The following is a 57,671-nucleotide window of genomic DNA, read 5'->3' as shown; positions in this document are numbered from 1 at the left end:
AGGTAATAAAAGCCACATTTTGATTATGCACCTTGACTGTCATTTGATTTATTTTCTCCTACTTGGTATTTTCCAGTTTCATCGTCTTCACTGTCGTCTAAATTTTTACTTTCATCTGAAACTTCATAATTATCCATAATTTCGATCAATAAATGCTTTAGATTCTTATCCGGTGGTCGTTTCTCGAATTCTGCGTGCGTGTAAATCCACACCAACACAACTTCTTTTTTTCTAAAATCTAACAAATATATAAGTCGCCCCTGTTCAGCGGCTCCGCGAAGCTGAGGCATTTTAAACTCCAGCTTCCACAATTCTAATCCATCACGGCTAGAGCCTTGAGGCCAAGGCTCTAAATGTCCCAACGGTGGACGGGGACGGGGGTCAATACTCAAAAATTTGATAAATTTTTGGATTAATTCGACAAATTTTACTAATCCTGCCTGATTTTTACGATAGCGATCGCGGATCAGTTTTTGCTGACTTCTCTCAAAGTTATTCGAGAGCTTTATTTGAAATTGCTCTGATCCGTTCACACGCCTCCTCCGCCGTCATTGCCTCGCTAGTTTCCGACCCTGCAAAAGTTTCCTCCAGGGCTTCGGATAGTGCTTTTTCATAAGCAATATCTTCCCGTTCTACTCCACTCAAAATCGCATTAATAAGTCTATTAAATGCGTTAATATAAGCTACAAAACTATCTAGTTCACCTTTAAGTACAATCCAAGGTAAAGCGATAGCCAAAGAAAAAAGCCCCACAAATTTAAGCAACCTTTCTTTAATTCCTTGAGGGGGTTCAATGAAAGCATAGGCAAAAACTTTGAGTAATTCTTGCGTTTCAGCAGGAATTTTTTCCCAACGGTCTTCAATTTTTACAGCTAAATTGTTTGCTTTTTGAGCCAGTTCCCAAAACTTTGAAGCGCTGGACGTGCGGGGGTGAAATATCTGCCGAATTTCGCTGGGGCTAATTGTGATAGTGGCTGACATTTGCCTGACCTCTTGCAATTTAATTGCTTGACTGGTAATCACTGTTTTCAGTATACCAGTAGAGCAGTATTACTACACTGGTAGAGTAGTATTATCATACTGGTAGAGCAGTTTAGTCAGCCCCAAAAAAACATCGCTGTCACCATCAGGAAACAGCAATTTTGTCTCTTAAAAAGGCGGGCCCTCAAGCCCGCCCCATCAAACTATCGATTAATTAGTAATCGAAGTCGCCGCCGCCCATGCCGCCGCCAGCGCCAGCAGCAGCAGCGCCATCCTTCGGTTCAGGCTTGTCAACGACGATGCACTCGGTTGTCAGCACCATACCAGCAATAGATGCGGCATTTTGCAGAGCAGAACGAGTCACCTTCGCGGGGTCAACGATACCAGCTTCAAACATATCGACAAACTCATTTGTCGCTGCGTTGAAACCGACGTTGAACGGCTTTTCTTTGACGCGCTCAGCAATCACAGCGCCGTTCAAACCAGCATTTTCAGCAATCCGCTTCAGAGGAGCAGCCAGAGCCCGTGCCACAATCAAAGCACCGATCAACTCTTCGCCCTTCAGGCTGCTGTTAGCCCACTCTTCCAATTGAGGAGTCAGGTGAGCCAAAGTTGTACCGCCACCGGGGACGATTCCTTCTTCAACAGCAGCTTTGGTAGCGTTGATCGCATCTTCAAGACGCAGTTTGCGATCCTTCATTTCTGTTTCGGTAGCCGCGCCGACTTTGATCACTGCGACGCCGCCAGCCAATTTGGCCAAACGTTCTTGCAGCTTTTCTTTGTCGTAGGAAGACTCGGTTTCGTCCATTTGACGGCGAATTTGTTCGCAGCGGGACTTGACGGCGGCTTCGTTACCTTCGGCAACAATTGTGGTGCTGTCTTTGGTGATGGTGATGCGGCGGGCTTTGCCGATCATGTCGAGCTTGGTGTTTTCCAGTTTCAAGCCGGCGTCTTCGGTGATTAGTTGACCGCCGGTCAATACGGCGATATCTTCTAACATGGCTTTGCGCCGATCGCCAAAACCGGGTGCTTTAACAGCAGTCACGTTCAACACACCGCGCAGTTTGTTGACAACGAGAGTAGCTAAAGCTTCTTTCTCAATGTCTTCTGCAATGATCAACAGCGGGCGGCCGGAACGAGCTACTTGTTCGAGCACGGGTACTAAATCTTGTACCAGAGCGATTTTCTTGTCTGTCAGCAAGATGAAGGGTTCTTCTAGAATCGCTTCCATCCGCTCAGTGTCGGTGACGAAGTAGGGAGAAATGTAGCCTTTGTCGAAGCGCATCCCTTCGGTGATTTCCAATTCGGTGGTCATAGACTTCCCTTCTTCCAGGGAAATCACGCCTTCCTTGCCCACCTTGTCCATTGCGTTGGCAATCATTTGGCCGACTTCATCGTCGTTACCAGCAGAGATGGAGCCGACTTGAGCGATGGCTTTGGAATCTTCTACTTGTTTGGCGTGTTCGGCAATTTTTTCTACTAAAAACGTCGTTGCTTTGTCAACACCGCGCTTGAGGGCGATCGCATTTGCGCCGGCTGCTACGTTCCGCAGGCCTTCTTTGACCATTGCGTGAGCCAAAACGGTAGCAGTTGTGGTACCGTCGCCTGCTGCGTCGTTGGTTTTGGAAGCTGCTTGACGGATCAGGGCAACGCCTGTATTTTCTATGTGGTCTTCTAGTTCGATTTCTTTGGCGATGGTAACACCGTCATTGACGATTTGAGGAGCTCCGAATTTCTTTTCGAGAACCACGTTGCGGCCTTTGGGGCCGAGGGTTACGGCCACTGCTTCGGCCAGAATGTCCATACCGCGTTCGAGGGCGCGACGTGCATTTTCGTTGTAGATGATACGCTTAGCCATAGTTTTTGGGGATGTGAGGGTTTTAGATTTTGGATTTTGGATGATGGATTTTAGTCATTTGTCCCGTGTCATTAGTTGTTTGGCGGCGTTCGCTTTAAACTAATGACTGATGACTAAGGACTGATGACTAATGATTAATTAGTTAACGATCGCCAGAATGTCTTTTTCGGCTAGCAAGACGTATTCGTCGGTGCCGAGTTTGATGTCGGTGCCGGCGTATTTCGAGTAGAGAACTTTGTCGCCGACTTTTACTTCCATTTCAGTGCGGCTGCCGTCGTCGTTGCGCTTGCCAGGGCCCACGGCCGCGACTTCGCCTACTTGGGGCTTTTCCTTAGCTGTGTCGGGTAAAAGGATGCCGCCGGCGGTTTTTTCTTCGCTAGCGCTTACTTTCACGAACACGCGCTCGCCTAAGGGTTTAACGGTAGAAACACTCAGTGATACTGCTGCCATAAATAAATCTCCAGATTACAGATTGTCGTGAGTCAGTCGTCAGGGGTCACGATGAAAGCAACAGCGGACTACTTACAACTGACATATTAGCACTCTCGACTCATGAGTGCTAATTTAGCTTTAGTCAGGGGCGATCGCAACTTAGTTGTCAGTACGGGTTCCCGAACCGAGAATGAGTAGGAGCGAAGGAGAGAGGGAGAGAGGGAGAGAGGGAGAGGGGGAGAGAGGGAGAGGGAGAGAGGGAGAGAGAGGGAGAGGGGGAGAGCGGGAGAGGGAGAGAGGGAGAGGGAGAGAGGGAGGGAGGGGGAGAGAGGGAGAGGGAGAGAGGGAGAGAGAGGGAGAGGGGGAGAGCGGGAGAGGGGAGAGAGCCATTCGCGAAAAAGCCCGGATTTCGACTTGTTATGCCTTTAAAACTTGCCTCTTGCTTGCCCTCAATTTCTGAATTGTAAAAAACCTACCGTTGAGACGGGGGGGAGTGGGGGCTGTGGTGATGACTTTCGATCGCTAACCAATTACTGTTGACGAATGAATAAAATGCTGGAACATAACGATGAATCTTGCAGCCAAGGCTTGAGCGCTTGCGTCCAAAGCCTGGGAATAGCTCGAATCGAGCGGCATATTTTTATCTGTGCCGACCAAACCGTACCCAAGTGCTGCTCGCGGCAAACCAGTCTGGAGGCGTGGAATTACTTAAAAAAACGCTTGCAAGAATTGGGGTTGGACAAGCCAAGTGCCTTACGACCAACCTGCGTCTTTCGCACGAAAGCCAATTGCCTGCGAGTGTGCGCGTCTGGCCCGATTATGGTAGTCTATCCAGACGGAGTGTGGTATCGCGACGTTACTCCCCCTGTCATTGAGAGAATTATTCAGGAACATCTCCTAAACTCAAAGGTAGTTCAAGAATACGCTTTCTTGACTCATCCTTTGCCTGTGCCGACTGAGGCGAAGCCAAACATTTAAGTATAGCGCTGTTTAAGCTACAGGGTTATAGGTAAAGTGTTAAATTTAAGGTTAAGGGTGAGAATTTGAGACTGTTTGGCGTCCGGGCGATCGCACCTGCTAGAGTTCAAAAAAACTGTAGTTAGGTTGTCTTGGCAGTCTGGCTTAGCTTGTCGCTGGTGTTTCTCAAAAGGTACGCTCAAAAAAATCGATCGGAGGAACTGTGAAATTTTGTGCAAAAGTTTCTCAGTGGCAGACACTAAGCAGGTTGCCAAACTACACTAGAAACAGTTAAATACGTAAGTAGGGAGTCTGCTTAAATTTCTCTATATCAGAAGTATCATTTAAAACTGGGGCATCAACCTGCAATTAAACCGATCGAGATTAAATATTTAACTTGGGCTCTGTTAGGGAGTATCCAATCAATCAAGGCCGATCTTGACAGGGCGATCGTCCCTTACAGGTTTCGGCTGCGTTCCAGGTCGCAAGACCTTCACAAACCGCCGTCGAGCACAGGTTGGGAAGCGGTAATACCCGCCCCGCTTTCCCTCACCGCTATCCCTTCACCAGACCGCCGTCCTCCACCCGCAGCCGGGTGGCGGGAGACTGACGGAAAAAACATGAGTGAAAAAAAGGAAGTGAGCGGGATACTTTAGTGGGAATAAACATGACAAAGGACAATACTTCAGGAGACCAAAAACGGCTGATGCTGGTTGACGACGACCCCAATTTGATCTTGCTGGTCAAGGACTACTTGGAGTTTCGGGGTTACAACGTCATTACAGCAGAAAACGGCAGAGACGCTCTGGAAAAACTAGAACAAGAAGTTCCCGACTTGATGATCTGCGATGTGATGATGCCGGAAATGGACGGCTACACTTTAGTCAAACACATCAGAGAAGACCCTCGCACTAGCTGGATTCCGGTTCTTTTCTTGTCCGCCAAAGGTCAAAGTTCAGACCGAGTAAAAGGCTTGAGCACGGGGGCTGACGTTTATATAGTTAAGCCTTTTGAACCCGAAGAACTGGTAGCTCAAGTAGAATCTTCTTTGAAAGCGGCATCCCGCTTGATTCGCCACCGAAATGAAGGTATTGAGAGCGGCCCAAAAATTAAGGCACGCCGCAATGTCGAATTGACTCCAACTGAGTTAAAGGTGGTACAGTTGCTAGCGCAGGGTATGGCAAACCGCCAGATCGCAGACGTGATGAATGTCAGCCAGCGGACTATAGAAAGCCACGTCAGCAATATGCTGGGCAAAACAGGTCTGCACAACCGGACAGAGTTGGCTCGCTGGGCCCTTGAAAGCAAAAAGGCTTGATCGCGGCGCGGGGGTTCTCTGCTATGAAATCAGGGGAGCAAAAGGTACTGCAATGCGCTTCGGCATACCTGCTTGGCGGTAGGGCGGTAGGGCGGTAGATTCAAGCCGAATTAACCTTGAAACCTCAGCCGCTATAGAGTTACAGGGCGTCGGGTTCGATCGGAACTGTCGATCGAATGCAAGCAGCGTTAAAAGAGCCCTCTGGCGGTAGAGGCGAAAATATGAAATACTGGGGGGATGGAGTTTTCTGAAGTTTAATCTATTGCCTCAGTTAGCTCCATGTTGCTAAAATGTGATATTTAGATTAACTTCTTTCTACAATTATTAGGTCTAAGTTTCTATGACAAACTTAATGAACCGCCTTTCTATTTTTGTGGACGGGAACAATATGTTCTACGCTCAACAAAAGAACGGCTGGTTTTTTGATCCTCGCAGGGTGCTCGAATATTTCAAAACTTCGCAGCCGAATGTCATCTTGATCAATGCTTTCTGGTATACGGGTCTAAAAGACCCCCAAGATCAAAGGGGATTTCGAGATGCTTTGATAAGTCTGGGTTACACGGTTCGCACTAAAATTCTTAAGGAATATTACGACGATGCTTCGGGCAGATATTCTCAAAAGGCTAATTTAGACATAGAGATTGTGGTTGATATGTTTAATACGGTGGATCAATACGACCAAGTAGTGCTCTTTAGCGGGGATGGGGATTTTGAGCGGGCGATCGAGCTGTTGCGATCGAAAAATACTCATATTACTGTGGTATCAACCGAAGGAATGATTGCTAGAGAGTTACGAAATGCTACTGATAGGTATATAGACCTAAATGAAATTAGGGAACATATCGAGAAGATGGATTATTAGTCAGTAGTTAGTAGTTATTAGTCATTAGTCAATAGTCAGTAGTTAGTAGTTATTAGTCATTAGTCAGTAGTTATGGGTTATGGGTTATTAATTATTCGTTATTGGCGCGAAACACGGGACTGGTGCCCCCGCCCAAAAACGCATACTTGCTTTCCGATAGGAGCCGCCAGTAGCCCAAAATTTTAGACTAAGGTTCAAGTTCCCAGATTCATCTGTGGAATAAATCTAAAATCTAAAATCTAAAATCTAAAATCGACTGACTGGAGGCTAAAAATCCAGAAAAACGGACAAGTAAAAATCAGGAAAACACTTTTTTAGAGCTATGAAAACTCAACCAAGTCAAGACCGGATTATTATTTTCGATACGACTTTGCGCGACGGAGAGCAATCTCCGGGTGCATCTCTGAATGTGGATGAAAAACTGACGATCGCCCGCCAGTTAGCGAGATTGGGCGTAGATGTGATTGAAGCGGGCTTCCCTTTCACCAGCACGGGAGATTTCGAGGCAGTCCAAAAAATAGCCCGATCGGTTGGCACAGAAAATGGGCCGACAATTTGCGGTTTAGCACGGGCGAGAAAGCAGGATATTAAAACAGCAGCAGAGGCTCTCAAACCCGCCGTAAATTCGCGAATTCATACGTTTCTGGCTACGTCTGATATTCACTTGGAGTATAAGCTGAAAAAGACGCGGGCTGAGGTTCTGGAAATTGTGCCGGAAATGGTAGCCTATGCTAAGTCTTTTGTGGATGATGTGGAGTTTTCGCCGGAAGATGCTTGTCGATCGGAACCGGAGTTTTTGTATCAGGTTCTAGAACGGGCGATCGCAGCGGGTGCGACTACGGTTAATATTCCCGATACAGTCGGCTACACGACTCCCAGTGAATTTGGGGCTTTGATTCGGGGAATTAAGGAAAATGTGCCGAATATCGATCGCGCAATTATCTCGGTTCACGGTCACAATGATTTAGGATTGGCTGTTGCTAACTTTTTGGAAGCCGTAAAAAATGGCGCCAGACAGTTAGAATGCACGATTAACGGGATTGGCGAACGGGCGGGAAATGCAGCTCTGGAAGAGTTGGTAATGGCGCTTTACGTGCGGCGCCAATATTATAATCCTTTCTTGGGCCGGGCTGCGGATTCTGAGGAACCGCTGACAAATATTGACTCGCGCCAAATTTACAAAACATCGCGCTTGGTTTCCAATTTGACGGGGATGTTGGTGCAGCCAAATAAGGCGATTGTCGGGGCAAATGCTTTCGCCCACGAGTCGGGAATTCACCAAGACGGAGTGCTGAAAAATAAGCGGACATACGAGATTATGGACGCTGAGTCGATCGGCTTAACTGAAAATCAAATTGTTTTGGGTAAATTATCCGGCCGCCACGCATTTCACACTCGCTTGAAAGAGTTGGGTTTTGAAATGGCCGACGATGAGCTAAATAAGGCTTTTGTCAAGTTCAAAGATTTAGCGGACAAGAAAAAAGAGATTACTGATTGGGATTTAGAGGCAATCGCCAATAACGAAGTCCACCAAGCACCGGAACTGTTCCGGTTAGAATTGGTACAGGTTTCTTGCGGCGACAAATCTCGCCCGACAGCAACCGTCACTGTGCGGAATCCGGCGGGCGAAGAATTGACCGATGCTGCGATCGGCACTGGGCCTGTGGATGCGATTTACAGGGCAATTAACCGGGTGGTAAACGTACCCAACGAGTTGATCGAGTTTTCTGTACAATCGGTAACAGCGGGCATAGATGCGATCGGCGAAGTAACAATTCGCTTGCGCCACGAAGGCAAAGTATTTTCCGGTCACTCAGCAAATACCGACATTATCGTAGCGTCCGCAGAAGCATACATCAGCGCTTTAAATCGCCTGTATCAGGCATTGCAGCATACTACTGAAAAAGCCTCGGAACAGCCAACTGCGATCGCAAATCAAGTTGTTGCCAAAGCACAGCGCTGATAAATTTACTGTCAGCCATTTTTCTTGAAACAAACCGCAGACGAACGCACATAACAGCAGATATATCTCAATAAATCTGCGTTAATCCGCGTTCATCTGCGGTTAAAAATTAAAATCTTTTTTAGCAACAACAAACCCTAAAAAATGCAAGAAGAAACGTTAAAAAAAGAGCGACAATTCCACGATGCTTGGGCATCCACAATCGATATTGACGGCATTCGAGTTAATGATTACTTTGAAGCTTGTACCGCCCCAGAAAATAGATTTATTGTCCAGCAAATGGGCGATATTACAGGCAAACGCCTGTTAGATTTAGGCTGCGGCGCGGGAGAAAATAGCGTTTATTTTGCGAAGAAAGGTGCAAATTGTGTGGCGGCCGACTATTCTCAGGGCATGGTAGAAGTTGCCCTGAAATTGGCTGAGAAAAACGGCGTCCAAATAGACGGCTGCACGGTGAATGCAATGGCAATGGATTTCCCGGACAATAGTTTTGATATTGTTTATGCTTCTAATTTGTTGCACCACTTGCCAGAACCGGAAAAGGCAATTCGCGAAATGCACCGCGTGCTAAAACCGGGCGGAAAAGCTTGCTTTTGGGACCCGATGAAGCACAATCCGGTGATTAATGTTTACCGTAGAATGGCGACTGAGGTGCGGACAGAGGATGAAAGTCCTTTGGATATTAATATTGTGAATTTTGTCAATTGTTTGTTTTCTGAGACGGCTTATGATACGTTTTGGCTGACATCGCTTTGGATTTTTTTGCGCTTTTATTTAATAGAAAAGGTGCATCCGAATGAGGAGCGTTATTGGAAAAAGATTATCATTGAACAAGATAGATTGAAACCGGAATACTCTCGGTTAGAAGAGTTGGATGGGTTTTTGAAGAAGTTGCCTTTGATGAAGCGCTTGGCTTGGAATTTGGCTGTGGTGGCAACGAAGTAATTAAAAGAAGTACAATAAGTCAAAGCATTTAATTAAGAGGCTAATTATGCCAGAAACTATTACTGCTATCTACGAAAACGGGGTTTTTCGTCCCTTGAGTCCTTTGTCATTGAATGATGGGGAAACTGTGCAAATCACAATTGTAGCGGAAGTTTCGCAGGAAGAACTCAAGGGCGATCGCGAAAAAGCGATTAAGTTGATGGATGTACGAAAATTGATGGGTTTGCCAAAAAAACAGGGTAAGCTCGATCGAGACGAATTAATCAAGCGCGCGCAGCAGTGGCGCGAATTGATGCAAAAAATGGAAGAGCTACCAGGTAAGCCTCTCTCAGAAATGGTTATCGAGGATCGTGGCCCGTGGTAAATGCTTATTTTCTGGATACTAGCGCTTTAGTCAAACGATACGTGCCTGAAATAGGCAGTGACTGGATTTTATCGATTACCGATCCTGCTACAAATAGCGATTTAGTTATTAGCCAGATTACTTGGGTGGAGGTACACAGCGCTTTTGCACGCCGTCTGCGGGATGGAAGTTTGTCTGCGGAGCGTTTTGATTTAATTGGGCAAAAAGTTAGGGAGGATTTTGAAAATGAATACCGAGTCATAGATGTCGATCAAACTTTGATAGAAACAGCCACCGAATTGGTGATGCAACATCCGCTGCGCGCTTATGATTCTGTACAGTTAGCGTCGGCTTTGCGTTTTCAATCTACTACTCTCCTTTCGCAGCCAGAAACTCGACTGGTTTTTGTTTCGGCGGATAATCGATTGCTGGATATTGCTCAGTCGGAAGGATTGGCCTTCGACAATCCTAATAATTATCCGTAATCAAGCTGTGTGTAGTCAGGAATGCAAGTCCTCATAAAAATCAGAGGACTAAAGTCATCACTAGAAACTAATTTTAGTGCGATCGTTATTTAAATAATTTCTTTCAAAGTTTTAACTAAGATTTGATTTTGTTCCTCCGTACCTACACTAATCCGCAATTTGTCTTCTAATCGAGGCTGATTGAAGTATCGAATCAATATTCCCCGTACTTTCAGTGTTTGATAAATTCTTTCTGCATCGCCGTTTGGTGACCGCACTAACAAAAAGTTGGTTTGCGAGGGCCAAACGTCAAAGCCTAATTCCTTGAAGCTAACGGCTAGTTTTGCTCTGGAAGCCTTAATCTTTTCGGCGTTGGCTATTTTGTGGTCTTGATCTGCGATCGCCGCTGCCCCCACTGCATAGGCTAAAGCATCCACATTATAGCTGTCTTTGATTTTATTTAATTCTGCCAGCAGCGCCGGATTTGCTATGCCAAAACCCAACCTCAATCCTGCTAGGGAATAACCTTTTGAAAGGGTTCTCAAAACTATAACATTACTGTAGTTTTTTGTCAAGTGCAAAGCATTTTCTTCGGCGAAATCTACATAAGCTTCGTCGATCACAAGAAGGCCCGATAACTCTTTAGCCAGTTTCTCCAAATCTGCAACAGATAGGGCTGTTCCCGATGGACTGTTTGGCGAAGCTACAAATGTCACTGCACCCTGGGCTGCTATTAGCAAATCGACTGGTAACTTGTAGTCGTCGGGATAAGGAACTTGGACAAATTCCGCATCTTGCATTTCTGCCAATGTGCGGTATAAGACGTAGGTAGGCGCAGGACAAACAACTGGTTTACCTGCTTCGCCCACAGCGCGAACTATCAAGTTTAATAAATCGTCGCTGCCGTTACCTACCGCAATCCAATCGTCAGGTACTCCTAACACTTTACTAGCAGCAATGCGGAAAAGTTTGCCAGTTGGATCGGGATAGCGCCGCAGCATTTCTCCGTCTATTTCCTGAAGCACTTTTAAGGCTTTGGGAGAAGGCGGATAGGGATTTTCATTAGAATTTAGTTTAATAATAATTTTTGTGCCTAGCGGTGGCTGTTCCCCCGGCACATAGCCAGACATTTCGTGGATGCTTTTGCGAAAGTAATTCATCTATTAATTGAGTTTTGTGGAACGGGCATCTTGCCCGTTCTTGATAATGGCGCAAGATATCAAGTTAAAAAGATTATATCAAACAATTAGTGACTATCCGCGTTATACCCAAATCAATTAACATTTGCATATCCCCTCGGTCGTCAACCGTCCATGCCACAATGTCAACTCCCTGACTCCGGCTTTCTTGAATTAGTGCGGGGTTTTCCAGCAACACGCGATACAGAGTGCTAATCAAATTATCCCGATGCGCCACAGCATGAGCTAATTGATTTTTGTACGCTTCTAGATTAGCAACAATGTGTCCGATCGCCAAATCGCCAGATAGCCGTCGCACTTGTTCCAGAAATCCAGCGTTAAAGGAGGTAATAACGCATTTGTGTTGGATTTCTGCGCCCTTCAAAGTATTGACAAAATCCGCGACATCTGCATCCAACCACTCGCAGTGAGGTTTGACATCAAAGTAAAGAAATTTGTCAACATTTTTGAGTATGGTTAATGATTCTTTTAAAGTAGGGATTTTTTGTCCTGAAAATTCATCGCTCAACCATTTTCCCGCATTAAGTGTCTGCAATTGAGACAGGGTTGTTTCCCTAACTTTGCCAGAAACTCCCGTGATTCTATCTAATGTGGCGTCATGAAAAATCACTGGTACGCTGTCGGCGGATAGCTGGATGTCAAATTCGATCGAATGAGCTCCACGGGCGATCGCCAGTTCAAAAGCTGCTAAAGTATTCTCAGGGGCGATCGCCGAAAATCCCCGATGTGCGATAATTTCTAAATTCACTGTCTTGTGCCCTCTAAAAAATCTGCCACAGTTTGATTAAAAGTTTCCGGTTCAGTCAAAAAAGACCAGTGATTCCCCGGTACTTTTGCAACGGTAAGATTTTTCAAGTATCTCTTGTAGGGCTGCATTTGCCAATCCATGCGATTTACGCCTTTTTCCGGCTGTACGAACAAAGTCTGGATATCAATATTTTCAGTTAAACCGGCAACTTTGATCACTTCTGCAAATATCTGATTTCTGGCTGCAATTGCAAATTTACTGCCCCAAGTTCCGTCGGATTTTTGTTCGATTTGGTGTTGGAATACCATTTGCTGCACGTCACTCCAATCTGCGTATTCTCCCGATTGTTTTGCTGCTGCTTCTGCTTGGGCTAAAGTCGCAAACGGGCCCACACATTTGAGACAGTCTAATTTTCGGTAAACAATTGGCAGGGTGAGTTTAAGCGCGGCGGGCAGTTTGGTGATGAAGATGGGGTCTACTAAAATCATACTGCAAAAGCGATCGGGATTTTGCCTCGCCCAAATCGGTGCTAGTTTTCCCGTCCAAGAATGTCCTAAAATGTGTGCGTCAGGCCAGTTGAGATGTGCCATCAAAGCTTCTAAATCTGCGATCGCACTTTTAAAAGTATAGCCTGTTTTCGGTTTGCTACTCTCTCCGTGACCGCACATATCTGGCGCTACAATATGATAGCGGTTGGACAAGTTATTGCCCAAGCTAGTCCAGACAGACGCACTATCTGCTAAACCGTGCAGCAGCAGCAAACGCGGAACTTTTTCTTTCCCTGTTTCTGGCTGCCATTCTAGGTAGGAAAGTTCGATTTCTGGCAAGTGCAAAGTGTTACGAGTGGGCATGATTAGGGTGTTTTATAGTTGGATAAATGTGATTTAACTTTTTTAGGAACAGGCATCTTGCCTGTTCCACAAAGAGTGAATTTTCTTCTACTGTTTTCATAAACAGGCAATATTTCTTTTTCACAAACAATAAATCTTCTTGTGGGGTGGGCTTCTAGCCCGCCCTTCTGACTTAACTTTTGCCCTTCAAACTCAACAAGATAAACTGAGTTTTTTGCGCTTCATCAAAATTGTCATCACTGACCAAAACTAGACTTTTGCTGCCATCTGGCAACTGCGGCCCGAGAGTCATTCCCTCTAAATTGTACAGCGGAATTCCGAGTTGGCTCAAGTCCAGCAGCAACTTTTTCTTGACAGGTTCTATCATTGCAGTTTGCCCTTTGAAACTCGGGATTCTCGAAGTATCTGTAGCCGCCCCAACCGCTACTTGATAAATCCTAGCGCTGTATCCCGACAGCCCAAAAGAACGTTCTAAACTCAGAATCTGACCGCCACCGACAGTTACTAATTCTGTTAAACCGTTCAAAATAGTCATGGGAACTTGGTCGAGGATGTAAAGATTTTCCGATACTAATTGCGGCGTTTTATCGACAATGATATAATGTAAAATACGGAGTTTGCTTGCCTGTTCGGGGTCTAAATCTTGCATTAACGGCGCTTCCGTAGCTGCAAACAAACGAAACGGATCTAGACCGCCCGGACTAAAGGTTTCTGGGTCGATGGTTAAAGATTCAAAACCTAAATTGTCCACCACTCCTTGCTGCTGTTTTTCATCGCTGGCATCGGGAATATAGCGCTTTGGTATCGGCAATTGTCCCCGCATTTGCCCTGTTTTGAGGTCGAATTCTCCGAGAAAAGGAGGGATGCCAACATGAGTAACGCCTTCGCTGGCGACAAATACTGAGTTGCGGGGAGAAAGGGCGATGCCTTCGGGATTGATGGAACCCCAAGAGAAGGTTTCACCGTCTGCTTTTTTGAGGGATGTAACGCTTTCAACGGTAACTTTTTTCAGGCGAATATTTGCTGGATCGCTTGATGTGAGGTCGAGTCGGAGACTGTAAAATCTGGCTTCTCCGTTTTCGCTGGGGTCGTCGGAAAGAGCGTAAAAGCGATAAGCTTTGGAAGTGACTTCGCTAATACCTTTGGGGTCGTAGGTAATTGCTGACAAACCGCCGACGGGTACTCCTTCAAAATTGATTTTTGGCAATTGGTACTCGCCCAAAAATTCGAGGGACATTTCTGGAAAAGAGCGGTCTTTTGCAACTGCGGGAGGGGGGGCGCAAGCTGTGCAAACAGTTAAGACAATTAGGGCGAGACTAAATAAGCGTAAAATACGTTGGCGAAGCCCTCGAAGAGGATCGCCCAGCGTCTTTAAATCCCAAGAATTGCTCAGTGCGGTAAGTTTTATTTTGTTGCTCTTGTTGAACAGTTTGCTTTTGTGCCATCTTTGTAACATAATTTATACCGTTTTGTAGATATGCAAAATTTGATGTTTCGAGCAGGGCTGCCGAATCGCGGCAACCAAATTTTGAGAATGAGAAGTTCTGTGCCAATTGGGTGCTTGCTTTTCTTGTGGCTGTGTGCTGGTTCTATTGCTAGCGCCCAAACTAATCCACCAGGCCTCGATCAATTTTCTCCTAATCCTCTAGAAATTACCACACCCGATCCCCTAGCTCCCGCCAATGAATCTTTGAGCAGCACTCAGCGGGACGAACTGACAGCGGCTTTGGAAGAGTTAAACTTAGAAGCAGCGGCTAAACTGCAAGCTGGAGACGGCGCGGGTGCTTTTGATATTTGGTTCCGAGAATTGCGGCTGCGTAGGTATCTGGGGCCTGCGGCGGAAATTGCTGCTTTGAGTCGGGTGGGAAGTGTTGCTTGGAGTAACGGTAAAAACCTAGAACTACAGCTTATTACCAAACGGTTGCAAGCAATTCAAAAAGAAGTCAAATCCCAAGAACCACTTAATACTGAGTTGCTCCCCACCTTCGCTGCGGCTTTTCAGCAGGTGCGCGCTAAAGGGCCGACTGTAGAAGTTTACCAAGAAATACTCGAAAATGCGCGCCAAAACCAAGATATATTGGCTGAAGGTCAGATTTTGAAGGCGATCGGGCTAATTCACATCAATTGGTTGAGTTACGATAAAGCGGCTCCGGTGTATGAGGAATTGGCAACTTTAATTCAGGAAAACCGCGATTTATTTGCTGCTAATTCTGCTGTGCAAAACTCCGCTGTTGTTGCGGGAAACGGCGCGCCGCCGCAGCCTGTAACTCCTCCAACTGAGGTAGAGACTCTGAGACAGTTGGCCTACGTTTACCAGCAGTCGAAACAACCCCTAAAGGCGATCGCAGCCCGGGAAAAACTAGCATCTGTGTATCTTAACTTACAAAACCCCAGCGCTATACCACCGCTCAAAATTGCGATCGCCAGCGATTACCAAACCATAGGTCAAATCAATTTAGCAGCTCAATACTATCAGGAAGCCTACAATTTAGCCGTCCCCATTCAACAGTATGCCCAAGCTAGCGAAGCTTTAGATAAATTAGCATTACTTTATCGAGCGCAAAAGCAGTGGGAGCAGACTTTGCGGATTTATCAAATGCAGTTGCTGTTAGAAGAGCGGGCTTACAATTTCTACGGATTGATGAACACTTATGACAATATCGGTCAAGTTTATCAAGAGATGAAGGCTTACGATAAAGCTTTGGAATCCTATCAAAAAGGGTTGGACGTGGCTAAAAAATTGGGACACAGACAAGAGTATTTTGCTAAGAAAATTCAAAAAGTTAACAAGCAATTGCAAAGAACTTCGTAGTTGTCAGCAGGCAATAATGACAATTTGCAATGTGAGTAATTTAAATGCAGTAAGGTGTGCATTGCACACCCTACAAAACTACTTTTGCCTGGTAACTTTCTCGCGAGAATATACTACATCAGTTTCGTAATAATGAGCATTTTTTTCATATTTCATGCCAACTTTCTGCATCAGCCGCTGGGAGGTTATATTTTCTGGGAGGGCGATCGCAACTATTCTCTCCAAATTTAATATTTGAAATCCATAGTTAAGACTAGCCAAAGATGCTTCTGTCGCCAATCCTTGATTCCAATAAACTTTGTCGAGGGCATAGCCTAGCTGAACTTCCGGTGTCTTTTCCAGAAAATTCAGTCCGCAGCGACCAATCATTTTACCGTCTATTTTATGTACTAAAGCCCACAGTCCGAAGTTGTTTTCTGCCCAATGTTTGAGCATGGTATGAATGGCGATTTGTGTTTCTTCTCTAGTTTTAACTCCTCTCAAGTATTTCATTGTTTCTGCATCACTGTAGATGCGGTACAGCTCATCTAAGTCGTCTGGCGTAAATTGTCTCAGATACAATCGGGCTGTCTCTATTTCTCGCATGATTAATATAATTTTTACCACTAGATTATGATACCAGTTTTGATAAGTCTTGCTACAAACATTTAGGTTTAATTTCCTTCGTCAACTCAACTACTTTTGACTGGTAGATTTTTCGCGAGATTGAATAATATACTACATCTGTTTCGTAGTAATGAGCATTTTTTTCATATTTCATGCCAACTTTCTGTATCACCCGCTGAGAGGCGATATTTTCTGGTCTGGCGATCGCAACTATTCTCTCCAAGTTTAATATTTTAAATCCATAATTTAGACTAGCAAAAGATGCTTCTGTAACCAATCCTTGATTCCAATAAACTTTGTCTAGCGCATAGCCCAGCTCTACTTCCGGTGTCTGATCCAGAAAAGCCAATCCGCAGCGACCAATCATTTTACGGTCTATTTTATGTACTAAAGCCCACATTCCAAAGTTGTTTTCTGCCCAACGTTTGAGCATGGTATGAATGGCGATTTGTGTTTCTTCTCTAGTTTTAACTCCTCTCAAGTATTTCATTGTTTCTGCATCACTGTAGATGCGGTACAGCTCATCTAAGTCGTCTGGCGTAAATTGTCTCAGATACAATCGGGCTGTCTCTATTTCTTGCATGATGACAGTATAACCTTTAACATTAGATTATAGTACCACTTTGGCGGGCAACAAACATTTTAGTTGGGTTTCGTTCCTCAACCCAACCTACTGTTACAAGAAAACACTCTTTGTTAAACAGGCGTCTTGCCTGTTACTGATATTAGTGTCAAATATTGATTCTCTTTGTTACAATTATTACTTAGATATATTCTACAGTTTTTGCAATCAATGACCCTTTCCTCACCAGTAGCAGATACCAAAAACAAATCCGGCCAGGAAACAGACTGGCGGTTATTCATGAGGTTGGCATCTTACGCAACCCGCAGCAAACGCTTGTTGATTATTTCGATCGCACTATTAGTACCGCTAGCAGTCTCAGGAGCAGTTCAACCGATTCTCATCGGACAGGCAATTTCGGTAATTCGTTCTGAACCTACCTACGAATTCTTGCGGGGATTGCCTTTATCTGCTGCATTGAATATTTTGGCTATTTTGCTCATGCTAACTATAACAGTTAGATTGGCACTGCAATCACTTCAAGGCTATTTAGTCACGAAAGTAGGGCAAATAATTACTACAGATATTAGAAATGATTTGTTCGCCCACGTCACATCGCTAGCAGTGAGATTTTTCGACCGCACTCCTGTAGGCAAACTGATGACTCGCCTCACCAGCGATGTAGAAGCTTTAGGAGAGGTTTTCTCTTCAGGGGCGATCGGCATTGTCAGCGATTTGTTTTCTATTTTAGTAATTGCCATTTTCATGTTTACCATGCAGTGGCAACTAGCTTTAATGTTGGTGCTGATGATGATACCAATTAGCGCAGTCATAGTTTATTTTCAGTACCAATACCGCATAGCAAATTACAATACCCGAGAAGAACTTTCCGATCTCAACGCACAACTGCAAGAAAACCTGACTGGTATTGGCGTAGTGCAGCTATTCCGCCGCGAAAGATTCAACTCAGAATTGTTTCGCGTCACCAATAAACGGTACATTAAAGCCGTTGACACAACTATCTTTTATGACTCAGCCGTATCTGCAACTTTAGAATGGATTGCTTTAGTGGCCATCGCAGGGGTTTTGTGGATGGGCGGTCAAAGGGTTTTAGCCGGTAATCTTAACTTCGGTACTCTGTCTGCATTCATTTTATTTGCTCAGCGTCTTTTCGATCCGCTGCGGCAATTTGCTGAGAAATTCACTGCAATTCAAGCAGGATTTACCGCCGTCGAACGCATTAGCGATATTCTCAACGAACCGATCGAAATTAAAGATCCAACTAGCGGGAAGAAGGAAGAAGGAAGAGGGAAGAAGGAAGAAGGAAGAGGGAAGAAGGAAGAAGGAAGAGGGAAGAGGGAAGAAGGAAGAAGGGCAGGTTATTCACCGTTGTTGATAACTGGACACCCAGAGGCAACGGCTTACAACTTGTCTCCGTTCGATCGAGAATTGGCAGATAATCATCACAATCCAGCAAGTTCAGAATATCGTTTAGTGCCTAACAATCCCCAATCACCCCCCGCCAACCCCCCCAAGCTTCGGGGGGGAGAAAATGCCAAATCGCAGAATTCTGAATCGGGAGAAATCCAATTTGACAACGTGTGGTTTGCTTACAAACAAGACGAATATGTCCTGCAAAACCTCAATTTCACCATCAAATCTGGCGAAAAAGTAGCATTAGTTGGCCCCACCGGTGCGGGCAAAAGTTCGATTATCCGTCTCCTGTGCCGCCTTTACGAACCTAGCCGAGGACGGATTCTGGTTAATCATGTCGATATTCGGGATTTGCCTCAAGCAGAGTTACGCAGGCACATAGGCGTAATTATCCAAGATGGCTTTCTATTTGCTGGTGACGTGAAGAGCAATATCAGCCTGGGGGAAAGTTACTCGATTGAGGAAATTCAAGCAGCAGCAGAAAAGACAAATGTTGCCCGTTTAATCGAACAGTTGCCTCAAGGTTATGATACGCAATTGCGGGAACGGGGAACGAATCTTTCGGGGGGACAAAAGCAATTATTAGCATTTGCTCGCGCCGCCATTCGCAATCCCAGTATTTTAGTTCTAGACGAGGCAACTGCTAGTTTGGATGTGGGGACGGAAGCTTTAATTCAAGAAGCTCTAGAGCGTTTGATGGTGGACAGAACGGCGATAATTATTGCCCACAGGCTCTCGACTATCCGAAATGTCGATCGTATTTTAGTGCTCAAACGCGGGCAGTTAGTAGAGTCTGGAAGCCACGAAGAGTTGTTGCAGCAAGAAGGGTTGTATGCCAGTTTGTACAAGTTGCAAATGCTGGGAAGTTAATATCTGAAGTCAGGGACGACACGGATTTTCACACGGATACACGGATGAATTATATCAACTCCGGTAGCATCGGAATTAATATTACCCACAGTCAGGACACGGCAGTGCCGTGTCCCTACGATAATCGGGGTAGGGACACGGCAGTGCCGTGTCCTCGGTATCATTCCGATGCAACCGGAAACGATATTATCGATAAGATGGCAAATTATCCGAATACCCAGATACCCGACCTCTTCAAGAAGTCGGGTATCTAAAAGAATCTAAAATCTAAAATCTAAAATCTAAAATCGGATCACTTGCCCGAAATCATTTTACCCAGGGTTTCGGGCAGGTGAATTATGTGTTGAAACAACTGATTTGGGCCGATGCCAAACAATAACTGCATCGCCAGCACAATTGCTGCTAAAGCAATCGCTGTCCCGATGCTGGCTTTCAACACTTTAAAAGCCCAATTAAAGACTAGCCAAGATACAAGTAAGGAAGCAATTAAGATAATTAGTTCTATTGGCATATAACATTTTTAACTCTATTTTAACTCTGCATAAATTACGTATCAATACCAAAGCAACCGGGTTTTTTATCTGTGTTAAAGGCCGGGATGCAGTATTTCCCTAAAAACCAGGTTTCTGCGTCCAAGACTACTCTACTTATTACTTTAAGCAATACTGCCGCGCTTCCGTGTTTCCTTATAAGAAATTCCCACATTTTTCAAGCCTGCTTTAATCATTTGCTGCTCTAACAAAGCGAAAAAGCGACTTCGATCGCCCCCCGTGACTACCGCTTGATTGTGAGCTTCTGCTAGCGTCACCGGATACCCGCCGCCTTTGTGTACTTGAGCCAGCATCATTCCTAATGCTAAATCTAGCTGTGCTGTATCTTGTGCTACCCATTCCGGCACTTCTATTCTAGCAATTTCTGTGCCCACGTGAACGTAACAGAAATAGACGGAATTAATACCGTATAAATCTAAAATTCGAGCTTGGGATTTCCACAAAGGGCTTCTTTGTCCCGGTGACAGAATTGTTGCCCACAAGATGGCATCCCGCAAGGGTTCAAATTCTTGACAAGGTGCTTTTTCGGCGAAAGAAATTGTGGCGGAAAATCCGACGTTCGGGCAGTTTGTCATGCAGTCTGGTACTTCGTGGGTGCAAGCTTCAAACCGCAAAAAAGATAAGCTTTCGCTGCTGCGAGAAGCGCTTAAGTATCCTAACAGCGGAATTCCTGCTAAACGCAACTTGTCCCAAGCTTCTAAAATTGGCAGCAAAATTCGATCGCGCGCTTCGCTGGGTAACTGTTCCAAAAACCAATAAATCAGGGAACCGTCTACCATTGCTAAAGCTGGCGCGGGCAATTTATTGCCGTTAACTTTTGCCCAATTCTCGCCCATTTCTGCCAAGGCAATTGCTTCGGAAACGGCCCGCCGGTATCCCATCCATTCTTCGGTTCTAATTCCCCACTGCCGCGAACCGTACAAATCTTCGGGTTTGTAGAAAACCTCGGGCACGCTGTCTAAAACTGGGTGGCGGCTTTGTCCGTAGTGCAGCATGACTGTCCCGACGTTTAGCAGGTAGCAGTAGGCTATTTCGTGATGGTTGGGGGAAATTTGCGATCCGTCTGTGGCAAAGACTGTGTGAGCTGCGGGGGGTGCGGTGATGTAGGTGCGATCGTCTAAGGGCTCGATCGGCGTGGCAGCATTGAATAAAGTGCGATCGCGCCAATTCTCTTGCAATTCCACCAATTTTGCCTGTTCCCCTGCCGCCTTCAACAGCAAATTCTGAGCCACTTCCAAACGCTGGCGAGCCGCCTGAGCTTCCACATTCAAATGTTGGCTCATTCCCTGCATTGCCTTGGCTGCTTTAGTTAAATCGAGCATTAGTTTTAAGTCTCAATATTAGAAAGCTTTCAATTTTAGTTCGCGATCGCACTCGCGGGAGCATCTCATATTTGTAAAAACACTTCTTCTGGCTCTTTCCTTCTTCCTCTTTCCTCCTGCCCCGCAGCCTCGGGCCTCCTGCCTTAAAACTCCAATTTCTAGCTTAACTGCAAAAGTGAGATGCTCCCGCACTCGCGATATCAGAAACCCGGTTTCTTCGTATTTTTCTGGTAACTCAACCCAAAACTCGTAGAAACCGGGTTTCTCTGCCTCATACCAGGGCCCTGAAGCTGAGAAATTATCAAAACACTTTTCAAATTTTGGGTTCAGAAGCTTGCTTTTTTGTCATAAACTGGGTTTGATAAACTACAATACTTCGTTGCTGCCCGAACAAACTGTAAAAAAACTGGTTTCTCAGGTCAATAGTACCTCCAAGACTGTATAAAAAAATCAATTTTTTTTTTCGAGCTCCTTGCTTTTTTCTGCTATTCCTGTTATTATATATCTTATATAATGGGATGGTTGCACAAATCTTATTTTTGCAACCATCCCATTATATTAAAATACCATGCCAGCGCCTCAAAAGTCAACAAAAAAGATGTAAAATTTTGTGATTTTTTTTTGACTCTGAAAACTGAAAAAAATCCCACCGGCCCACAAATTTAACATCAAGAGTCGATCGGCAGCCAATCGGCAAAATCTCCGGCAAACTGCGACAGAGAAAGCAATTGAACGGGTGGAGTTTCAGCTACCGATTCCCGTTCTGGCAAAGTATTGTAACCCCAATCAGCCAAAAATAACCTCACCTGAGATAAATCCGGCTGCTGCTTCACCGACAGCAAAGTTTTTAACCGGTCTTCCACAAACCAAATAGTCGAATCTTTGCCAGACGCGGCCAAAAATTCCCGCAAAATTTGGTGTTTCGGCTTGTTGTATTCCTTACCAAAAATTAACTCGGACGGCATTTGTACGCCCGCTAGCTGCAAAAGTTCCCGCACAAAACGGCCTTCCTTCGTAGTGACGATCGCCACTTTCACCGAACTCTCCTGCAACGAGTGCAAGCGATCGGCTACCCCTGGATAAAAGCGGTGCAAAGACAGCCACCCAGCTAAATCATCAGCAATCCAATTATCGCGCAATCCATCTAACATAGCGCCGACAGACTGCGCTTTCAAATTATTTTCGGTCAATAAATGCGGTACTATATTCGGCCACTCCAGCAAAATTTCCTCTGGGGAAATCCCTGTCAGCAGTGCGCGGATCAGCAGTGGCATTTCCCAACCTGTTTCGATGGCTGGCCGCACTCGGTAAAAACTCAAAGCTAAATCTGGATCTGGCACTGTTTCGACTGGTTTCCAGATTTGACAGTAGGTACGCCAAGCAGTTTGGAAATATTCGATTAATCCGTCACAAATCACACCGTCAAAATCAAGAGCTAGAATTGTCGGAAAGTTATTAGCCATCAATCGATTTTAGATTTTAGATTTTGGATTGAAGAATTGAAGAATTGAAGAATTCGAGAATAGAAGAAAGCGAGATCACTGATGAATCCGGGGAATTGTTATCGGATACTATGTTTTTTAGTTCTGCACCTCTAAATAGGGGGGCTTGTACCCTGGCTGCTTTCGGTCACTGGATTGAAGAATTGAATAATTGAAGAATTGACTGTGCAAACACTCAGCATTAATTGGTCAAGAGTCGTTATTAAAAAGACTGAACTAGCGGTTGAGTAGCAATCGATTCTAGTCCTTGGGACTGCAACAATTTCGTCCACTCGGTCGTCAGGCGCGCATCATCGGGTGCGAGGCTGCGCATTTCGGCTAGAGTAGCAAGAGTCTCGTACCAAATCCCATTTTTAGCATAAGCAATCACCTTAGCCATAGGGTCGGGATTTGCCAAATCGTTCTTGAGATTTGCCTGGGGTTCAATTCGCTGCATCCATCCTTTAACAATATAATCTCCCGAACGCTCCAGAGGATCGCAGGCTAGTGCAAACGACCACACATATCGCTTACCAACCTCTATATTTTGTGTCTTGCCTTTCTCAGAAAGGCTAACTCCAACAATTCCGGCTTTGTCATTTTTTAAAGTAGTTTCGTAAACTACTTCGGATTCATCCTCGTTTAGCAAAATAAACTCTATTTGAGCCGCAGGTTGAGAAACATATACAAAAAATGTTGGCGACTCTGTTAGCGTTAAACCAATATTGCTTTCAGGTATTAAGGGAGTAATAGATAAACCTTTGCGCAACTGACAGCCTCGATGAGTCCCCCCTTGCCGGTTGTCTGGGGCTGTGACATCTGGGGGTTTGAAATTAACATTCTGACTCAGCAGAATGGGTGCAGGCACAGCCTGCATCGGTGCAAGCAAACTGGGGAGAGTAACTGCGATCGCCAATACAGTCATCGCCAGTGCAGTAAAATGTATAAAACGTTTCATTTTTCCACCAACTTGTAGAAATATTTATAGAGCGCATATCTAAATGTTAACCCGGAGTTTTACCCCGGGGCGCGATCTAGTAAATGGGTCAATTTTCACATCGCCATCGGCAGACCGACAAAATTTCCAGAAATAGCGAGCTTTAAAGAGGCTCAACCAGCAGCGGTTGAGCTGCAACTGATTCCAGTCCTTGGGACTCCAACAATTGCGTCCACTTTGCTGTCAGCCTCGCATCCCCGGGTGTCTGGCGCCGCATTTGGGCTAAAGTAGCGAGAGTTTCGTACCAAATCCCATTTGTAGCGTAAACGTTGAGCCTAGTCATCTGGTCGGTATTTGCCAAATCGCTCTTGAGAGTTGCCTGGGGTTCAATTCGCTGCACGAACCCTTTAACAACTAAATCTCCAGATCGGTCTTCGGGGTCGCAAACTAGCGAAAATGACCACACGTATCGCTTACCAACTTCAAGGGATTTGTTGTTGCCCATAGCAGGAATGGTTACTCCAACAATCCCATATTTGTCAAGTTTAAATGTTTTTTCGTAGACCAATTCCTCTTCCTTGTCGTTGAGGACAGTAAACTCTATTTTTGCCGAGGTTTGAGGAACATAGACAAAAATTGTGGGAGACTCTGTTAGGGTTAAACCGATATTAGTTGGAGGCACTAAAGGAGTAATAGACAAACCCGCCGGACAAAGCTTGCTGCCGCGATGTGTCCCTCCTTGTCGGCTGCCGGGGGCTGTGACATCGGGAGGCTTGAAATTAACATTTTGACTCAGCAAAATCGCCTGGGATTGTACCCGCATCGGTGCAAGCGAACTGGTGACGGTAGCTGCGATCGCAGATAAGGCGACCGCAAGTGTAGCCCGATGTAGAAAACGTTTCATTTTGTTGTACCTTTCACTATAATATTGCAAACACAGGCATTCGCTGATGCCGACAAATATTTTTGAGCAGCTAGTCGAGGGCACAGATACACAATTTGAACCTTGACATATCATCAATAACATTAATTAATTCTATCGGCAAGTGGATTCTCCGTCCGAAAAATCAGGGTACTTAGGTCGCGAGTATCATTGCATACATTTGAGGGCGGCAAACTGTAAAATTTTGTTACAAAGCGCTCGGAGTTTCCCGGTGTTCTAAGATGGATGAAGTCTCCGGCAGGCGGCAAAGGCGAAACAACTGCTGTTCCAGAAACAAATCAAACTTTTATGCTGGGATAATGAATAAAATATCTAACAAAATTCGATCGGCAACGGCTCAATTGAGTCAAATGTATAAACCATCACTAGCATTTGCTAGGTCTGTATTAATTGCCAGCGCGGCAGTAACATTGTCCTTGATGGGGGCCAGACAGCTAGGAATACTCGAACCAGTAGAATTAAGCGCTTACGATCAAATGCTGAGGTGGCGTTCCGACGAAAAGCCAGACTCGCGCTTGCTAGTAGTGGGGATTACCGAAGCAGACATTCAGAAACTGAAACAGTGGCCGATATCCGATCGCAAAATAGCTGAAATCTTACAAAAACTGGAAAAAATGCAGCCAGCAGTCATCGGTTTAGATGTACTGCGAGACGTACCTTTAGGAGACGGCCGCCAGGAATTAACTAAAGTTTTACAAAAAAGCGATCGAATTATTGGAGTATGTTTAGTCACCGACGGAAGCCCGGACAATCCCGGTTCTCCGCCTCCCCCAGGAATGCCAACAAACCGGGTAGGATTTGCTGATTTCGGAGTCGATCCGGGCGGCATACTCCGCAGGGCTTTATTATTTATGAAACCGCCGATAATTGAAGGCAATTCCTCGGTTCAAAAACATCTTTGCAATGACAGTTCTCAAGTTTTATTTTCATTCAACCTCCAGCTAGCACTCCGCTACCTGCAAGGACAAAAAATCTCTCCCAAACTGGCACCCGATCAATCTTTATGGCTGGGAAAAACCCAATTCAAACAACTAGAAAGCAATGACGGAGGATACAGAAATGCCGATGCCAGAGGATATCAAATACTAATTAACTATCGTTCGAGGCAGCAGGTGGCAAACCAAGTCAGAATTACGGATGTTTTAGAAGGGAAAGTTGACCCGAATTTAGTTAAAGATAAAATAGTGCTGATCGGCTATACCACAGAAACCGTTAAAGATTTCTTTTATACTCCTTACAGTGCGCGAAAGCAAAGCAACCAATTCATGCCGGGGATCGTGGCACACGCACAAGTAGTCAGCCAAATTTTGAGTGCAGTTTTAGACAACAGACCGATGTTTTGGTTTTGGCCGGAATGGGCAGAAATCTTGTGGATTTCGGCATGGTCAATTGTGGGAGGAACCTTGGCATCGCGGATGACTCACCCAGTGCGGTTGGCGCTGACATTCGGAGCAATACTGTCCGGGTGTTGCGCGATCGGCTTTGGGATTTTTCTGTTGGGAGGGTGGGTGCCTGTGGCAGCGCCAGCCTTAGCATTAATCTTAACTGGCGGTAGCATAGTATCAGCAGACAGATTTAATAAAGCCGGATACGGGAAAGCAATTAGCGATCGAGTAAAACAAGTTTTCAAAATCGAAATAGACCAAGCCAAAAAAGAACAGCAAGTCGCAGAAATCACAGAATCGGATTTCTTTAAAGAATTGCAGCAAAAGAAAGATAAACTGAGGATTAGCAAAAAAGAAAGCTCTGAAAAAGCACCTTCCGATCCCCAAGAAATAATTGCCAGTAGCCCAGAGCTTCCCAATGCCGAAAGTCAGACAGACGAATATTTAAATCAGTTGCAGGAAAAAGCCACACAGCAAAAGCAGCGCGCCGCCGTGACTGAATCGGAAAGCGCCTCTCCAACGGGTGTCCCGAACGATACCCGTTGTGGTGCTAGTTCAGCCGAAACTAAACATGATGACGAGTTCAGCGATTTGCAAACCAAAGCCAAACAGATGCGGCAGCGCAGGGGCGCCCAAAAGATGATAAAAGATGAAAAAATTGATAGTTTAACAGATAAGGAGGATTTGGGGGGCAAGGAAGAATGACAGAGAACTCGAATGCATCGAGAATTGCATCATAATGGGTTCTCCCCGTTTCTTACCCTCATACGCAGATCATGTCCAAAATCATCTCTGTCCACTCTTATCGGGGCGGAACTGGCAAATCGAACACGACAGCAAACCTGGCATCTATTATCGCTCGCGGCGGAAATCGGGTCGCCATTGTGGACACAGACATTCAATCACCGGGGATTCACGTGCTGTTCGGTTTCAGCGAGAGCAACATGGATCGCTGCCTGAACGATTACCTGTGGGGCCGGTGTCCGATCGCCGATACGGCCTACAATGTGAGTTCGCTGCTGCCAAAATTAGCCAGTAACGGCAGTCTCTACCTGATTCCTTCGAGCATTAAAGCAGGGGAGATAGCGCGAGTTTTGCGGGAAGGCTACGACGTGGGACTGCTTACCGACGGCTTTCAAGAACTGATCGAGGTTCTGAACTTAGACTACCTATTTATCGACACGCACCCGGGGCTCAACGAAGAAACCCTCCTCAGCATCACCATTTCCGACATCCTGCTGCTGATTTTGCGTCCGGATCAGCAAGATTTTCAGGGAACGGCTGTCACGGTAGATGTGGCCCGCAAATTAGAAGTTCCCAAGATTTTGATGACGATCAATAAAGCCCCAGAATCCCTGGATTTCGACGATTTGAAGCAGCAAGTAGAGAGTATTTACAACATCCCAGTGGCAGGGGTACTGCCCCACAGCGACCAGATGATGCTGCTCGCCAGCAAGGGAGTGTTTGCGCTGCACTTCCCCAACGACCCTCTAACTAAGGTTGTGGAAGGGATTGCAAAACAGATTGTGGGATAATTGGTGCAGCGAATGCCGAGCTCCCGCCCAGGAGTTTTGCTTTCGCTCTCATCTTGCGGAGCGATGTCCTCCTGCGTATCCGGCTGCTAGTGGCCCAGGAACTTTTAAACGGAACTTACCCCTGCAGGGGGTAGTTTCGGTGGCTGTATTCTTTGAGCCGTATTCGTTTTAGCTATTTGGCAGTTCCAATTTTGTAGCCATGTATTTAAGATTTTCTTAATATTTAGAACCAAAGTATTGCTGTATCATAAAATTAACTCAAACCCGCTCCACATAAGGGTTGTAAAAAGTTGTAGTCATGTACTTGATTTTCCCGCTCCAGGAAAGTCTTGCCCTGTAATGGTTTCAGAAGAAATGAATCTTATGTGCGGGGTAAGTTCCGTTTAAAGCCGACAATATTTGGTTAAAGACTCAGGAGAATGGTGACAAAATGAGATACAAATAGATTATGAGAATTTGTTAAAAAACTTTAGGAGGAGAACTCATGGATTTTGACTTCCGCATACTAATAGTATTGATGCCCGTATTGTTGGCGGGCGGCTGGGCTGCTTACAACGTCGGCGCTATAGCTCTCAAACAAGTGCAGAAATTGTTGAACAAGCAAGCTTAAACTCAGCCTCTTTTCAGGTAATTCCGCAGCCGACTGTTTTTTGAGATACAAAAACAGCCGGCTGATTTGTGCATTGGCTCTGCTGAAGCGATGGCTGATTTGTGGCGGGCAATTTACTACTGCAGAGAGATAGGGCGAAAGCGAAAAAAACGTTATCTTCAAAACTTAGGCAGAAACCAGGTGCGCTCGACCAAAATACTTTGTTGCAGCAGAGGAGCTTGAGTAAAAAAACCTAGTTGCGAAACCGGGGCGATCGCATAACTTCTGATTTTGATGTTTTCCTCTTGACTCACCAGTGGTGAGTAGAGTGCCGTCAAAATATTTAGCAAGCACGTTCCCGCAGAAAATATGAGACAATCACAAAAGTATTTGCCCTGACAATCGCCCTAAAAACTGCAAAGTTTAAGTGATAGGGAATATCGGTCAAATTGTCAATGTTTAAATCCTATATCTTTAGATAGATTATGCTTTTTCCCCGATCGAGCGGCATTCTACTCCACCCCACATCCTTTCCCAGTCGATTTGGCATTGGAGACATGGGAATAGAAGCATATCGCTTTATTGACTTTTTAGTAGAGAGCGACCAGCAATACTGGCAGATACTGCCGCTGGGCCCGACAGGATACGGCAATTCTCCTTATTCGTGCTATTCAGCAATGGCGGGAAATCCGCTGCTGATCAACCCAGAACTGCTGCGGGACGAGCAATTGCTCGCAGATGAAGACTTCGCTAATTTGCCAGAATTTCCGCTGGATTATGTAGACTTCGAGCGGGCGATCGCCCTGAAAGTGCCTCTGCTCAAAAAAGCTTGCGAAAACTTCCAAGCCAAAGCATCTCCTATCCAGCAAAAAGAATTCTCAGCTTTTTGCGAAAGCAAAGAGAATTGGCTGGAAGATTACGCCTTATTTATGGCACTAAAAGATAACTTTGGCGGTGTTAGCTGGAACAATTGGGAACCAGAAATTGCCCGTCGAAAACCCGAGTCGGTAGAGAAGTGGCGCCAGCAGCTAAATGCTGAGATTTATTACTACAAATACGTTCAGTTTGAATTTTTTCGCCAGTGGACGGAGTTGAAACGCTATGCTAACCTGCGGGACATTAAAATTATTGGCGACATTCCGATTTATGTAGCTCACGACAGCGCGGATGTGTGGTCTCATCCAGAAACGTTCTGCTTGGATGAAGCCACCGGAGAAGCAGCTTTAATGGCAGGAGTTCCCCCAGATTACTTCAGCAATACAGGTCAATTGTGGGGCAACCCCGTATACAATTGGGAGAAGTTGCAAGCAAATAATTTCGAGTGGTGGGTTGAGCGTTTTGAAGCGATTTTCGCTTATGTAGACGTAACTCGTATCGACCACTTTCGAGGATTTGAGGCTTACTGGGCGGTGAAGCGCGGACAAGAAACTGCGATCGAGGGAGAGTGGATTAAAGCACCGGGAACAGCTTTGTTAGATCTAATTAACGAGAAGTTTGGCGACTTGCCGATTATCGCTGAAGATTTAGGGGTAATTACTCCAGAAGTGGAAGCTTTGCGCGATCGATACGAGTTTCCAGGAATGAAGATTTTGCAGTTTGCTTTCGGCGCAGGCCCTGGCGATCCTTTTTTGCCTTTCAACTACGATCGCAACTGCGTAGTTTACACCGGCACCCACGACAACGACACGACTGTCGGCTGGTTTAATCAACTGCAAAACTACGAAAGAGATGAGGTTTTACGTTATTTGGGCTGCATCGATCCCCAAGGAATTCACTGGTCTTTAATCCGCATGGGCTGGATTTCTGTTGCTAATATGGCAATTGTGCCGTTTCAAGATTTGTTGGGTTTGGGTACGGACGCGCGGATGAATTTTCCGGGGAAACCAGAGGGAAATTGGGGATGGCGGTATCGGCCCGAAGCTTTGAATGGGGAAGTGGGCGATCGGCTCAAAAGCATGACTTACATCTCCGGTCGCGCTCCCAATAAAAATTGATCGTCGGTAAGGGGTAGTTGGTAGTGGGTAATTGGTAATAGTTAATGGGTAATATCAAATCTGTTAGCATCGGGATTATTCCTATCTCTATTCTTTTCATCTGCGTCAATGTGCGTCAATCTCTTGTCATCTGCGGTTCAGCAATTCTCTTTTTTTGACCGCAGATGAGGGCCGATAAACACAGATTTACGCAGATGAATTCTCTTGATTCCGGTTGCACCATCGGGAATTGTTGACGGTTGACTGGATTTGACTATTCCGATGCAACCGGGTTTGATATAATGGGTAATTGGTAATTGGTAATGAGTCCATCAAGACGGATATTCTAATTAAAAGCTGTGGACTGCCAGCCATTACCTATTCCCGATTACCCATTAACAATAACAAATTAACACTTACCCTTCATTTTTGGGCGGTGTTGCAGGCTTGAGGTCGTCTGCTTTAAAAACTACTTCTTTGACGACTCCAGGAACTCCGAGTTGTTCGGCTTGTCCGTTATTGACGGCAACCATTACCCCGCCGGCGTTACCAGCTACAACTACCAATTGCTTTTGAGCTTGCCAGGTGCGTACAGTCCCTGAAGGCAAAATTCCTTCAAATTCTGTTTTGCCATCGACTTCAACCTGCATCCACGATTCTGCTTTAAAAGTGACGCTAACCATCACTGGTTTATTGCCAGATTTATCTAAGCGTTGACCGGTTCTTGCTGCTTCCACCGCCGCGTAACTATCCGGTTGCTGATTTTTTAAGGGGTTGGATGCCTCAGCAGCTAAACGAGCTTGTTCTTGTTGCCCAAGTGCGAGTTCTTCGGCTCCCGCACCGTTTTTTGCGGTAACAGAACCGCTCATCAACTGAGATAAGACATTGACCGAACAGATAATTAGAAATGTGTAAAAGAGGTAGAGGTGCATCGGGCGCAATTGAGGCCCATCTTGCCAGGATAGCTTGGTTTTCGATCGGGGCGGCGGTTCGATCGGGAAAAAGTCGGCAAACTGATTTCCGTCCAAACCCATTGCTTCAGCGTAGCGCTTGATCAAACCCTGAGTGTAGACTGGTTCGGGAAGTTGGTCGAGTTGACCGTCCTCAATTGCTTGCAGCAGATTCCGCCGAATCATTGTTACCACAGCTACTTTGTCCAAACAAATCGACTGCTGTTCGCGGTACTGGCGGAGTTGAGCTCCTATTTCCGCTAGCTTCTTCTGAGCTGGTTCTGGCTCTTGGGAGTGCAGTTTCTGCTTAGTTGTTTTGAAGAATAAAAACAATAAATTCTTTGTCATATGCTGTGCTCCGGGGAATTTACTGGCACGCTTATTGATGTTAGGTTGACTAGATTCCATAAATAAATAATTTCCGCATCTTCTAGGGGTCGGCAGCAGCCTGGTGGCAATATTGGCGAACCGGGCCGCTGCAATTGAATCGGGCCGATGGCTGTGCGGTGCAGGCGCACCACGGGATATCCCAACTGTTCGGCAGTTCGCCGAATCTGTCGGTTTCTGCCTTCTGATAGAATGATTTCTAACAGAGTTTGGTCTCGCGCGCGATCGAGAACTTTAACTTTCGCCGGCAAAGTCTTTCTGCCTGACAAGATGATGCCCTGACGCCACGCTTCCAGTATGGGTTCCGGGGGATCGCCGCTCACCCAAACCTGATAAGTTTTGGCGATCGAGTGACGTGGATGAGTCAAAGAAAATGTCAGCTTACCATCATTGGTGAGCAAGAGGGCGCCGGTGGAATCTGCATCTAAGCGTCCTACGGGGTGGATGCCTTGACCAAAGCGCAGTTTGGGCGGCAGCAGGTCGAGAACTTTCGATCTTGCCCTGGGATCGCTGCAAGTAGAAACGACGCCTGCCGGCTTGTTGAGCAACATATAGACCTCTGCCGGTCGATCCGTTGGTTTCAGCGGGACTCCATCGACTTGGATGAGATCGCGATCGGGATTCGCTTTTTGTCCTAAATGAACAATATTGCCATTAACTCGGACTCGTCCAGCTACAATCATCTGTTCTGCAAGACGGCGAGAGGCAATGCCCCACTGGGCGAGGATTTTTTGCAGCCTTTCATCAGACATGACGGGAGTGTGGAAACCCCCAACGAGCGAGCGGTGGGGTAGGAAACACGACACGGTTAATTGCTCAACCTTACTACTGATGCTCAATTCCTGGTGGGGAATAAATTATAATGCTGACCAATCATTACAGCACGCCCGGCTTGATGCAGATTGTCCTGATGGCATGACCCTGAATGTTGTGCAAAAACTACGAGGAAAAGACTCCCGGTAGGCACAGGTTTGCACCGTTGCTGTGCGGCTGGTTTGAGAGGTGTGGGTTTGACCAAACCCTAAACCAACACTACCATAAATCCCGTACTGATGGTTAAATTTATACGCTCGATCGCGAATTTTTCCTCGGGATCGCACAACTCAGGAACTCAGGAAAGATCCCAAGGGGGGAAAAGGTGAGAATTTTTCTGCTTCTGGCGTTGCTGAGGCGAGATTTCAGCTTGGTTTTGGAGTTAATAGGAGTTGCGCTCATGAACCCGGTTTCTTTAAAAATATGAGGTTTACGGCAATATATCTGTGAATCAAAGGGGTTTTTGAGGCCGGATGCGCAAGTTCTAGTTAAATTTCTGTGCTTGAATATTAAGGTTTATATTTTGAAATTCTTTATGACTGTCGATCGAAACTCTCTTCAATTCAACAATAAAGATGGCGCTGCTGGCTCTGGTGGGACTGTTAATCTCGGCGAGGAGCCCGGGAGACCTTCGCCGAGTCAAGGCAGCCGGATCGCGAGCGCGGTGCTGTCTCCGGCGGTGCAGTTGTGGCTGCGATCGCAAGTTCAGCAGGTGGACGACTTGAAGGTGAAAATTGAGGGGAGCGATCGACAAATCTTCAGCGGTGCGATCCCCAAAGTCACGGCTGCAGCTCGCGGTGCTGTGTATAAAGGACTACACCTAACTGAAGTTGCCATAGAGGGCTGCGGCATTCGCATCAACCTCGGTCAAGCTCTCAAAGGCCAACCCCTGCGCCTCCTGGAATCCGTTCCCGTGACAGGCGTTTTGAGGCTCAGCCAAACGGATTTGAATGCGTCGCTGAAAGCGCCTTTGCTGGCTGATGCTTTGAGCGAATTTTTGCTGCCAATGCTGCCGCTGACAGATAGGGAACAGTCGCTGAAGTTGCAAAATTCGCAGATTGCTATTGAGGCAGGTTTGTTAACGCTTTCGGCGACTATTTTTCGCGCTGGCGGTAGGCAAATTCCTTTGGTATTGCGGACTGGTTTGCGGATAGCCAGCGGTCGCGAATTGATGTTTGAATCACCAGAAATCGAAATGAATGGAGAATTAAAGAGCAGTGATTTCAATGGTTTTAAAATTGATTTTGGGCAGGAAGTTGAGATTGAAGAATTGATTTTGAGTCCGGGGGAGATTGTTTGTCGGGGAGGAATTAGAGTTTTGCCTTAGTTAAGTAAGTCTGTGGGAAAAAACACAACTGTGTTAAGAAAAATAAATGAGGCTGAAACCCTCTTCCCTCCTGCCTTCAGCATAGCTGCCTCCTGCCTCATTCCAACTACAAATATTTACGCCGTTCTACTTACTTGACTGTTGACTGTTGACTGTTGACTGTTGACTTTAACCTGGTTCTTCGGTAGAGCCTGGGAATACATACCCCATCCCCAATGCCCAATTCCCCATGCCCAATTCCCCATGCCCAATTCCCCATACCCCATGCCCAATGCCCAATTACCAATTCCCAATTCCCCATGCCCAATTCCCAATTACCAATTCCCAATTACCGATTAATTAAAAAAGAGTCGATCGCGGGCAAAAATAAAGTCACAAAATAGTAGACTAACGGTGCGGTAAAAACATAACTGTCGGTGCGATCGAGAATGCCGCCGTGACCGGGGATCAACTGTCCCGAATCCTTAACGCCGGCGTCTCGCTTCATCATCGACTCAGTTAAATCTCCCAACAGGCTAGCAACCCCAATCAACAGACCAAAAGCAGCCCCAGTATACGGCCACCCCGGCCAGTGTAAATACCAAGACCCAGCGACTGCCACGGCGATGCTGCCGCAAACTCCAAATACTGCACCTTCAACGGTTTTTTTGGGGCTGATATGGGACAGGCTAGTGCGGCCGAAGAATTTGCCGACAAAATAAGCCCCAATGTCAGCGGCCCAGATGCAGAAGAAAGCCAGCAGCAGCGAAGTCAATCCTAAAGATATGTGGCTGGAATTTGTCCAAGACGGGGACGGGTAAATGTTAACCGGCAAATTGCTTGCTACTGCTTGCGAAAGTTGGGTTGTAGCAAGATTGGCTGGGTCGAGGCCCACTCGCAGGCGTACCCAATAGCTGGGCAAATAACCGCCGTAGAACAATCCTAAAACTGAGGAGGCAATATCGGCGATCGTCGATAATTTAGGTTGGAATAACAGGTAGAAACAAATTAAGGTTCCCGCTAAGGGGAACATGGCGTCTACGAGTTCCGGTGCTAGGGCGGCAGTAATCAATAGCCCTTGACTGACGGCTAAGGTAGTTTTGGCAGCGGGCGCAATGCCTTTAGCCCTGGCTAATTGAAAATATTCCAATTGGCCTAGGTAGACGATGACTCCAAAGCCGACGGTGAAGTACCATCCGCCCATAATAATCATTCCCAAAGCAAGGGCGATCGCAACTATTCCACTCAGGATACGAGACCAAGGCATAAAATGAATTTCTCTTGCAGACGGCGGCGGATCATTCGATTTTGGATTTTGGATTTTGGATTTTGGATTGGAGATTTTGGATTTTTCTAGAGCACGAGTTGATCCCTTGCACAACTAACCCCCATCCCCCATCCGTTATCCAATATCTCAAGTCAGGCGGTCAATCCAGCTATGGTGGCCCCTATTCTTAAGTATGAAGGTTAAGTGAACTTAAAAAAGATTAAGAATTACAGAATTAATTCGTGTATCCGTGTCAAAATTCGTGTCGTGCCTTCTTCTTGCTTCTAATCCAGCTTTTCGCCGCTGAGAATAAATATGGGATTGACGGCGGCAAAGGTTTGACTGAGGCCGCGAGTCTCCAAGCGGTTGACGGCGGACTGGACTACCTCGATGTTGCGGACTTGCAACTCGGCGAAGCCTTCGGAAAGGGCGTAAAGATTTTCTAAATTCGAGGCTGTGGCGACCACTCTACCGTGGGGTTGCAAGTACCGCCAGACTTCTTGGAGAATCGCTTTAATGGGGCGACCTCCTTCGATGCAGACTCGGTGGGGGGGTTGGGGCAGGTTTTCCAGGCATTCCGGGGCACTGCCTTCTATGACTTCTACGTTGTCGAGCTCGAATCGATCGCAATTTCTGCGAATCAAGCTTGCTACTTCTTCGTCCCTTTCGACGGCGATAATCCGACCTTTGGGACACAGCAAACCTGTTTCTACGGCGATCGTACCAGTACCTGCACCGATGTCCCACACCACTGAATCTGCTTGCAGCCGCAGGTGGGAGATTAACAGCAGTCGGACTTCTCGCTTACTCATGGGAATTCCCGGTAAACGTTCAAATAAGTCATCCGGGATGCCTGGAGTGACGTAGGGCCAAAGCATAGTTATATTTTTGATTTTTGATTTTTGATTGAAGCAAGACGGCAGTTGGAACTCGTGGAAGAATTAGTAGAAATTCTGCCAATTTCCCCCAAGCCTTAATATTTACTGTCGCACAACCTTGAGAGTTTGGAGGCCGGGATCGCTGCAACCTGTGATTTTTCCGCCGGCGGCAAGGATTTGTTGCAGGTAGTCAACGGCTGCTGGGGTAATGATTTCACCGGGCATCAGGACTGGTATTCCTGGGGGATAGGGACAGATGAGTTCGGCGCACAGGCGATCGACTGCTTTGCCTGCGGGTACTGTTTCCGCTGGGAAAAAGAAGGCCTCGCGAGGGGAGAGGAGAGGGGGAGAGGGGGAGAGTGGGAGAGTGGGAGAGTGGGCCAATCTTCCATCGGACATCGGACTTCTTCTCTCGGACTTCTTCTTTCGGACTTCTTCCTTCTTCCTGACATCCGTTACATCTTGTACAGTGCTCGTTGCCGAACTTCCTTCTTCCTTCTTCGTTCTTCCTTCTAAAAGAGTACAAGCTTTAACTAGATTGTCAATATCTGATTCTGTATTTCCCAAGCTGATAATAAATGTTAAATGTTGCGGCATTGGTAATTCTGCCGTCACACCGAGTTGAGAGTGCAGAATTTCATCAGCGGCAAATCCTGTGATTCCTAAATTGGATACTTTTACTGTTAGCCTGGTTCTGTCTAATGCTGCAAAACCCGGTGTATTTAACGGTTCTAAAACTGATAATCCGGGAATTTGACTGATGCGCGATCGCGCTTTTTCTGCTAGCTGTAAAGTTTGCGCCATTAACTGTTCGCCGTGGAGTGCGATTTGTTGGCGGGCTGCGTCTAGGGATGCTAATAGTATATAACTGGGACTGGTAGATTGTACTAGCTGCAATGCTTTATTTAATTTTTGGATATCTATGCGATCGCCCTTGACGTGCAGCATCGATGCTTGTGTCATTGCACCGAGGGTTTTGTGGATTGATTGTACTGTTAAATCGGCGCCGGCTGACAGTGCCGGTTCTGGCAAGTTTGGATGAAAGTTAAAGTGTGCGCCGTGGGCTTCGTCTACTAATAACGGTATGTTGTATTGATGGGTAATTTGGACGATCGCCCGCAAATCCCCGCAGACGCCGTGATAGGTTGGGTAAACTATCATTACTGCTTTGGCGTCGGGATGTTGTTCTAATGCTGCGGCTGTGGCTTCTGGGGTGACGCTGTTGGCAATATCCCAATCCGAGTTGTACTCTGGATTGACAAAAATTGGAATTGCACCCGATAAAATTAAACCTGAAATCGCCGAGGAGTGGATATTTCGAGGCAAGATAATTTTATCGCCGGGGCCGCAAGTTGCTAAAATGGCGGCGATAATTCCGCAAGTCGAACCGTTAGCCAAAAACCGAGTTGATTGGGCTCCAAATGCTGCGGCGGCTAAGTCTTGAGCTTGGGCAATTGCACTTTCTGGGTTAAAGAGATTGTCTAACTCCGGCAATTCGGGCAAATCCGAACGAAATACTGCTGCACCGAATAAGTCAATTAGGGGTTGAGAGATTCCTTGTCCGCCTTTGTGTCCGGGGGCGTAGAATGGGGCGTGCGGATGATTTGTGCGATCGCGCAAGGCATCTAATAGAGGTGTTTGTTGTTGAGAGTTTGCTGGTGACACGCTTAATCTTGATTTGATTATTTGGAATTATAGCAACCGCCGAGGTTTCACCGGACGTTATTAATTGCTGAAACCGTTGCTGGAAATTCCGCGATCGCATCGACTGCTTCCTTTTTCCTTGCAATCGCCCACAAGCAACACTGTCTCAATTTCAAACTTCTCTAAAATGACTTAATATGGACTGCTTAAGTATGAAACCCAAACAGTTGAAAATTCTGGCTACTGCTTTACTTATGGTTTGTCTAGGGGCTGTGGTTTCAGTTACAGCACAAAATCCTACCACAGTCTGCGACTATTTTTCAGCTTACTGTGGTGAGGAAGTTTTGGGCGATCGCATTCCCTGGCCACAGTCTATTTTTGCTCTTCTACTACTAGCTCAAAATCATAGCCAGTGTTAGAGCGGGAACGGGAAGGCTTTTTCTTGACTGTGACAAGTTGAATTGTTGGGTTGAGACGTTCGCCCGATTTGTCAAATTGTATCTTTCCGCTTGCTCCCTCAGCACTAAATTGTGCTTGATTAGGATCTAAACCTTCTGAACGCAGAGTTTCTGCTATTTTCTGGCGATCTGGATGTTGCTTAATTGCTCCTATTAAAGCTTTAGCAGCATCGTAAGACATGGCAGTTCGCCAGTTAACATCTGCATTCCAAAGGTTTTTAGAGGTTCCTGTAAAGCCTTTACCGGATGGGTCAATATGCCAAGAAATTCCTAGTATCATGCCTACTGCATTATCTTGACCTTCTTGCAAAGTTTTCAAGCTATAAACATCATCTCCCGCTAAGATAGGCAGCCGTCGCTTGTTTGCTTCGATAATTTTGAGCGCTTCATCTAGTTTTTCGGTGCTTGGCAGTAAGACTAGCACTTCAGCTTCTTTTGGAATCGCATTATCTGCATTAAAATTGGCAGGGGATAGGTCAACTGCTGGCAGTACTTGCCCTCTTTCCCTAGAAACAACAGACTCAAATGCTGATTTGAGAGATCGACTATACTCACTTTGGGAGTTATAAAACACAACAGCTTTTTTGTTTCCCATTTTCTCAAGCATATAGTTAGCCAATTTTTCACCAGCTAAACTATCTCTGGGTACAGTGCGAAAGACGTATTGACCAAGCACATTTGACAATTCATCCGAGGTACTGACTGGAGAAATTGCCACTAATCCTTTGCTGTTGTAAACTGTGGCTGCTTCCCTAGTTACATCGCTAGCAAAATGTCCGACAACTCCAAGAAGTTCTGAATTTTTAGCTAATTCTTCAGCGATTTCTTTAGCAGTTTTGGGATCGTTGCGATCGTCAGCAATTAACACCCGTATCGGTATGACACCCTGCTGATTCTTTGCCCACAGGTTAAATTCTTGTTGAGCTTGAGCAACTCCGCGCAGGATTTCTAATGCGCCGTTGGGATTGCTTGTAAGTGGAACAGGTACTGCGATCGTATAAGATTGGAGATTGCCAATTCGGGTATTGTTGAGATAAATTAGGGCTTCTGGATTATTACGCTTCTTCTGTAGGGAGCGTTCTAAGTAGTAACTGGCTGTCTCAAAAGCCCTAGCTTCGATCGCTTGCAGTGCGGACTGCAAATCGGGATTAGTAGGGCTTGGTACGAGAATGTTGTTACTAATGCTGATTTTATCAGTGGCGCTCGCTTCGCTCTGAGTAGACTGGTTGGAATTTGTAGGGGTTGCTACTTGACTATTATTGCTAGTCGTGATTGGCTGGTTGGTTGTAATGTGATCACTTGGTTGAGGACATAATTCTCGATCGCTAGGTTCAACATCCGGGCTATTCTCTATATAATCCTTAACCAAATCACAGACCCCTTTCATCAATTGATTTTCATTGCTAAGGTCTTTATTGCCACCGAGTTGCCACAGGTTAATCCAGCCGTTATCTTTAGCAGTTGCTAGTTCGGTGCTGTCAGAATTGAACGCTACGCTAGAAATTCTTGGTTGCTCTGCTTTAAATGGCCGGAGCTTATCCCCCAAGACATACCATACTTTAAGAGTATTTTCTTTTTCTCCAATAGTTGCTAGTTCTTTTTCTCCAATAGTTGCTAGCAGCTTACCGTCAGGACTGAAGATTACGCTTTTGACTTTGCCTTGCAGTGTATTGATTTGGTGGAAAAGCTTGCCAGAAGTATCACCCAACCTGACTGTGCCGTCTTTTGCACCCGTGGCTAGTAGATCGCGTTTACTACTGAACGCTATGCTACTCACCTCGTCTTGCTCCGTTGGGATTGAGTCTTTTGGTTGTTTAAGTTGGCTTCCTGAGATGTCCCACAGGTTAACTGTATTCCTATTGTTAATAGTTGCCAGTATTTTGCCGTCAGGACTGAACGCCACATTAGTAACATTGTTTAGTTCTTGTGGCTCATTTGATTGCTGATTTTCTAACTTAGAATATTGACCATTCGAGATATTCCACAGTTCTACTTTGCTGTCTTTGTCAATAGTTGCCAGTAGATTACCGTTAGGACTGAACGCCACATTAGTAATCCTGAGTTGACTTAGCGTTGGTTCTTTAGGCTCATTGGACGGCTGATTTTTCTCATGGGAATAAAGCAGTTTAGCTCGATCTCGATCCTTAGAGATATCCCACAGTTTTACTTTGCCGTTATTGTCAATAGTTGCCAGTCGATTACCGTCAGGACTAAACATTGCCTTCTCGATCCCATCTAGAGACTGCTTTAGCAACTGATTTTGCTCTTGACTTGCCTCCGTCAGCATTAGGTCAAGCTGTTTACGTTCATTATTGGCTGAGATTTGCCACAATTTGAAGGTGTTGCTTTGTTTTTCAATAGTTGCTACTCGCGTACTGTCGGGAGAGAATACTACGCTCCTGAGTTGACTTGACTGGAGTGAGAATTGCATAGGTTGGTTCACCCATAAATTCCATAACTTCACCAAGCCATCTTCTCCAGCAGTTGCCAGTAGATTGTCAGAAGTATAGGTTAAAGAACTGATATTACCTTGTTGCGTTTCTAAATATCCAACCCATGTTTTCTGGTTGATATCCCAAAAACGGACTACGCCACCAGGTTGACTAATTGCTAGTAAACCATTGCTTCTGAATGCTACGCTCTTATTTTTTGCACTTCCTGGAGGAAGTGGGATTATCTGGTTCTCATTCCAAGTACCCCCGTTATTCGAGGTAGACCACAGAATTAATTCATCCTCTCGTTTAGAATCTATATTCTGTGCTCGTAAAGTTGCTACCTGTTTCCCGTCAGGACTATACGCTATGCTATAAAAAATTCCTTCTCCTACTGGGATTAATGTTTTCTGAATATCTTCAGGTTTTTTTATACTCATATTTTCTTTAATCTTCAACGTCACAGTATCTTTCTTTGGACTAGCCCATTTTTTTGCGTCACGAGTAGACTCAACGCTGAGCAGCGTCACAGCATCTTTTTCTTTACCAATTGCCAAGTATTTGCCGTCACGAGTAAACGCCACGCTATGAACAGATATTCTTCCTTGTGTTACTTGTTTGTCATTTTGGGATTTGTAGAGGTTGCCACCCCGAACTGTGTCGAATATACTAACTCTGTCACCTTCTCCAACAGTTGCCACTAAGTTGTCATTAGGACTTAATGCCAAATCCCAGATATACTTATGCTCTGTGTTAATTCTCCTAATGGGTTTACCTGAAGCATCCCAAATCCTTACTGTACCATTCATGTCACCCGTTGCTAGCCTTTTACCGTCAAGACTAGATGCTATAGATTTGATTGGAGAGGTTTCTTCCTGCGGTTGAATTGTGTTAAGTTTTTTAGAGGAGGAGGTATCCCACACAATAACTCTATCATCCGCTCCGCGAGTTGCTAGTTTCCCATCATCACTAAATGCCATGCTATAGACAGCCCCTTGTCTTGTTTTGATTAATTCTTTTATTTTATTGTTAGGTTCGTCAATACTCCACAACGTGACTGTGCCGTTTTCTGCCCCAGTTGCCAATTTGTCGTCTGGAGTGAATGCCACGCTGTATACATTATTTTGATCGGGTATTGTGCGGAGTAGTTTTTCATTTTTCTTGGTGGTATCCCATATCTCGATGTCTTTTACTCTAAGAATTGCCAGCAAACCCTTAGAACTAAATGCAATGCGATAGACCCTCTCTAATTTCTCTGATTCCCCTGATTCTTTTTTTCCTAGAGATATCGATCGATCGTCAGGTTTAGGGATAGCTTTCCCGTCCTGTTGTTCAATATTCCACAACGTGACTGTGCCGTCCTCTCGACCAATTGCCAGCTTTTTACCTTCTGGATCGAATGCTAAAGCCTTGACAACCGAACTTCGTTTTTTATTGTTGATTGATGGTTCTTGAGTGGCTTCACTGTGTTCAGTATTAATTGGTAGTTCTGGGAAAACTTGAGTGGGATTTATTTTGCCGTCTATTTGTTCAATTTTCCACAATTTTACCGTTCCGTCTGCCGCCCCAGTCGCCAAAAATTTCGAGCCGTTTTTTAATCTTGAAAATGCCACACTATAGACATTATCTTGTTTTGTTGAAAAAGTATCAAGATGTTCTAGTTTATTATCTGTATCTGCTCGGCTATCTAATTGCTTAACAAGACGAAAGTTTTTTATAAATTTAGATATAAAACTCCAGATTTGATAATTCCAGGATTGATTATTAGGTGGAACTTTATATATAAATACCGTATCGTTTTTTCCAACGACTGCTAGCAGTTCCCCATCGGAACTTAACGCCATATCATATACAGGTCCTCGATTCTGAAGCCGATTGCGTTCTATTGCTGCATAAAAAACCTTATGAAGTGTTCTTTGCACTTCTGCCTTTTCTGTGTCTGGCTTGTTGAAGCTGATTTCCTCAAAAGCTTTTCGTGCCCGTAAAATATCGACTGCCGCCTCTAATTCATTTTTTGATTGCAAGTTGGCTTCTGCTGATTGTGTTAGAGCATGAACTTTCTTAATACTTGCGTCCCTTTGTCCCAACCAAGCAACTCCTGTCAAAATTGTAGCCCCTACTATTACTACTAATGCTCCCACTGATAACTTAATTTCACTTTGTCTTTTTCGGATGACACTTTGCCGTACAAACTCAGTTTCAGTCTGATTCAACCAGCTATCCTGAGAGTAGAGAAACGGCCTAACCTGCTCTAATCGGGTATTATTTTCCCATAGAGAGTTACCTGGATTTACAGTATTATTTGATTTTTTATCCTTGATTGATAAATTATAATTCTGTTCTAACTGTGGGTTAGTTCGTCGAAGTAATCTGAAAAAGATAAAAAACGCTAAAAGTTTAAAAACTTTAAAAGCCAATTTCCAATGGATAAAAAATAATCCCAACCAAATCAGAACAAGACCGATAAGACCGAAAATTAACAATCCAATTAAAAACTCGCTCCATGGAACAAAAACTAATGGTTTGTCAAATAATATTAATACCAAGGCCAGTAACAACAGAATTCCCAACAAAATAAAAAACATTCCTAACACAATCGTAACTAATTTTAATATCCCCCATTTTATTTTATTAAACAACTCATTTTTGGCTTCTTGTTCAATCAAGCTATTAATTATAAGAGGTATGATATTTATTGCAACCTTAATACCTGATAAGATCAGATACTTTAAATTTTCCTCTAATTCAGTATTATATTTTTTTAATTCGCGTTCCCGTTCATACCAATCTTGAGCCTCAGTAATGAGCCGTTCTCTTAGACCCCAATTTTCCTCTTGTTCTTCCAACCATCCCTGTTCTCGATCTTGATTTTCCTGTTCCTGTTCTTTTCCCTCATCTTTTTTACTGAGCTTATCCCAATATAGGATGAGAGCATCGTGAGCAGGTTCTACATAGGACATTTCTACCTTCTGACCATTCTTCACATACTCGTTTAAATTTGAAACAATCAAGCGCTCCTTGATAAGTCGATCGATGACTTGACACATACGATATGTAGCATCTTTGTGTCTACAACGCCAATCAGGATACTGTAACTCAGATTTAGGTACAGGTCGCTTGGTTAATTTTCCTCCCTGTATTGTGACCATGCGAAGCATAAGCTGTTTCATCATTGCTTGGCGTACCTGGCCTGCTGATTCATCCTCGGCAGGAATAGGTTTGCCTAGTTTTTTGCATTCTCTTTCGTATTCCTTAGTAAACTTTTCATCCTCCTTATCCTTTTCTTTGGTGGATATTTGATGATTCTCTGGCAACTTTTTACCAAGTTTGTCGTATACGTCCGTTGCCTTGTTAGTTAAAGCTTTTGCGACACCACCTAATGCTGTGTAATGCTGTTGGGTAATCGTTATTGGCTCACGAGAATTTTGAGCCGAGGGATTTTTAGCATCCTGATAGAGTTTTTCTAATGTAAATGAGAGTAGTGCCAACGCTCCCGGCATTCCTCGAACATCGTCAATAATGTCATTAACGAGTTGATCCGACTCAAAGTCCACACCAAAAAGTCTGGCTGGTTTTTCAATTGCCTGTTTCAATTCGTCAATATTCATCTCATCAACGACTAAACGGGCTTCTTTATTCCAGTATTGACTAATATTTAAATCAGTGGTAGTGTCTGGAGAATTGCTGGTAGTTGAGGAACCTCGAAAATAAATTTCAAAATCTGAACGCACCGTTAGGACAATTTTCAGATTTTCAGACTTGTTTAACATCTGTGCGAGTAACTTCAAAAAATATTCTTGCTCTAATGGTTGGCACAGAGTGACCAACTCTTCAAATTGATCGATAACTAACAAAAAAAATTCCTCATTAGATAATTGTTGGATGAATTCGTTAGTTAATTCGTTGAAAACATCTGCAATTTCTTTTTTAAGATTTTCATCGTGGCGAATTAATTTCCCAGGCATCGCAAAACCTTTGGGGTTTATGGACTTATGATTTAACTTTTCGTAAAAAAAATCTAATTTCTTAGAAAGCTCTGAAATGTTCGTGTTATCAGACGCTTGAGGTACTTCAACTGCATTGACTAATGCCTTAAAAGGAGACTCACCAGGACGAATTGGCCCAAAAATTTTCCATAATTTTGGATTATTAGATGTATTAGATTGTGGTGACTCATTTTCTTTTTCTATCTTGGCAAGAAGACCCGCTTTTACCAAACTTGACTTGCCAGAGCCAGATGCGCCAGTCACAACCGTTAACTTTTGCTTGTTCTCGTAGACGCGCTTAAATAATTCCTCCACAAGTCGTTTCCTGCCTCTAAATAGGAGAGCATCACCTTTTTCATACGACAAAAGACCTTTATATGGACTAAATTGATCTAGAATTTCTTCTAGTTTAGTTGGCTCAAAATCGGGCAGTATAAAAAAATACTGCCCTGATTGTTTTTTGCCCGTAAATGTCAGGGTAAATTTCTGGGGAGATTGATACTCATTAACAAATTTATCGTTTTTAAGATAAGTGTAAATTTCGTTGTCTGTGATAATATCGTCATCATTATAATCTGATTTTTTCGCAGTCTTATAATCCAGAACTTTGAATAAAGCTCGTGCAAAATAGGAATGGATTTGATGAGAATTTTTGGAATCAAGAGCTTCCTCATAACCCGATGAAGTAATCGCTGTCCAAGCAGGTTGGGAATACATGAGCTTGTATTGTCGCTCGTACTTTATCTCTGAGTCATCCTCAAAACTAGCTGTCCTAGATACACTTACATCTTCTAGACCTGTATTATTTATTGCTTGACCTGCAAAGCAGCAGTCCAGAATCAGGAGTAAGTGACGACAATTTAGGGGCTTCAGAGCATCAAACAAAGATTTCAGAGGTAATGATTTTCCATCCTGACACTGCAAAAATTGCTTATTAAGAATTTTTTCTTTTTCTGCCTCATTGCGGACTTTCTGACTATCTTCGAGACTAGAAGCAACACCATGACCTGAAAAATAAATCAAAAGACGATTATTATCTTTTAGTTCAACAGTTTCTCCATCAGAAAAATGAATTTTTCCTTCTTTCAAAGCTTGTAGTAACTTCGTCAGTTCACTGTGCGTAGCCTGTTCATCTGTAAGTAATAAAACTTTGTACCGCTCATCTAGTGTTCGTTCTTCTGAACTAAGAATCTGAGCCAGTTTTTCCGCATCGTTTTTTGCTGCCCTTAATGGTCTTTGAGCATAATTATTAATACCAATAATGATGGCAAAATTACGTTCAAAATCATGTCGTGTCATTGGTGTAACTCCTAAAAAAATATAAATGGGACTAAGTGCTAATTCAGTTTTTTAGTTGCAGTGATGTTTTATTTGGAGCCGCTCTAATGAGCGGCTGTCATAACTACTTAGAAGGCAACACACTGGTAATGGTGACTTTTTTTGTATACCAGTCGTCGTATGCTTCTTCTTCATCCCATCGAGCCGTCCGAAACTGAGCGCGATCCATCAAACGATTGAGCGTACTTTGTTTGAAGATGTTCTTATGTGCAGCACGAGGCAAGTCCAAGGCATCCTGACTGCTTAATCGCGCATCAAATTCGGTGGTACTTACAATCAGCTTGAAAATATCCTTAGTTTCAGTAATTCCTAAATTTTGTAACTCAGGATCGACGGTGAATTTAATGTACTTTCCATTTCCAGCTAATGCCTCTTGTCCAGGTTCAAGTCGTACATATCCCGCTTCAAAATATGGAGCCGCTACAGCAAAGCGATCCGTCAGATCCAATACTGTGCAAAACACAGTTGTTTGACTCTTGTTTATTAGTTTGAGTTGGCATCTGGGGGGTTGCCATTTTCTCTCTTTATACTGATACTCTCTGCGAATTTCCTTTTCGGATGCGGCATTTTTCTCACCTTCAAACAAAAGCACCATCTCAATATCATTAGGTTGAATTCTGCTTACAGGAGGAGTAGAGAGGTCACGAATAGTCAACCAACGTGCAATATGCTCAAAACGCTCGATCGCCAGTTTGGCATTATCTAATGTGAAACCTTGAATGGGAGCAACTAAAGGGCGATCCTCCCCTTTAAGCTGAATGGAATATTCTTGATTACGACACTGCAAGTACAACTGAGCATCATCGCGGTTCGGAACTTGGCGAATATAGGCAGAAGGACGGTTGCCCATCGTAGCAGACTGAATTGCCTGAGAAGCCAACTTAACTCCTGTCACATCACCCTCAATGTAAACGCCTTGTGCTGGCAAAGGCACAGTAATCACTACAGCCTTATAGATAACCTCTTTTGACAAATTATTACTATTGCTGGTGATTTCTAAGTGGCTCAATTGAGGCAATACCTTCGTCACTTTGGCTTCGCCAATCGATTTATTAGGATCTTTAAAGTCATTGACATTGCCGTTAAAATCAAACAGCGCCAATAAAGTTGTTTCCTCTCCCGCAGGTGGTTGAACGCCGTGAACCGCTCCTCCATCTATAACCCAGCCTAATTTGTGATCGTGGCGAACCGTGAAGTAAGATGGTCGTTCTGCGATCGCTCCATCAAGAAAAAGTAGATTTCCATTATCTGAAGGTGTAACTTCGAGTTGAGGAGATTGGGTGCTTGATATTTTTGCCAGCTCTCTCGAAACCGTGTTTTTAGTTTGTTGCCATAGTTCTCGATAAGTTAATTTCCCAGGTCGCTCCAAAGTTTTTAACAAGCTGTAGGAAAAAATCCCTCGTTTCTTACCATCAATAGTCAGTTCCTTTGCTGTGTCCCGATCTTCACAAGCTGCCATGAGAATATTTCGTCCTTGCGGAAATTCCCAATTTTTAGAACTGAGGCTAGAGCTAGAGGAGGAACATAAATGTGTCAACTCTTCAGCACTGAAGAGGTAGCTGTCTAGGGGACGAGGGCGATCGTCCGCAGGAGCAAGACGTTCTACTACGTCCTGAGACACGTCCTTCACACCACCGCCGGAATGGCAGCAATCGAGAATAATACAAATGTGAGGCTCTTTGACTGCGACCTCTGAGATTAATTTGGCAAGCTCTTTGTCTGCCAAATTCCATTTACCAGGGAGGCTGCTATCATAACAATACAAAGTTTCATTTTTTCGATCTGGCTCAAAACGCCAAAACGCTTCATGTATGTTCTTTTCTTGCGAACCATGACCGCTGTAGTAAAAAAGAACAACATCATTGCTTTTTGCTTGAGATAAATGCTCCCGAAAACCCTGAATAATTCCTTCACGAGTGGCTTCTCTATCGAAGAGTGTTTTGATACGAAGTTGGCAACTATCACTAGCAAGCCGTTGCTCCAAATATTGTTTTACAGTTTCGATATCATTCACGCAGCCCTGTAGACGATCGCGTTCCTTGGGATATTCATTGATACCGACAAGAAGTGCATAAAGATTACGATTCATCGCTTTAACTCCCACATATATTTTGTTGAAAATTATTTTTGATGTTCCAGAAGTTGTTTCTAGAAGTCGTAGGTTGGGTTTCCTTCTTCAACCCAACCTACTGAATATCAAAAAACTGTCCAATCTTCCCCTACAAATAAAGCTCTCTCGGCTTTCCGCCGCCGCGTTAGTCCTGGTAATTCTTGACCCCCTGCCTTATTCCATCGCGGGAATTGGTCAGCCGCACCCTGAAAATCTCCTTGATTTAACAGCTTTAACAACGTTGACTCAAACAGAGAACCAGCACCTAGATTAAAAGTAAAAGACACTAACGCCGAAAATTGATTTTCATTGAGATCAACTTGCACAGCCTCAGACACATACGCTTCAAATTCTGCTAAATCTTTTCTCAGCAATTCTTCCGCCTGTGCTTCCGTAATTGTCATACCCTCATATACGCCTTGGGTATGTCCGTATCCAATTGTCCAAACACCAACAGCATCAAGATAGGCTTCTAACTCGATTCCCTCAAAGGATTTAATCAAATTCACCCCGTCTTGATTGATTGTCATCCCTCCCCGAGCGGCTATTTCCATAACTTGAGGAGGAACTTTATCGGGAGGAGCAATGGTAAATGTTTTAGCTAATGTGAATCGCAAAGTTTTTGAGAGCAATTTCACTTGTCCTTCGGTGGCGATCGCTTTTACTGCCACCTCGCCTTCCATTTCATAAAGACTTCCATCAGGGAAGATTTCGAGCACCCGTTCCATCGTAATTTATCCTTAATTTTTGGATTTTATGTTTCAATTCAACCGTGAAGCATAAGCTCTATAATTAATTCACTGGCTGTTGTGCAACACTGTTTGCTGTTGGCGATTCTTTGCCGTTAAATGTATCTGTCTCTTCAGGCAGATTTTTTTCCCAAATTTCGCAGACCGTTTCCGATGTGGTTTCGGCAACTGTAGAAGTTGCCGAAACCAGGGTTTTGATAATCAATACCGCAACAATCATGGCGAGCGAAAAAGGTAAATTGAGTTGACTTGCTAAAGCGGGGGCTAAAAATGCCGCTGCTTTCTCAGAGTTTTCTTTGTAGCTGGCCTGAATTTTGGCTATCAGTTCTGGGTCTAACAGTTCGCCGCACATCAACTCATAGGATTTGATATTGAATTTCTTGAAGAATTGGTCGCCAAATTTCAAAGCAAGACTATCTGAACTAAAACCTCTGGGAGTTGCGTTTAGATCATCTTCAAGACTCTCAATAGAAGCAGAACGTGCGGTTGCATCTTGCCCTATTTCTTGAACCCGAATCCCAAGCTGTGCCTTGAGAGTATCTTCATCAAGGTCTAGCAATTTTTGCGCTACTTCATCAATTTGCGTCATAACTTTAGGGAAGTTGTTGTGACAGACTACAAGGTGAAAGAAAGGGCGGGTTGAGAAGAGCGATCGTTGTGATGCTATCAATCTAGGAGACCCGACCCTACAAATATCAATGCTTACTTAGGGAACGGGAAAATGACACCAACTCTCGCCACCCACATCCCAAACAGCTCGAAGGTCGGAATAAGTGTAGCGAACATCTCCACCGCTAGCGTTATTGTCATATCCACCCTGATAACCTAGCCATTTGCCATAGGGATCGTTGCAGATCCAAACTCCCTCTGCATCGTCATAACCTTTGATGACAATGATATGACCATTTGTAAAATAACCGTGAATGACAACAGGATTACCTTTAGCTAAATGCTGTTTTATTTCCTGTTCAGAGGTAACATTTTTGAAGTAAGTATTCTGAAGTTTTCCATTGCCATATTTTTGACCCCACTCCCGGAGAAGCCGCTGAAGATAAATGGGGATGTGTCGCGTACAAGTGCCGTCTGCGAGAGGATAACCCTCCTTTTCATCCCACTCTTCTGTTTTTCGGAACAGCACATCTTCAAGCTGTACGTCGTTTTTAATATCTTCTTGCGTTCGAGAATCCACCTCATAATACTTGAGAACCATTGCTATGCAAGTGACATTACACGCCCCTGAAGGACGTTTTAAATTATTGAGCTGAGAGTGGTAAGGAACTTTTAAATCAACTTTCGGCGGCAGTACCGGCGGGTACTGTTGAGCAACTGACTCACCTCGCGGAACAGCCGTTAAGGAGATTTCAACATCATCGCCAAAACAGTAATATTGTTTTGGGGCTGTTTCTGGTGAACGAATATCAAATTCATCGAGATAAACCCGAATATACTTACCTTGCAAATTAGGGGTGTACGCACTGATAAAAATTTCCTCTCCGGCTTTGTACTTGAGCATTTGATCTGGAGATAATAGTGATGTGTCGAGTGGGCGAGCTTTCAGCACCGAATTGTCTTTAAAACGCAATGTATATTCTAGGGTGTTCATTCTTTACCTCGTGGACTGGTAAGATGCTAGGTTCAATCGTAAGAGAATAATCCCCAAAAAGTTCCTAGCTTTTAGTTGAGTCTTAAATTAGCCAAAAGGCCAGCTCGCAACTGGCCGTAAGTACGGGACAGAACCTGTACTTTTGGCTAGGTGTCGTGCCAAACTACACGCTGGCATGGCTTTTCGGAGGGCGATGATTGCGCGATTTTAGATTTTAGATTTTAGATTAAAGAATGGCTCCCACGGGCTGTAGCGATCGCAGGTGATGAGTACGCTACGCTTTTTTCAAGGGTTCACGGCCTGTACCGCGGGGCTGTGACCAAATTGCTTTCCGTCAGCATAAAAAATCAAATACAGATCGACCCGGTTGCTTTCGTCTACTCCAAAAAGCGGATTAAAACTCGTGCAAAATATCAACTGTAATAAATTTTCACTATTTAGATAGATGCCGTATTTTTAGTTTTTTATCTACGCTAATTGTATCGAGTTATTAATAGAATTGTCGTGATTTTTCCCAACCCTACTCCATTTCCCGGCCCGCAGATTCCCAGTACCGAACCGGGGCTGCCGACTATACCCGCATCGCCACCAGTGCCGGGCCCCGTTCCCGAACCGATTCCCGGGATAGTACCGGAGCCGGTACCTGCGCCAATTCCCCAGCCAATTCCTGAACCAGTGCCGGAAACTGTACCCTCTCCAATTCCTCAGACAGTGCCGGAGCCTATTCCTCAGACAATCCCTGAACCAGTTTAAATTATGTTTTAGTCGATCGCGAAATTTAAGATTGTTTGTGAGGTCGATCGCAAAAACCGGCTTTCTCCAAAGTCCCCAATCTTTTTGATGAATATCAGACTTCAAAAAACCCGGTTTTTGCGTAAATTAAATCAAATCTCTTAGCATCGGAATTAATATTACCCACAGCTTTCGACACGGCAGTACCGTGTCCCTACAATTAATCGCGGTAGGGACACGGCACTGCCGTGTCCTCTATATCATGTCTGAATGCAATCGGAAACGATATTATCAATTAATTGAAGTTGAGCGCCGTCTCTTGACAAAGGTCAACAGCCTCCAAATCAGTGGATTTGCCGTCAGAGTATTCCGCCCTGACATCGAAAATACAGCCCGCATCCGAGCCGCCGTAGTCAGCTCGATTCCACTCAAAATCTGCCTTTTCCCGATCGGCAATGGGGGCCTCTAGCTCGTTTTCTCCCCAAGTATCCTTATCGGGAGGAGACATATAGACGGCTGTCATCGTCTGGCCGCTGTTGTTAACCACCGAAATTTTGACCATCTGAGCGAAAACGCTAGCTGCTGTCAGCGCTAACAGGGGCAGCGACAGCCCCACAGCGATCGTTACTTTGCTTAACCACTTGTTAACCATTGAGCCATCTACCTCAAGTTAGATATTTATTCAAGCTTAGCTGTAGAAGTTAGAAGGGACAAGTCAGATACAGCATATTCCAGATTCTGTAGGGACACGGCATTGCCGTGTCCCTACAGGGATTAATCTGTATATTGCTATTGCTTATGATATTTTGAAACAGTGATATGTTTCTAAATACCTATGCTTACTGCCGGAATTGTCGGACTGCCTAATGTTGGCAAATCTACTTTGTTTAATGCTCTGGTTGCTAATGCCAAGGCGACTGCTGCTAATTTTCCTTTCTGTACGATCGAGCCAAATACGGGTATCGTGGCAGTGCCAGACGAACGGTTGAAGGTGCTGAGCAATATTTCCAATTCCGTGCAAACTGTGCCGACGCGGATGGAATTTGTGGATATTGCGGGTTTGGTGAAGGGGGCGAGTCAGGGGGAAGGACTGGGAAATCAGTTTTTGTCTCACATTCGGGCTGTAGATGCGATCGTCCACGTTGTCCGCTGTTTTGAAAATGACGATATCATTCACGTTGCGGGTTCTGTCGATCCGATCCGAGATATTGACATTATCAATCTCGAATTAATTCTAGCAGATTTAGCTCAAATAGAACGCAGGCTCGATCGCACTCGCAAGCTCGCCCGTAACAACAAGGAAGCTCAGGCAGAAGTGGATGTGCTCGAAAAATTGGTCGCGGTTTTGAATGCCGGGAAACCGGCGAGGCAGTACAATTTCACAGATGAAGAAGCTGAATTAGTTAAAGGTTTGGAATTACTGACCAACAAACCAATTATCTATGCTGCTAACGTGTCTGAGGACGATTTAGCAACGGGAAATAGCTATGTCGAACAAGTGCGGGAAGTAGCAGAAGCAGAAAATGCTAAAGTTGTCATAGTTTCGGCGCAAGTTGAGTCAGAATTGGTGGAGTTATCCGAGGAAGAACGCACGGATTTCCTAGAATCTCTGGGGGTAAAAGAAGGGGGCTTGAAATCTCTGATTCGAGCTACTTACGAATTATTGGGTTTGCGGACTTATTTTACTAGCGGGCCGAAAGAAACTCGCGCTTGGACGATTATCGCGGGAATGTTAGCACCGCAAGCTGCAGGGGTTATTCACTCGGACTTTGAACGGGGTTTCATCCGGGCAGAAACTGTGAGTTATGAAGATTTGGTTGCTACGGGCGCGATGAATGCAGCTAAGGAAAAAGGTTTAGTTCGCAGTGAAGGAAAAGAGTATGTTGTACAAGAGGGGGATGTGGTGTTGTTCCGATTTAATGTTTAGCCTTTTTAAGGAGATTGCCAAATGAAGCTCGACATCTTTTCGGTGGCAATTGCTTGGCTGGTTAATTCTGTGAGCTTTTTTATTCTTTCCAAGTTGCCCATCGGGGTAGATATTGACAGTTTTGGAAAAGCGATGATTTCGGCTGCCGTTTTTGGATTGCTGAATGCTTTGGTGCGGCCGGTTTTTGTGGGAAATGTTGAACCATTTGCGTTGCCCACTTATAGCTTGTTTGCGATGGTTATCAACGCTGGTATGTTTGGATTGGCGGCTTGGCTAGTCGAAGGATTTCGGTTGCGCTGGGGAATTTGGAGTGCTTTGCTGGGTGCTATAGCCCTCGGTTTTATCAACTCTTTGCTCTATCAGGTGTTGAGTACGCTGCCTAGTTTTCGCTAGTTAAATGTAACGCGCTGGGCGAGTTTACTTGTAGGGTGCGTCGCTGGGATATTTTCAAGTTTCAGAAGTAGATAGTTGATGGCGACTCACCTTACAGTATTCAGTTGTAATTAGTTGTAGTTGTCGGTTGGGCCTAGGAACGAACCCTCCGTTTCGCTTCGCCCAACTTGTTAGCCCCAACAAAGATTTCTGGACATACCTCAATTAACGATCGCATATTTAAAGAATATAAAGTTATCGTAATGATTTGATTAATGGCGATCGTTTATAGCGGTTATTCCGTACTTATCTATTCTGGTTCAGTTTCCAGTGGATTAGGAAAGGAACACTCTACTGTAATTTTGAGATTACTTTCTGCAGTTCCTTTTGTTACGTAGGGAATGCCTGTTTCACCGCCAATTTTGATGCCGAATTCTAGAGTAACTTTATCTACGTTAGCGATCGCAACCTGTTTAAACGCATTTAAGGTGTAATTGGTATAAGCGCGAATTGTACTTTGAATCGCCTGAAAATTTTTCACCGCTTGCTTTTGCATCGCAGAAGGACTCAACTCCCCTTTGCCACTCAGTCCCTCTTCTTCCTCTTCCTCTGTAGGTGCTGTAACTTCAATTGGGGCGGTTGTGACATCCTCTGCGGCTTCAATCCAAATAATTGTACCGTCATCCAGCTCGATCGGTGTAATTTCGGTCATGGGTAAACTCCGGGAAGTGCAAGTAATCAATAATTCCCAGCACTCAGTGAGTCTCTCCGGATAACAAGTATAAATTCTGTATCGGTGAGTAATATATTTGAGACAGAAGACTTATTACTATGAGCCGAGACGCCCTGGTAGTTGGGATTAATACATATCAATCCGATCGATTAGCGAACTTGCCAGCGCCTTCGGAAGACGCCGAAGCGATCGCGCAACTTCTAGAGAGATACGGAGACTTTAAAGTAACGCGACTACCGGCAGTCAAGGATAACCAAAATAAAACCCCTTGCGTCGGTAAGACAACCAAAGTCACGCTGGAGAAGTTAGAAAAGGCGATTGTCCAACTGTTTAAGCCAGAGAGTCAGCAGTATCCCGATACGGCACTGTTGTATTTTTCCGGACATGGACTGCGGAAAAATCGAGGCATTGAGGAAGGGTTTTTGGCAACTAGCGATGTGAATCCGGATTTAGGAAACTGGGGTTTATCTTTGCGATGGTTGCGCCAACTGCTGCAAGCAAGTCGGGTGCGACAGCAGATTATTTGGTTGGATTGTTGCTATAGCGGGGAAATCCTCACTATTGCCGAAGCAGATCCGGGGGAGAGAGGAATAGGGCGCGATCGGTGTTTTATTGCTGCCTCGCGGGCGTTTGAGGAGGCGTTTGTAAACATTGGCAGCAACCATAGCGTGCTAACAGAAGACCTGCTCAAAGGGCTTTTACCCAACCAGGAAGAATGTATTAACAACTACACGTTGGTAGATTTCCTAACTCAGAACCGTCAAGCTTTCCCCCAGCGTCCGATTTTTGCCAATTCTGGGGAAGCGATCGTTCTCACCCGCGGAAATATAACATCAGACAAAAAATCTACTCCCACAACACAGCCACCCATCTGTCCTTACAAAGGGTTAGCTTATTTTGATTGTAAAGAAGAAGACGCCAAGTATTTCTATGGCAGAAAGGCGCTAACCGATCAGTTAGTAGAAAAAGTGCGCCTGGGAAAATTCCTGGCAGTCCTGGGAGCATCGGGCAGCGGTAAATCTTCGGTTGTCAGGGCGGGATTGCTGTATCAATTGCAGCAGGGGCATAAGTTCTCCGGCAGCGATCGAGGGCAGATATACATTATGCAGCCGGGAGAGCATCCGTTGCAGAGTTTGGCACTGGCTTTTGTCGATCCGAATTTGTCGCTAATAGAACGGGCGAAACAGTTGGGAAATGCGGAGGATTTAATTAAACAAGGCGCGACAGGTTTGCGGTGCTTGGTGCAAGCTTCGTCGAGTCGGGTGGTGTTGGTAATCGACCAGTTTGAAGAAGCGTTTACCCTGTGTCAGGATCAGGATGAAAGGCAGCAATTTTTTGCCTGTATCCTGGGGGCATTGGAACAAATTGGCACACCCAATGTAGAGACGTTAAATGTAAAGTCTCTACAAATAATCATCACAATGCGGGCAGATTTCTTTGGCAAATGCCTAGAACAAGACTACAGCGGACTGGCACAACAAATTCAGGCAAATCTGGTCACAGTTACGCCGATGAATCCAGACGAGTTGAGACAGGCAATTGTCGAACCTGCCAAGCGAGTCAACCTAGAAATTGAGCCAGAACTGGTAGAAGAAATGCTGGCAGATGTGGCAAATGCGCCAGGGAGTTTACCCCTATTGCAGTACACGCTGATGGAACTTTGGAAGCAGCGCACCAATAACTGTTTGCGCCTCCAGACTTATGCCAAACTGGGTAAGGTGATGGGGACGCTTAGTCAACGTGCGAATGACGTGTATGACTCGTTTTCTGAAGCGCAACAAACAGCGGTGCGGCATATTTTCCTATCGCTAACTCAGTTGGGAGAAGGCACGGAAGACACCCGCAGGCGAGTGTTGAAACCGGATTTAGTTAATGAGCGCTATTCTGAGCAACTGATTGATGAAGTAGTTCAGAAATTAGCAGATGAGAAACTAATTGTTACTAGCGAAATGGTAGAAAAGGATAGCGCATCTGGGCGAGTTGCCGTAGTTGATGTTGCCCATGAAGCCTTGATCCGCCAGTGGCCTTTGTTACGCCAGTGGGTTGATGAGAATCGGGATATTCTCAGACAGAAACGCAAGATTGAAGCGGTAGCTGAAGAATGGCGAGAGAGGGGGAAGGCAAAGGATTATTTGCTTCAGGGAAAGCAAGTGACGGATGCGACGGCATTTCAAAAGGAACAAGCTGAAAACTTGACGTTATCAGTTTTGGCTCAAGAGTTTATTCAGAAAAGCCTCCAGCACAGACGAAATAATCGCTTCAAGCTCGTTGGTTTTGGATTGATTATTCCCATAGCTTTGGCAGTTTTTCTAGGTATTGTAGCTGAAAGACAGCTTAGGATAGGGCGGCTTTGGCAGACTGTCAACGCTGATCGAGGACAGAAGTATAGTCCGGGAAGAAATCTAGCACTTGAAGAACTGGTAAAACTTGGTGTCAGCCTAAATAAAATCGATCTCAACGGTGCCAACCTCAGCGGTGCCGACCTCAGCCGTGCCAATCTTAGCGGTGCCAATCTTATCGGTGCCCAATTGAAGTTTGCCAACCTCAATCATGCCAACCTCAATAATGCCAACCTCCTCAATGCCGACCTCAGCATGGCCAGCCTCATAAGTGCTGACCTCGTCAATGCCGACCTCATGTGGTCCAACCTCAGCGGTGCTAACCTCATCTGGTCTAACCTTAGCGGTGCCAACCTAATCGGTGCCGACCTCAGGTGTTTTGAAATTTTGAAAAATCACACCCTTTGTACTAATTTCGGGCGTGCTAAAAATCTAACTCCTAATGAAGTTAAATCTGCAAACAACTGGCAGCAAGCAAAATACGATGAGGATCTTCGTAAAAAACTCGGCTTGAAGAAATAGAGAGTAGAAAGTAGGAAAATGGGGGAATAAGCAAGTCAAAAGTCAAAAGTCAAAATTATGTAATAGTAAGAGCGATCGCCCAAATAATCCACGCTCTATTTTGAGTGCGCTCGCACTTGTTATGCAGACGGAAATGGGATCGATCGCCCTGACAATTTCATCAAATTATTGACTTTCCGACTGCCGCGCCTCCAGCCAAGCCAGCAAATCCTCCCCAGTAGTAAAATCAAACAGCGCCTCACTCAAATCTTCGACTACCGGCAAGGGAAGATTGGCAAGGCGCGATCGTATTTCCTCAGATACTTCCTGCTGTAACCGACGAGTCAATTGTCGGACAATTAGCGCACAGGCTTCTTCCTGTCGTCCTTCCTGTCGTCCTTCCGCCTTAGCTTCTTGATAGAATCTCGTTTCCTGTAGTGTAATTCCCAACATTTCCGGTCGATCGACCGCGATCAAACCTTATCGATCGCGGGCGAAGCGAAGCGGAGGGAATCGATCGGACATGATATAATTGGTAATAGCCAACTATCAACTGTCAACTATCAACTGTCAACTGTTACTGCATTAGCTTTCGCAGTAGTCGATAAATTTGTCTGGAACTAGGCGCAATTCGCCCGATCGAAAGCGATCGATCGGTATCCAAAATGCAGTATGTTCCCCATCTCCGTCTGCAAAGGCTAGACTATCCAATTCATAAAATTTGGTATCGACAAAATCGCACTGGTATAGTTGTATTAATTCATGTCCGGCTTTGCCATTATAAACAAAGAAGTTTTCCAAACAAGCCAAATATTTGATGTTTGTCAACTCGGCTTGAATTTCTTCTTGAAACTCTCTTTGCAAAGCGTCGATGCTGTGCTCTCCGAATTCTACGCCACCGCCCAGAGCTCGGTAAAATGTGTCTTGTTTGACCGGATCGCAGCATTCGGAAACGAAGATGCGATCGCCCGATCGAATCAATCCTAAAACAATTACGCGAATTGTACCTTTTTGCATAATTAGTTATCAGTCATTAGTCATCAGTTAACTGGTTCCTAGAGCGCCAGTCCAGTAAAAGAGGTTGACAAAAAACCTCAAATAGGATGTACCCAAACGACTCACAATACGCCACTAAAAACTCAAGTTGCTATGCAGTGTCTCTTCAATGATTGCCATACGAAATCTCAGCCGATTTTTGCTCTTAATAAATCCGGCCAGCCAGCGA

At 44.9% G+C, this 57,671-nt stretch carries 51 protein-coding genes; 19 read left to right on the top strand and 32 right to left on the bottom strand.

Features of this window, described 5'->3' with window-relative positions:
- Nucleotides 1-23: 23 nt before the first annotated feature.
- From QUA99_RS12620 to groES, 4 genes are all read right to left on the bottom strand, one after another.
- On the bottom strand, nucleotides 24-533 hold the full coding sequence (locus tag QUA99_RS12620; protein ID WP_333236960.1) for a hypothetical protein: 510 nt from the start codon (nucleotides 531-533) through the stop codon (nucleotides 24-26).
- Nucleotides 493-981 carry a hypothetical protein gene (locus tag QUA99_RS12615; protein ID WP_333236958.1) on the bottom strand — a complete coding sequence of 163 codons (489 nt, stop codon included), beginning with the start codon at nucleotides 979-981 and terminating at the stop codon, nucleotides 493-495. Before QUA99_RS12615 ends, QUA99_RS12620 begins: the two co-directional genes overlap by 41 nt.
- Before the next feature lie 214 nt (nucleotides 982-1,195).
- Nucleotides 1,196-2,839, bottom strand: coding sequence for a chaperonin GroEL (gene groL / locus QUA99_RS12610; protein WP_333236955.1), 1,644 nt, complete (start codon nucleotides 2,837-2,839; stop codon nucleotides 1,196-1,198).
- Between the two features lie 138 nt (nucleotides 2,840-2,977).
- Nucleotides 2,978-3,289: a co-chaperone GroES gene (groES, locus tag QUA99_RS12605; protein WP_006633072.1), complete on the bottom strand. Its 312-nt coding sequence runs from the start codon at nucleotides 3,287-3,289 to the stop codon at nucleotides 2,978-2,980.
- Between the two features lie 534 nt (nucleotides 3,290-3,823).
- Here groES and QUA99_RS12600 point away from each other — a divergent pair.
- On the top strand, nucleotides 3,824-4,249 hold the full coding sequence (locus QUA99_RS12600) for a ferredoxin (RefSeq protein WP_333236952.1): 426 nt from the start codon (nucleotides 3,824-3,826) through the stop codon (nucleotides 4,247-4,249).
- Between the two features lie 17 nt (nucleotides 4,250-4,266).
- Here QUA99_RS12600 and QUA99_RS12595 read toward each other — a convergent pair whose 3' ends face one another.
- Nucleotides 4,267-4,488, bottom strand: a complete 222-nt coding sequence (locus tag QUA99_RS12595; protein WP_333236950.1) for a hypothetical protein — start codon at nucleotides 4,486-4,488, stop codon at nucleotides 4,267-4,269.
- 407 nt (nucleotides 4,489-4,895) lie between these two features.
- Between QUA99_RS12595 and QUA99_RS12590 the strand changes: the two genes are divergently transcribed.
- The 6 genes from QUA99_RS12590 (at nucleotide 4,896) to QUA99_RS12565 (ending at nucleotide 10,144) form a co-directional block, all read left to right on the top strand.
- Complete coding sequence (locus tag QUA99_RS12590) at nucleotides 4,896-5,546, top strand: response regulator transcription factor (protein WP_333236948.1); 651 nt, start codon at nucleotides 4,896-4,898, stop codon at nucleotides 5,544-5,546.
- A gap of 340 nt (nucleotides 5,547-5,886) precedes the next feature.
- Nucleotides 5,887-6,408: a LabA-like NYN domain-containing protein gene (locus tag QUA99_RS12585; protein WP_006633075.1), complete on the top strand. Its 522-nt coding sequence runs from the start codon at nucleotides 5,887-5,889 to the stop codon at nucleotides 6,406-6,408.
- A gap of 322 nt (nucleotides 6,409-6,730) precedes the next feature.
- On the top strand, nucleotides 6,731-8,371 hold the full coding sequence (locus tag QUA99_RS12580; protein ID WP_333236946.1) for a 2-isopropylmalate synthase: 1,641 nt from the start codon (nucleotides 6,731-6,733) through the stop codon (nucleotides 8,369-8,371).
- Between the two features lie 144 nt (nucleotides 8,372-8,515).
- Complete coding sequence (locus QUA99_RS12575) at nucleotides 8,516-9,316, top strand: class I SAM-dependent methyltransferase (RefSeq protein ID WP_333236944.1); 801 nt, start codon at nucleotides 8,516-8,518, stop codon at nucleotides 9,314-9,316.
- Between the two features lie 46 nt (nucleotides 9,317-9,362).
- Nucleotides 9,363-9,680: an antitoxin family protein gene (locus tag QUA99_RS12570; protein ID WP_333236942.1), complete on the top strand. Its 318-nt coding sequence runs from the start codon at nucleotides 9,363-9,365 to the stop codon at nucleotides 9,678-9,680.
- Complete coding sequence (locus tag QUA99_RS12565) at nucleotides 9,674-10,144, top strand: type II toxin-antitoxin system VapC family toxin (RefSeq protein ID WP_333236940.1); 471 nt, start codon at nucleotides 9,674-9,676, stop codon at nucleotides 10,142-10,144. The genes QUA99_RS12570 and QUA99_RS12565 overlap by 7 nt, the downstream gene beginning before the upstream one ends.
- A gap of 89 nt (nucleotides 10,145-10,233) precedes the next feature.
- On the opposite strand, the gene hisC is transcribed toward QUA99_RS12565, so the two are convergent.
- The 4 genes from hisC to QUA99_RS12545 all read right to left on the bottom strand — a co-directional run bounded on the left by hisC (nucleotide 10,234) and on the right by QUA99_RS12545 (nucleotide 14,377).
- Nucleotides 10,234-11,283, bottom strand: coding sequence for a histidinol-phosphate transaminase (hisC, locus tag QUA99_RS12560; protein ID WP_333236939.1), 1,050 nt, complete (start codon nucleotides 11,281-11,283; stop codon nucleotides 10,234-10,236).
- A 73-nt stretch (nucleotides 11,284-11,356) separates the two neighbouring features.
- Nucleotides 11,357-12,070, bottom strand: a complete 714-nt coding sequence (locus QUA99_RS12555) for a glycerophosphodiester phosphodiesterase family protein (RefSeq protein WP_333236937.1) — start codon at nucleotides 12,068-12,070, stop codon at nucleotides 11,357-11,359.
- A complete protein-coding gene (locus QUA99_RS12550) occupies nucleotides 12,067-12,921 on the bottom strand; it encodes an alpha/beta hydrolase (RefSeq protein ID WP_333236935.1) in 855 nt (284 codons plus the stop codon). Before QUA99_RS12550 ends, QUA99_RS12555 begins: the two co-directional genes overlap by 4 nt.
- A 172-nt stretch (nucleotides 12,922-13,093) precedes the next feature.
- Nucleotides 13,094-14,377: an esterase-like activity of phytase family protein gene (locus QUA99_RS12545; protein WP_333236933.1), complete on the bottom strand. Its 1,284-nt coding sequence runs from the start codon at nucleotides 14,375-14,377 to the stop codon at nucleotides 13,094-13,096.
- A 33-nt stretch (nucleotides 14,378-14,410) separates the two neighbouring features.
- On the opposite strand from QUA99_RS12545, the gene QUA99_RS12540 reads away from it, so the two are divergent.
- Complete coding sequence (locus QUA99_RS12540; protein WP_333411419.1) at nucleotides 14,411-15,733, top strand: tetratricopeptide repeat protein; 1,323 nt, start codon at nucleotides 14,411-14,413, stop codon at nucleotides 15,731-15,733.
- 78 nt (nucleotides 15,734-15,811) lie between these two features.
- On the opposite strand, the gene QUA99_RS12535 is transcribed toward QUA99_RS12540, so the two are convergent.
- Both QUA99_RS12535 and QUA99_RS12530 read right to left on the bottom strand, forming a co-directional pair.
- Nucleotides 15,812-16,318 carry a GNAT family N-acetyltransferase gene (locus QUA99_RS12535; RefSeq protein ID WP_333236929.1) on the bottom strand — a complete coding sequence of 169 codons (507 nt, stop codon included), beginning with the start codon at nucleotides 16,316-16,318 and terminating at the stop codon, nucleotides 15,812-15,814.
- A gap of 52 nt (nucleotides 16,319-16,370) precedes the next feature.
- A complete protein-coding gene (locus tag QUA99_RS12530) occupies nucleotides 16,371-16,922 on the bottom strand; it encodes a GNAT family N-acetyltransferase (RefSeq protein ID WP_333236927.1) in 552 nt (183 codons plus the stop codon).
- A gap of 210 nt (nucleotides 16,923-17,132) precedes the next feature.
- On the opposite strand from QUA99_RS12530, the gene QUA99_RS12525 reads away from it, so the two are divergent.
- Nucleotides 17,133-19,205: an ABC transporter ATP-binding protein gene (locus QUA99_RS12525; protein WP_333236925.1), complete on the top strand. Its 2,073-nt coding sequence runs from the start codon at nucleotides 17,133-17,135 to the stop codon at nucleotides 19,203-19,205.
- Nucleotides 19,206-19,249: 44 nt separating this feature from the next.
- Nucleotides 19,250-19,459: a hypothetical protein gene (locus QUA99_RS12520; protein ID WP_333236923.1), complete on the top strand. Its 210-nt coding sequence runs from the start codon at nucleotides 19,250-19,252 to the stop codon at nucleotides 19,457-19,459.
- 38 nt (nucleotides 19,460-19,497) lie between these two features.
- On the opposite strand, the gene QUA99_RS12515 is transcribed toward QUA99_RS12520, so the two are convergent.
- The 5 genes from QUA99_RS12515 to QUA99_RS12495 all read right to left on the bottom strand — a co-directional run bounded on the left by QUA99_RS12515 (nucleotide 19,498) and on the right by QUA99_RS12495 (nucleotide 24,400).
- The gene (locus QUA99_RS12515) at nucleotides 19,498-19,716 is read right to left on the bottom strand and encodes a hypothetical protein (RefSeq protein ID WP_172184703.1); all 219 of its coding nucleotides are present in this window, start codon (nucleotides 19,714-19,716) and stop codon (nucleotides 19,498-19,500) included.
- 144 nt (nucleotides 19,717-19,860) lie between these two features.
- Nucleotides 19,861-21,078 (bottom strand): DNA double-strand break repair nuclease NurA, encoded by a 1,218-nt coding sequence (locus tag QUA99_RS12510; RefSeq protein ID WP_333236921.1) that lies wholly within the window; start codon nucleotides 21,076-21,078, stop codon nucleotides 19,861-19,863.
- A 668-nt stretch (nucleotides 21,079-21,746) separates the two neighbouring features.
- On the bottom strand, nucleotides 21,747-22,541 hold the full coding sequence (locus tag QUA99_RS12505) for an HAD family hydrolase (protein WP_333236919.1): 795 nt from the start codon (nucleotides 22,539-22,541) through the stop codon (nucleotides 21,747-21,749).
- 241 nt (nucleotides 22,542-22,782) lie between these two features.
- Nucleotides 22,783-23,517 carry a DUF928 domain-containing protein gene (locus QUA99_RS12500; RefSeq protein WP_333236917.1) on the bottom strand — a complete coding sequence of 245 codons (735 nt, stop codon included), beginning with the start codon at nucleotides 23,515-23,517 and terminating at the stop codon, nucleotides 22,783-22,785.
- A 142-nt stretch (nucleotides 23,518-23,659) separates the two neighbouring features.
- Nucleotides 23,660-24,400 (bottom strand): DUF928 domain-containing protein, encoded by a 741-nt coding sequence (locus tag QUA99_RS12495; protein ID WP_333236914.1) that lies wholly within the window; start codon nucleotides 24,398-24,400, stop codon nucleotides 23,660-23,662.
- A gap of 338 nt (nucleotides 24,401-24,738) precedes the next feature.
- Between QUA99_RS12495 and QUA99_RS12490 the strand changes: the two genes are divergently transcribed.
- From QUA99_RS12490 to QUA99_RS12480, 3 genes are all read left to right on the top strand, one after another.
- The gene (locus QUA99_RS12490) at nucleotides 24,739-26,529 is read left to right on the top strand and encodes a CHASE2 domain-containing protein (RefSeq protein WP_333236912.1); all 1,791 of its coding nucleotides are present in this window, start codon (nucleotides 24,739-24,741) and stop codon (nucleotides 26,527-26,529) included.
- Between the two features lie 71 nt (nucleotides 26,530-26,600).
- A complete protein-coding gene (locus QUA99_RS12485; RefSeq protein ID WP_333236910.1) occupies nucleotides 26,601-27,359 on the top strand; it encodes a MinD/ParA family protein in 759 nt (252 codons plus the stop codon).
- A gap of 484 nt (nucleotides 27,360-27,843) precedes the next feature.
- On the top strand, nucleotides 27,844-27,969 hold the full coding sequence (locus tag QUA99_RS12480; RefSeq protein ID WP_333053037.1) for a photosystem II protein Y: 126 nt from the start codon (nucleotides 27,844-27,846) through the stop codon (nucleotides 27,967-27,969).
- 158 nt (nucleotides 27,970-28,127) lie between these two features.
- On the opposite strand, the gene QUA99_RS12475 is transcribed toward QUA99_RS12480, so the two are convergent.
- Nucleotides 28,128-28,298, bottom strand: a complete 171-nt coding sequence (locus tag QUA99_RS12475) for a hypothetical protein (protein ID WP_333236907.1) — start codon at nucleotides 28,296-28,298, stop codon at nucleotides 28,128-28,130.
- Between the two features lie 135 nt (nucleotides 28,299-28,433).
- On the opposite strand from QUA99_RS12475, the gene malQ reads away from it, so the two are divergent.
- Nucleotides 28,434-29,942 (top strand): 4-alpha-glucanotransferase, encoded by a 1,509-nt coding sequence (gene malQ, locus QUA99_RS12470; protein ID WP_333236905.1) that lies wholly within the window; start codon nucleotides 28,434-28,436, stop codon nucleotides 29,940-29,942.
- A 395-nt stretch (nucleotides 29,943-30,337) separates the two neighbouring features.
- Here malQ and QUA99_RS12465 read toward each other — a convergent pair whose 3' ends face one another.
- Nucleotides 30,338-31,219 carry a RodZ domain-containing protein gene (locus QUA99_RS12465; RefSeq protein WP_333236903.1) on the bottom strand — a complete coding sequence of 294 codons (882 nt, stop codon included), beginning with the start codon at nucleotides 31,217-31,219 and terminating at the stop codon, nucleotides 30,338-30,340.
- Nucleotides 31,216-32,010 carry a pseudouridine synthase gene (locus QUA99_RS12460; protein WP_333236902.1) on the bottom strand — a complete coding sequence of 265 codons (795 nt, stop codon included), beginning with the start codon at nucleotides 32,008-32,010 and terminating at the stop codon, nucleotides 31,216-31,218. Before QUA99_RS12460 ends, QUA99_RS12465 begins: the two co-directional genes overlap by 4 nt.
- Nucleotides 32,011-32,606: 596 nt before the next feature.
- Here QUA99_RS12460 and QUA99_RS12455 point away from each other — a divergent pair.
- Entirely contained in the window at nucleotides 32,607-33,398 is a 792-nt protein-coding gene (locus QUA99_RS12455; protein WP_333236899.1) for a DUF2993 domain-containing protein, read from the top strand.
- Nucleotides 33,399-33,514: 116 nt separating this feature from the next.
- On the opposite strand, the gene QUA99_RS12450 is transcribed toward QUA99_RS12455, so the two are convergent.
- The 9 genes from QUA99_RS12450 to QUA99_RS12410 form a co-directional block, all read right to left on the bottom strand.
- The gene (locus tag QUA99_RS12450; protein WP_333236896.1) at nucleotides 33,515-33,712 is read right to left on the bottom strand and encodes a hypothetical protein; all 198 of its coding nucleotides are present in this window, start codon (nucleotides 33,710-33,712) and stop codon (nucleotides 33,515-33,517) included.
- Nucleotides 33,713-33,726: 14 nt separating this feature from the next.
- Nucleotides 33,727-34,644 carry a phosphatidate cytidylyltransferase gene (locus tag QUA99_RS12445; protein WP_333236894.1) on the bottom strand — a complete coding sequence of 306 codons (918 nt, stop codon included), beginning with the start codon at nucleotides 34,642-34,644 and terminating at the stop codon, nucleotides 33,727-33,729.
- A gap of 284 nt (nucleotides 34,645-34,928) precedes the next feature.
- Nucleotides 34,929-35,522: a precorrin-6Y C5,15-methyltransferase subunit CbiT gene (gene cbiT, locus QUA99_RS12440; protein ID WP_190659397.1), complete on the bottom strand. Its 594-nt coding sequence runs from the start codon at nucleotides 35,520-35,522 to the stop codon at nucleotides 34,929-34,931.
- Nucleotides 35,523-35,624: 102 nt separating this feature from the next.
- Nucleotides 35,625-37,187, bottom strand: a complete 1,563-nt coding sequence (locus QUA99_RS12435; protein WP_333236893.1) for an aminotransferase class I/II-fold pyridoxal phosphate-dependent enzyme — start codon at nucleotides 37,185-37,187, stop codon at nucleotides 35,625-35,627.
- Between the two features lie 351 nt (nucleotides 37,188-37,538).
- Nucleotides 37,539-45,341 (bottom strand): nSTAND1 domain-containing NTPase, encoded by a 7,803-nt coding sequence (locus tag QUA99_RS12430; RefSeq protein WP_333236892.1) that lies wholly within the window; start codon nucleotides 45,339-45,341, stop codon nucleotides 37,539-37,541.
- Nucleotides 45,342-45,444: 103 nt separating this feature from the next.
- Nucleotides 45,445-47,469, bottom strand: a complete 2,025-nt coding sequence (locus QUA99_RS12425) for a caspase family protein (protein ID WP_333236891.1) — start codon at nucleotides 47,467-47,469, stop codon at nucleotides 45,445-45,447.
- A 107-nt stretch (nucleotides 47,470-47,576) separates the two neighbouring features.
- A complete protein-coding gene (locus tag QUA99_RS12420) occupies nucleotides 47,577-48,218 on the bottom strand; it encodes a lysozyme (RefSeq protein ID WP_333236889.1) in 642 nt (213 codons plus the stop codon).
- A 64-nt stretch (nucleotides 48,219-48,282) separates the two neighbouring features.
- Entirely contained in the window at nucleotides 48,283-48,828 is a 546-nt protein-coding gene (locus QUA99_RS12415) for a hypothetical protein (protein ID WP_333236887.1), read from the bottom strand.
- A gap of 117 nt (nucleotides 48,829-48,945) precedes the next feature.
- Nucleotides 48,946-49,842, bottom strand: a complete 897-nt coding sequence (locus QUA99_RS12410) for a C39 family peptidase (RefSeq protein ID WP_333236885.1) — start codon at nucleotides 49,840-49,842, stop codon at nucleotides 48,946-48,948.
- Nucleotides 49,843-50,346: 504 nt separating this feature from the next.
- Here QUA99_RS12410 and QUA99_RS12405 point away from each other — a divergent pair.
- The gene (locus QUA99_RS12405) at nucleotides 50,347-50,595 is read left to right on the top strand and encodes a gamma-aminobutyric acid A receptor, epsilon-like protein (protein ID WP_333061712.1); all 249 of its coding nucleotides are present in this window, start codon (nucleotides 50,347-50,349) and stop codon (nucleotides 50,593-50,595) included.
- 274 nt (nucleotides 50,596-50,869) lie between these two features.
- Here QUA99_RS12405 and QUA99_RS12400 read toward each other — a convergent pair whose 3' ends face one another.
- Nucleotides 50,870-51,226: a hypothetical protein gene (locus tag QUA99_RS12400; protein WP_333236884.1), complete on the bottom strand. Its 357-nt coding sequence runs from the start codon at nucleotides 51,224-51,226 to the stop codon at nucleotides 50,870-50,872.
- Nucleotides 51,227-51,409: 183 nt separating this feature from the next.
- Here QUA99_RS12400 and ychF point away from each other — a divergent pair, with 183 nt between their 5' ends.
- Nucleotides 51,410-52,501 (top strand): redox-regulated ATPase YchF, encoded by a 1,092-nt coding sequence (ychF, locus tag QUA99_RS12395; protein WP_333236882.1) that lies wholly within the window; start codon nucleotides 51,410-51,412, stop codon nucleotides 52,499-52,501.
- Between the two features lie 21 nt (nucleotides 52,502-52,522).
- Nucleotides 52,523-52,894 carry a phage holin family protein gene (locus QUA99_RS12390; protein ID WP_333236880.1) on the top strand — a complete coding sequence of 124 codons (372 nt, stop codon included), beginning with the start codon at nucleotides 52,523-52,525 and terminating at the stop codon, nucleotides 52,892-52,894.
- Nucleotides 52,895-53,183: 289 nt separating this feature from the next.
- Here the strand turns inward: QUA99_RS12390 and QUA99_RS12385 are convergent, their stop codons facing one another.
- Nucleotides 53,184-53,585: a CU044_2847 family protein gene (locus tag QUA99_RS12385; protein ID WP_333236879.1), complete on the bottom strand. Its 402-nt coding sequence runs from the start codon at nucleotides 53,583-53,585 to the stop codon at nucleotides 53,184-53,186.
- 119 nt (nucleotides 53,586-53,704) lie between these two features.
- Between QUA99_RS12385 and QUA99_RS12380 the strand changes: the two genes are divergently transcribed.
- Nucleotides 53,705-56,467, top strand: a complete 2,763-nt coding sequence (locus QUA99_RS12380) for an nSTAND1 domain-containing NTPase (protein ID WP_333236877.1) — start codon at nucleotides 53,705-53,707, stop codon at nucleotides 56,465-56,467.
- A gap of 165 nt (nucleotides 56,468-56,632) precedes the next feature.
- Here the strand turns inward: QUA99_RS12380 and QUA99_RS12375 are convergent, their stop codons facing one another.
- Both QUA99_RS12375 and QUA99_RS12370 read right to left on the bottom strand, forming a co-directional pair.
- Nucleotides 56,633-56,899, bottom strand: coding sequence for a DUF4351 domain-containing protein (locus tag QUA99_RS12375; RefSeq protein ID WP_333236875.1), 267 nt, complete (start codon nucleotides 56,897-56,899; stop codon nucleotides 56,633-56,635).
- 132 nt (nucleotides 56,900-57,031) lie between these two features.
- Entirely contained in the window at nucleotides 57,032-57,463 is a 432-nt protein-coding gene (locus QUA99_RS12370) for an NUDIX hydrolase (RefSeq protein WP_333236873.1), read from the bottom strand.
- Nucleotides 57,464-57,671 lie beyond the last annotated feature (208 nt).

Origin of the sequence: Microcoleus sp. F10-B2, assembly GCF_036704965.1 — a bacterium.
Classification (GTDB): domain Bacteria; phylum Cyanobacteriota; class Cyanobacteriia; order Cyanobacteriales; family Microcoleaceae; genus Microcoleus.
This window is presented reverse-complemented; position numbering and strand designations above follow the sequence as displayed.

Bases quoted from the DNA above. Each gene is read 5' to 3' on its own strand.
- QUA99_RS12615 (WP_333236958.1), bottom strand. From the start codon at position 981: ATGTCAGCCACTATCACAATTAGCCCCAGCGAAATTCGGCAGATATTT.
- groL (WP_333236955.1), bottom strand. From the start codon at position 2,839: ATGGCTAAGCGTATCATCTACAACGAAAATGCACGTCGCGCCCTCGAA.
- groES (WP_006633072.1), bottom strand. From the start codon at position 3,289: ATGGCAGCAGTATCACTGAGTGTTTCTACCGTTAAACCCTTAGGCGAG.
- QUA99_RS12600 (WP_333236952.1), top strand. From the start codon at position 3,824: ATGCTGGAACATAACGATGAATCTTGCAGCCAAGGCTTGAGCGCTTGC.
- QUA99_RS12590 (WP_333236948.1), top strand. From the start codon at position 4,896: ATGACAAAGGACAATACTTCAGGAGACCAAAAACGGCTGATGCTGGTT.
- QUA99_RS12585 (WP_006633075.1), top strand. From the start codon at position 5,887: ATGACAAACTTAATGAACCGCCTTTCTATTTTTGTGGACGGGAACAAT.
- QUA99_RS12580 (WP_333236946.1), top strand. From the start codon at position 6,731: ATGAAAACTCAACCAAGTCAAGACCGGATTATTATTTTCGATACGACT.
- QUA99_RS12575 (WP_333236944.1), top strand. From the start codon at position 8,516: ATGCAAGAAGAAACGTTAAAAAAAGAGCGACAATTCCACGATGCTTGG.
- QUA99_RS12570 (WP_333236942.1), top strand. From the start codon at position 9,363: ATGCCAGAAACTATTACTGCTATCTACGAAAACGGGGTTTTTCGTCCC.
- hisC (WP_333236939.1), bottom strand. From the start codon at position 11,283: ATGAATTACTTTCGCAAAAGCATCCACGAAATGTCTGGCTATGTGCCG.
- QUA99_RS12550 (WP_333236935.1), bottom strand. From the start codon at position 12,921: ATGCCCACTCGTAACACTTTGCACTTGCCAGAAATCGAACTTTCCTAC.
- QUA99_RS12545 (WP_333236933.1), bottom strand. From the start codon at position 14,377: ATGTTACAAAGATGGCACAAAAGCAAACTGTTCAACAAGAGCAACAAA.
- QUA99_RS12540 (WP_333411419.1), top strand. From the start codon at position 14,411: ATGTTTCGAGCAGGGCTGCCGAATCGCGGCAACCAAATTTTGAGAATG.
- QUA99_RS12535 (WP_333236929.1), bottom strand. From the start codon at position 16,318: ATGCGAGAAATAGAGACAGCCCGATTGTATCTGAGACAATTTACGCCA.
- QUA99_RS12530 (WP_333236927.1), bottom strand. From the start codon at position 16,922: ATGCAAGAAATAGAGACAGCCCGATTGTATCTGAGACAATTTACGCCA.
- QUA99_RS12525 (WP_333236925.1), top strand. From the start codon at position 17,133: ATGACCCTTTCCTCACCAGTAGCAGATACCAAAAACAAATCCGGCCAG.
- QUA99_RS12520 (WP_333236923.1), top strand. From the start codon at position 19,250: ATGAATTATATCAACTCCGGTAGCATCGGAATTAATATTACCCACAGT.
- QUA99_RS12515 (WP_172184703.1), bottom strand. From the start codon at position 19,716: ATGCCAATAGAACTAATTATCTTAATTGCTTCCTTACTTGTATCTTGG.
- QUA99_RS12510 (WP_333236921.1), bottom strand. From the start codon at position 21,078: ATGCTCGATTTAACTAAAGCAGCCAAGGCAATGCAGGGAATGAGCCAA.
- QUA99_RS12505 (WP_333236919.1), bottom strand. From the start codon at position 22,541: ATGGCTAATAACTTTCCGACAATTCTAGCTCTTGATTTTGACGGTGTG.
- QUA99_RS12500 (WP_333236917.1), bottom strand. From the start codon at position 23,517: ATGAAACGTTTTATACATTTTACTGCACTGGCGATGACTGTATTGGCG.
- QUA99_RS12495 (WP_333236914.1), bottom strand. From the start codon at position 24,400: ATGAAACGTTTTCTACATCGGGCTACACTTGCGGTCGCCTTATCTGCG.
- QUA99_RS12490 (WP_333236912.1), top strand. From the start codon at position 24,739: ATGAATAAAATATCTAACAAAATTCGATCGGCAACGGCTCAATTGAGT.
- QUA99_RS12485 (WP_333236910.1), top strand. From the start codon at position 26,601: ATGTCCAAAATCATCTCTGTCCACTCTTATCGGGGCGGAACTGGCAAA.
- QUA99_RS12480 (WP_333053037.1), top strand. From the start codon at position 27,844: ATGGATTTTGACTTCCGCATACTAATAGTATTGATGCCCGTATTGTTG.
- malQ (WP_333236905.1), top strand. From the start codon at position 28,434: ATGCTTTTTCCCCGATCGAGCGGCATTCTACTCCACCCCACATCCTTT.
- QUA99_RS12465 (WP_333236903.1), bottom strand. From the start codon at position 31,219: ATGACAAAGAATTTATTGTTTTTATTCTTCAAAACAACTAAGCAGAAA.
- QUA99_RS12460 (WP_333236902.1), bottom strand. From the start codon at position 32,010: ATGTCTGATGAAAGGCTGCAAAAAATCCTCGCCCAGTGGGGCATTGCC.
- QUA99_RS12455 (WP_333236899.1), top strand. From the start codon at position 32,607: ATGACTGTCGATCGAAACTCTCTTCAATTCAACAATAAAGATGGCGCT.
- QUA99_RS12445 (WP_333236894.1), bottom strand. From the start codon at position 34,644: ATGCCTTGGTCTCGTATCCTGAGTGGAATAGTTGCGATCGCCCTTGCT.
- cbiT (WP_190659397.1), bottom strand. From the start codon at position 35,522: ATGCTTTGGCCCTACGTCACTCCAGGCATCCCGGATGACTTATTTGAA.
- QUA99_RS12430 (WP_333236892.1), bottom strand. From the start codon at position 45,341: ATGACACGACATGATTTTGAACGTAATTTTGCCATCATTATTGGTATT.
- QUA99_RS12425 (WP_333236891.1), bottom strand. From the start codon at position 47,469: ATGAATCGTAATCTTTATGCACTTCTTGTCGGTATCAATGAATATCCC.
- QUA99_RS12420 (WP_333236889.1), bottom strand. From the start codon at position 48,218: ATGGAACGGGTGCTCGAAATCTTCCCTGATGGAAGTCTTTATGAAATG.
- QUA99_RS12415 (WP_333236887.1), bottom strand. From the start codon at position 48,828: ATGACGCAAATTGATGAAGTAGCGCAAAAATTGCTAGACCTTGATGAA.
- QUA99_RS12410 (WP_333236885.1), bottom strand. From the start codon at position 49,842: ATGAACACCCTAGAATATACATTGCGTTTTAAAGACAATTCGGTGCTG.
- QUA99_RS12400 (WP_333236884.1), bottom strand. From the start codon at position 51,226: ATGGTTAACAAGTGGTTAAGCAAAGTAACGATCGCTGTGGGGCTGTCG.
- ychF (WP_333236882.1), top strand. From the start codon at position 51,410: ATGCTTACTGCCGGAATTGTCGGACTGCCTAATGTTGGCAAATCTACT.
- QUA99_RS12390 (WP_333236880.1), top strand. From the start codon at position 52,523: ATGAAGCTCGACATCTTTTCGGTGGCAATTGCTTGGCTGGTTAATTCT.
- QUA99_RS12385 (WP_333236879.1), bottom strand. From the start codon at position 53,585: ATGACCGAAATTACACCGATCGAGCTGGATGACGGTACAATTATTTGG.
- QUA99_RS12380 (WP_333236877.1), top strand. From the start codon at position 53,705: ATGAGCCGAGACGCCCTGGTAGTTGGGATTAATACATATCAATCCGAT.
- QUA99_RS12375 (WP_333236875.1), bottom strand. From the start codon at position 56,899: ATGTTGGGAATTACACTACAGGAAACGAGATTCTATCAAGAAGCTAAG.
- QUA99_RS12370 (WP_333236873.1), bottom strand. From the start codon at position 57,463: ATGCAAAAAGGTACAATTCGCGTAATTGTTTTAGGATTGATTCGATCG.